A 56058-nucleotide genomic window follows, 5' to 3' on the forward strand; every position below is an offset into this window, starting at 1 on the left:
AGCTCCCACAGGGATCGATGCAGTACCTGTGGGAGCTGGCTTGCCGGCGATGGGCCGCACGGCGACCCCTTCTTCAAGACCACAAATCAGCCTTCAGGTTGCCTATTACCCGATCAAGGGCAACCCGGCGCCTTGCGCTGGTGGTCTTCGTCGTACTTTTCCAGGCCCTCCGGGCCCATGCGCTTGTTGATCACCGGGGCCGTCTCCGCCTGCCACTGGGACTGGTAGCAACCGCCCTTGGGCGGCTGCGACGGTTCGCTGTCCGCGCCCTTGCTGGAGCAAGCGCCCAGCAGCAGGGCCAGGATCATCACAGGCAATTGCTTGACCATCAGGTCGCTCCCTTTGCCAGGCGCCGTCATGCTCAGGCCTTGGCCCGCTCTTCCAGGATCGCCACGGCGGGCAGGACCTTGCCCTCGACGAACTCGAGGAACGCGCCGCCACCGGTAGAAATGTAGGAGATATCGGCGCCAACGCCATATTTGTCGATGGCCGCCAGGGTGTCACCACCACCGGCGATGGAGAAGGCGGCGCTATCGGCGATGGCCTTGGCCAGCACCTTGGTGCCGTTGCCGAACTGGTCGAACTCGAACACACCGACCGGGCCGTTCCACAGGATGGTCTTGGACGACTTGAGCAGTTCGGCGAATTGTTCGGCGGTCTTTGGGCCGATGTCCAGGATCATGTCGTCATCGGCCACGTCGGCGATGGACTTGACGGTGGCTTCGGCGCTCTCGGCGAATTCCTTGGCAACCACCACGTCCACCGGCAGCGGTACGCTGACCTTGGCGGCGATGGCCTTGGCGGTCTCGACCAGGTCAGGCTCGTACAGCGACTTGCCAACCTTGTGGCCGGCCGCGGCGAGGAAGGTGTTGGCGATGCCGCCACCAACGATCAGCTGGTCGCAGACGGTGCTCAGGCTGTTCAGCACGTCCAGCTTGGTGGACACCTTGGAGCCGGCGACGATGGCGGCCATCGGCTTGGCCGGGGCCTTCAGGGCCTTGCCCAGGGCGTCCAGCTCGGCGGCCAGCAGCGGGCCGGCTGCAGCGACCTTGGCGAACTTGGCCACACCGTGAGTGGAACCTTCGGCGCGGTGGGCGGTGCCGAAGGCGTCCATGACGAACACGTCGCACAGGGCAGCGTATTTCTGCGCCAGCTCGTCGGCGTTCTTCTTCTCGCCCTTGTTGAAGCGCACGTTCTCGAACAGCACCAGGTCACCGGCCTTGACCTGGACGCCGTCGAGGTAGTCGGCAACCAATGGCACGTCGCGGCCCAGGGCCTTGCTCAGGTAGTCGGCAACCGGCTTGAGGCTGTTCTCGGCGGAGAACTCGCCTTCGGTCGGGCGACCCAGGTGCGAGCAGACCATCACGGCCGCGCCCTTCTCCAGGGCCAGCTTGATGGTCGGCAGCGCAGCCAGGATACGCGCGTCGCTGGCTACCACACCGTCCTTCACGGGGACGTTGAGGTCTTCGCGGATCAGTACGCGCTTACCTTGCAGGTCGAGGTCGGTCATCTTCAACACGGTCATGAATGCAGTCCTTCAGGGCTGTTTGGTGCGGGTTTGGTGGACGACGCGCAGGAAATGGCCGGCGACGTCGAGCATACGGTTGGCGAACCCCCATTCGTTGTCGAACCAGGCCAGCAGGTTCACCAGGCGGGGGCCGGAAACACGGGTCTGGCTGGCATCGACGATGGCCGAATGCGGGTCATGGTTGAAATCACAGCTGGCATGGGGCAGCTCGGTGTAGGCCAGCAGCCCCTTGAGCGGGCCGTCCAGGGCGGCCTCGCGCAACACCCGGTTGACCTCGGCCGCGCTGGTGTCGCGGGCGGTCTGCAGGGTGATGTCCAGGCACGACACGTTGACGGTCGGCACGCGTACCGCTTTGGCCTGGATTCGCCCGGCAAGTTCCGGAAGCAGCCGCTCGATGCCACGCGCCAGACCAGTGGACACCGGAATCACCGACTGGAACGCCGAACGGGTGCGGCGCAGGTCCTCGTGGTGGTAGGCATCGATCACCGGCTGATCGTTCATCGCCGAGTGGATGGTAGTGATCGAGACATACTCGATACCGAACGCCTGGTCCAATACCCGCAGCAGCGGCACACCGCAGTTGGTGGTACAGGAGGCGTTGGACACCAGGCGTTCGTCACCGCCCAGGCAGCCCTGGTTGACGCCATAGACCACCGTGGCGTCGACATCCGCTTCACTGGACATCGGTTGGGAGAACAGCACCCGCGGCGCGCCGGCATCGAGGAAGCGCTGGCCATCGGCGCGGGTGTTGTAGGCACCGGAGCATTCCAGTACCAGGTCCACGCCCAGAGCCCCCCAGTCGATGCCTTCCGGGGTGGCACTGCGCAAGACCTTCACGCAGTCGCCATTGATGTGCAGGCAATCGCCATCGACCCTCACCTCGCCGGGGAAACGCCCGTGGGTGGAGTCGAAGCGGGTCAGGTATTCGAGGCTGGCCTGGTCGGCCAGGTCGTTCAACGCAACGATTTCGAAACCGGCACCCGCTCCGCGCTCGAACAAGGCGCGCAAGACACAGCGACCGATACGGCCATAACCGTTGAGTGCAACTTTGTAGGGACGCGGATGGGGCATAGGTGGCTCTTGAACTCCGGCGGTTGAACGGGGCCGCTAGGCGGCCCATTCGCGGCACAAGGCCGCTCCTACAGGGGGCGACATGCGCAATACCCTGTAGGAGCGGCCTTGCGCCGCGAACGAGGGCCAAAGGCCCTCACCTTGCCTGTATCAGTCTTCCAGCAGCTCTTCGGCAGTACCCAGGATGTTCTCCAGGGTGAAGCCGAATTCTTCGAACAGTGCCGAAGCCGGCGCCGACTCACCGTAGGTGGTCATGCCGATGACGCGGCCTTCCAGGCCCACGTACTTGTACCAGAAGTCGGCATGGGCAGCTTCGATGGCGATGCGCGCGCCCACTTCCAGCGGCAGCACCGACTGCTTGTAGGCAGCGTCCTGGGCATCGAACACGCTGGTGCACGGCATGGAGACCACGCGGACCTTGCGGCCCTGCTCGGTCAGCTTGGCGTGCGCCTGGACCGCCAGGCCCACTTCGGAACCGGTGGCGATCAGGATCAGCTCAGGCTCGCCGGCGCAGTCCTTGAGGATGTAGCCGCCGCGGCTGATGTCGGCGATCTGCTGGGCGTCGCGCTCCTGGTGCTGCAGGTTCTGGCGCGAGAAGATCAGTGCCGACGGGCCGTCCTTGCGCTCCAGGGCGTTCTTCCAGGACACGGCCGATTCGACCGCGTCGGCCGGGCGCCAGGTGTCCAGGTTCGGGGTGCTGCGCAGGGCGGTCAGCTGCTCGATCGGCTGGTGGGTCGGGCCGTCTTCGCCCAGGCCGATGGAGTCGTGGGTGTAGACGTGGATCACGCGCTGCTTCATCAGGGCCGACATGCGCACCGCGTTGCGCGCGTATTCCATGAACATCAGGAAGGTCGCGCCGTACGGCACCAGGCCGCCGTGCAGGGCGACACCGTTCATGATGGCGGTCATGCCGAACTCGCGCACGCCGTAGAACACGTAGTTGCCGCTGGCGTCGTCGGCGCTCACGCCTTTGCAGCCCTTCCACAGGGTCAGGTTGGAGCCGGCCAGGTCGGCGGAGCCGCCGAGGAACTCGGGCAGCAACGGGCCGAAGGCGTTCAGGGCGTTCTGGCTGGCCTTGCGGCTGGCGATGGTTTCGCCCTTGGCGGCCACTTCGTTGATGTAGGCCTGGGCCTTTTCGGCGAAGTCGGCCGGCAGCTCGCCGCTTTCACGGCGCTTGAACTCGGCAGCCAGCTCCGGGTAGGCCTTGGCGTAGGCGTCGAAGCGCTGGTTCCACTCGGCCTCGAGCTTGGCGCCAGCGGCCTTGGCATCCCACTCGGCGTAGATGTCGGCAGGGATTTCGAACGGGCCGTGGTTCCAGTTCAGTTCCTTGCGGGCCAGGGCGATTTCGTCGTTGCCCAGCGGCGCGCCGTGGCAGTCTTCCTTGCCCTGCTTGTTCGGCGAGCCGAAGCCGATGATGGTCTTGCAGCAGATCAGGGTCGGGCGGTCGCTCTTGCGGGCGGTCTCGATGGCCGTCTTGATCTCGTCGGCGTCGTGGCCGTTGACGTTGCGGATCACCTGCCAGTTGTACGCTTCGAAGCGTGCCGGGGTGTTGTCGGTGAACCAGCCGTGCACTTCACCGTCGATGGAGATGCCGTTGTCGTCGTAGAAGGCGATCAGCTTGTTCAGGCCCAGGGTGCCGGCCAGGGAGGCGACTTCGTGGGAGATGCCTTCCATCATGCAGCCGTCGCCGAGGAACACGTAGGTGTTGTGGTCGACGATGGTGTGGCCTTCACGGTTGAACTGGGCGGCCAGCACTTTTTCCGCCAGGGCGAAGCCCACGGCGTTGGCGATGCCCTGGCCCAGCGGCCCGGTGGTGGTCTCCACGCCTGCGGTATAACCGTACTCCGGGTGGCCCGGGGTGCGGCTGTGCAATTGGCGGAAGGCCTTGAGATCGTCGATCGACAGATCGTAGCCGGTCAGGTGCAGCAGCGAATAGATGAGCATCGAGCCGTGGCCGTTGGACAGCACGAAGCGGTCGCGGTCGGCGAATTTCGGGTTGCTCGGGTTGTGCTTCAGGTAGTCGCGCCAAAGCACTTCGGCGATATCCGCCATGCCCATGGGGGCACCTGGGTGGCCGCTGTTGGCCTTTTGCACGGCATCCATGCTGAGGGCACGAATGGCGTTGGCACGTTCACGACGGCTGGGCATCGCTGAGTCTCCTGGGGCTTGAAAAGGTGGTGAAACGAAAAAAGGCGGCCATTTTCGCCCACAGGCGGGGCCGGGGGCAATGACGGATGGTCGCAGTTGGGTATTTTTCCTATGTTTGAGGCGTAAATCGGGACAAACCTGATGTCGCTGCCGCCCAGTTCGCGGGTAAACCCGCGTCCACAGCTCGGTCTTCCTCCTGTGGGAGCGGGTGTACCCGAGAACCGGGCTATCCCTACCCGCCCGTCATCCAATATCAAAACTTTTTGATATTGGCCTTGCAGGGGCAACGATGCCTGTCTAGACTGCCGCACCATGAACCTGCGCGCGCAACCGATCCCCCAGCAAAGCGAAACCCTGGCAGCCCTGTGCAAAGCCAGTGGCGATGCCTTGCGCCTGAACGTATTGCGTGCCCTGGCCAGCGACTCCTTCGGGGTGCTGGAGCTGGCGCAGATCTTCGATGTCGGCCAGTCCGGCATGAGCCACCATCTCAAGGTACTGGCCCAGGCCGAACTGGTGGCCACCCGCCGCGAGGGCAACGCGATCTTCTATCGTCGCGCCCTGCCCGACAGCCTGCGCCTGGGCGGCCGCCTGCACGCGGCACTGCTCGAGGAGGTCGACGGGCTGGCCCTGCCGCAGGATGTACAGGCCCGGATCGCCCAGGTGCAGCAGCGCCGGGCGGCCACCAGCCAGGATTTCTTCCTGCGTGTGGAAGAAAAATTCCGTGCCCAGCAGGACCTGATCGCCGGCCTGCCGCAATACCGCGAAAGCCTCCTGGCCCTGCTCGACAACCTGAGCTTCGGCTCCGAGGCCACGGCACTGGAAGTCGGCCCGGGTGACGGCGGTTTCCTGCCGGACCTGGCGCGGCGCTTCACCCAGGTCACGGCCATGGACAACAGCCCGACCATGCTCGAGCTGGCCCGCCAGGTCTGCCAACGCGAAGGCCTGGATAACGTAAACCTGCAGTTGGCCGATGCACTGGGTGCAACGGATGTGGAAGCCGACTGCGTTGTGCTGAACATGGTGCTGCACCACTTCAGCGACCCGGCCCTGGCCCTGCGCCTGCTGGCCAAACGGGTGAAAGCGGGCGGCAGCCTGCTGGTCACCGAGCTGTGCAGCCATGACCAGGGGTGGGCGCGGGAAGCCTGCGGCGACCTCTGGCTGGGCTTCGAGCAGGACGACCTGGCCCGTTGGGCCCGGGTAGCGGGACTGGTTCCCGGGGACAGCCTCTATGTGGGCTTGCGTAACGGTTTCCAGATTCAGGTCCGCCATTTCCAGCGGACGACTGGCGACACTCACCATCGGTAAATTTTAGGAACCCGTCGAGATGAGCGAATACTCCCTTTTCACTTCCGAGTCCGTGTCCGAAGGGCATCCGGACAAGATCGCCGACCAGATTTCGGACGCGGTCCTTGATGCCATCATCGCCCAGGACAAGTACGCCCGCGTGGCCTGCGAAACCCTGGTCAAGACCGGTGTCGCCATCATCGCCGGCGAAGTGACCACATCGGCCTGGGTCGACTTGGAAGAACTGGTGCGCAAGGTCATCATCGACATCGGCTACGACAGCTCCGACGTCGGCTTCGACGGCGCCACCTGCGCCGTAATGAACATCATCGGCAAGCAGTCGGTGGACATCGCCCAGGGCGTCGACCGCTCCAAGCCGGAAGACCAGGGCGCGGGCGACCAAGGCCTGATGTTCGGCTATGCCAGCAACGAGACCGACGTGCTGATGCCGGCCCCGATCTGCTTCTCCCACCGCCTGGTCGAGCGCCAGGCCGAGGCGCGCAAGTCCGGCCTGCTGCCGTGGCTGCGCCCGGACGCCAAGTCCCAGGTCACCTGCCGCTACGAGAACGGCAAGGTCGTCGGCATCGACGCCGTGGTCCTGTCGACCCAGCACAACCCGGAAGTGTCCTACAAGGACCTGCGTGAAGCCGTCATGGAGCTGATCGTCAAGCACACCCTGCCGGCCGAGCTGCTGCACAAGGACACCCAGTTCCACATCAACCCGACCGGCAACTTCATCATCGGTGGCCCGGTGGGCGACTGCGGCCTGACCGGGCGCAAGATCATCGTCGACTCCTACGGCGGCATGGCCCGCCACGGCGGCGGTGCCTTCTCCGGCAAGGACCCGTCCAAGGTCGACCGCTCGGCCGCCTACGCCGGCCGCTACGTGGCCAAGAACATCGTTGCCGCGGGCCTGGCCGAGCGTTGCGAGATCCAGGTGTCCTACGCCATCGGCGTAGCCCAGCCGACCTCCATCTCGATCAACACCTTCGGCACCGGCAAGATCGCCGACGAGAAGATCGTGCAACTGGTTCGCGAGTGCTTCGACCTGCGCCCGTACGCCATCACCACCATGCTCGACCTGCTCCACCCGATGTACCAGGAGACCGCTGCCTACGGCCACTTCGGCCGCATCCCGCAGCAGAAGACCGTCGGCGACGACACCTTCACCACCTTCACCTGGGAACGCACCGACCGCGCCGAGACCCTGCGCAACGCAGCCGGCCTGTAAGCGTCACACCTGCACTGCCTGTGACAAGCCCCCGCCGAGCGATCGGCGGGGGCTTTTTTCATCCCGCATCGCCCCGCCGGCAAGCCGGCGCCCATAGCACAACGCAAAACTATTGGATTTTGCAGGGCCCCGTGGGAGCCGGGCGATGTGCCGCGCACGCGGACCCACCCACCGAGCAACGAAACATCGCCTGACACCTTGCTCAGGCACACCCGCCGACAGCGGCCTAGGCTGTGCCTTCGACTACCACGCACGGATGCCGGCCATGCGCTTCATGTTGTTCTTGCCCCTGTTGCTTTGTTCTTTCGGCCTATGGGCCAATGCCTCCCCCTGCCCCGACTGGGATGCAAAGCGCGCCCACGAAGAGGCTGCGCGACTGGGCGAGGTCATCGCCCGCTGGGACGATCACTACCACCGCCAGGGCGTTTCACTGGTTGCCGACGAAATCTACGACCAGAGTCTCCAACGCCTGCGCGCGCTCCAGGCCTGCTTCGACCTGCCTGAGGCGCACGCCCCGTTGTCTGGCGCCGGCGGCCCTATTGCTCACCCCATCGCGCACACCGGCGTGGCCAAGCTGGACGACGAGCGCGCCGTGGCCCGCTGGCTGGAAGGCAAGCGCAACGTCTGGGTACAGCCGAAGGTGGATGGCGTCGCCGCGTCCCTGGTGTACCAGGCAGGCCAGCTGGTGCAGATACTCAGCCGCGGCGACGGTGTCCAAGGGCATGATTGGAGCCGGCACATCGGCCATCTCGCCGGTATCCCACGGCAACTGCCGGAGCCACTGCACCTGGTGCTGCAGGGTGAACTGTACTGGCGCCTTGACCATCACGTACAAGCCCAGGCAGGCGGCGCCAATGCCCGGAGCACCATGGCCGGGTTGATGGCCAGGAAGCAATTGTCCGATGCCCAAGGCGCAAGGGTCGGCGTGTTCGTCTGGGACTGGCCGAGCGGGCCGATCGATCAGGGCGAACGCCTGGCCCGGCTGGCCGAACTCGGGTTTCCCGACAGCCAGCGCTACAGCGTCGCCATCGACGACCTGGCGCAGGCTGCCCATTGGCGCCAACATTGGTACCGCTCGCCCCTACCCTTCGCCACCGACGGCGTGATCCTGCGCCAGGACAGCCGCCCACCGGCTCACCGCTGGCGCGCCAAGCCGCCCTACTGGATCGCAGCCTGGAAGTACCCCTTCCAGCAGGCCCTCGCCGACGTGCGAGACGTGCGTTTCAAGATCGGGCGCACCGGGCGCATCACCCCCGTATTGCACCTGAGCCCGGTGATGCTGGATGAACGCCGAATCAGCGTGGTCAGCGTTGGGTCACTGGCACGTTGGCAAGCGCTGGACATCCGTCCCGGCGACCAGGTCGCGATCACCTTGGCAGGCCTCACCGTGCCCAGGCTCGAAAGCGTGGTGCACCGCAGCACTGATCGCCCGCCCGTCCTGGCGCCGAACCCCAGCCAACATCATGCGCTCAGTTGCTGGCGGCCGAGCACACCGTGCAAGCAGCAATTTCTCGCCCGCCTGGCCTGGCTAGGCGGGCGCCAGGGGCTGAAGATGCCGGGTATAGGGCCCGCGACCTGGGCGCAGTTGGTCGAGCATGGCGTCATCAGCGACCTGCATACCTGGCTCGGCCTGGAGCGCGAGCACTTGCTGGGCATTCCCGGCATCAGCACGACGCGCGCCGAGCAACTGCTCCAGGCCTTCGCCCAAGCAAGGCGCCAGCCTTTCGAACGCTGGCTTCGCGCCCTGGGCGTACCAGCGCCCAGCCATCTGCAGCTCGCGCCCGACTGGGCAACGTTGGCAACCCGAAGTATCGCGCAATGGCGTGCCGAGCCAGGTATCGGCCCTGGGAGGGCGGCCCAATTGGCGGCGTTTTTCGCGGATGAATCGGTTGGCCTGCTGGCCGAACAATTGCGCGCCCAGGCAATCGAGGGTTTCTAAATTCCTCGGATCAGGGCAGCATTTCTCTTTTTTGTTGCCCTGCCTTCGAATGGAGTCCCCGATGAAACTGCTTTCGTCCCTTGCCCTGACCGCCTTGCTCGGCTTGGCCGCCGGCCCCCTGCTGGCCGTTGAAGAGCAACCTGGGCTGACCGGTTGCGCGGCCAAGCGCCAGGCCATCAGCGCACAGATCGAACAGGCGCGTGCCAACGGCAACGCCGACCAACAGGCAGGCTTGGAAAAAGCCCTCGACGAAGTCACCGAGCACTGCACCGACGCCAGCCTGCGCAAAGAGCGCGAACAGAAGGTGCTCGACGCCCGCCACGAAGTGAACCAACGCACCAAGGACCTGGACAAGGCCATGAAGAAGGGCGACGCGGAGAAGATCAACAAACGCAAGGAAAAGCTCGCCGAGGCCAAGAAAGAACTGCAGGAAGCCGTTGACGGTCTCGAACGCTGATACCGCTGCGGTCGTAAGAATTTTCTGAAAACGATGCAGCGCTTCCGGCCGGGGTTCACCCGGCAGCAGGAATGTAGGCACTATTCCCTACATTCTCTGTTGCCATTACTTTGAAAGGAAACTGCCCATGAAACGTCGCTCCTCCCTGGCGCTGATGATTGCCCTCGGCTTGGCCGCAGGCTCGCTGCAAGCGGCGCAGCCCAGCCCTGGCCTGACCGGCTGCGCAGCCAAGCGCAGTGCCATCGAGAATCAGCTTGTCTATGCCAAAAAGCACAACAACTGGGGCGAGATCCGCGGCCTGGAAAAAGCCCTGAAGGAAAACACCGACCACTGCACCGACGCCGGCCTGCGCCAAGAGCGCCTGGCCAAGATCGAAAAGGCCAAGGCCGAAATCGCCGAGCGCCAGGCCGACCTCGCCGAAGCCAGGGCCAAGGGCGATGCCGGCAAGATCGCCAAGCGTGAGCGCAAGCTTGCAGAATCCGAGGCAGAGCTGAAACAAGCCGAGCTCGAACTGGAGAAGTGATCCTGTCAGGGGCTGCCGCGAAAGGGCCGCAAAGCGGCCCCAACCCACCACCGCCTCAGTGGTTACGAAACTCCGTATGGCAGGCCTTGCAAGCCGCCTCGACCTTATCCATCGGCGCCTTCAGCCGCGCCGCGTCGAGCGGTTGTTCACGCGTAATCCCCACCAATTCCCCTGTCACCCCCTCCAGTTGCCGCGCCAGGTCATGAAAACGCGCCTGACGCTCCCACACTTCGGGCCGCGCGCTGCTGTCGCCTTCGTCTTTCACCTGTGGAAAATGCTGCCACGGCGCATGGGCCAGGCCGTCGAGCTTCACCGCCCCTTCGGCGAAACGAACGCCGTCGAACGGCAGGCGCCCTCGCAGCATGCCGCCCATGTCCTCGCTGGTCTTGAGCATCTGCTTGAAGATCGCCTTGCGCTGGCCCAGCGGTGAGTTAGGATCGACACGGTCGCAGGCCACCAGGGACAGGCTGGCCAACAGCAGAACGGTGAAACATTTCAACATCACGGTCACATTGGCAGAGGGAAAGGGCCAACAGTATCCTCGTCTGCTCGACAAAGACCAATACCCCTACGAAAAACATGGGTAGCCCACACCCGGCCACCCACTCAAGGATTCGACCATGACATCTGCTCTGCGCCATCTCGCCTGGGCGCTCCCCGCCCTGGCCCTGCTGGCCGGCTGCAATGGCGGCGAGAACGCCAAGCCCGAACCCCACGCCGTGGCGACCTATGCCTCTGCCACCTGGCAAGACCTGCCGAACGTCAGCGACAGCGACCTGCTGGCGGGCTTCCAGGCCTGGCGCAATGGCTGCGAAAAGCTCAAGCGCGACCCGGTCTGGGCCAGCACCTGCGAGGCCGCTGCGCGCATGCCGGACGACGCCGCCCAGGTGCGCGCCTTCCTGCAACAGAACCTGCAGGTGTACGGCTTGCGTTCGGCCGAGAACAACGCCAATGGCCTGATCACCGGCTACTACGAACCCGTCTACCCAGGCAGCCTGGAGCAAACCGAAACCGCCCATGTGCCGGTCTACGGCGTGCCCGAGGACATGATCGTGGTCGATCTGGCCAGCGTCTACCCGGAACTCAAGGGCAAGCGCCTGCGCGGGCGTATCGAAGGCAGGGTGCTCAAGCCCTACGACACCGCCGAGGTAATCTACCGCGACGGCGCCAAGGCACCGGTGCTGGCCTGGCTGACCGACCCGATGGACCTGCAGTTCCTGCAGATCCAAGGCTCAGGGCGCATCCAGCTGGGCGACGGCCGGCAACTGCGCGTGGGCTATGCCGACCAGAACGGCCACCCGTACCGCCCCATCGGGCGCTGGCTGGTCGAACAAGGCCAACTCAAGAAAGAAGACGTCACCATGGGCAGCATCCACGCCTGGGCCCAGGCCAACCCGCAGCGCGTGCCGGAACTGCTGGCCAGCAACCCAAGCTATGTGTTCTTCAGTACCCGACCGGACAGCAACGAAGGCCCGCGAGGTTCGCTGAACGTGCCGCTCACAGCCGGGTACAGCGTGGCCATCGACCGCAAGGTGATTCCACTGGGTAGCCTGCTGTGGCTGTCGACGGCCCGCCCAGACGGCACGCCGGTGACACGCCCGGTGGGTGCCCAGGATACCGGCGGAGCGATCACCGGCGAGGTGCGCGCGGACCTGTTCTGGGGCACCGGCCCCGAGGCTGGCGAGCTGGCGGGGAACATGAAGCAGCAAGGGCAGATCTGGCTGCTGTGGCCCAAGGGCGCCCCCTTACCCGACGCGCCGAAAGTGCCCTGACCTCGTTGGCCCATCGCCGGCAAGCCGGCTCCCACAGAACAACGCATAACTATTTGATTTTGCAGGTCCTTGTGGGAGCCGGCTTGCCGGCGATTGGGTTTCCAGTCAGACCGAAACCACGAACAACGCCACGATCATCGCCATCCCGGCGAACCAGACCAGCGAACGCAGGATCGCCAGGTCAGCCAGGTAACAAATGATGTAGAGCAGGCGACTGGTGATGTACAGCACCGCCAGCACATCCTGGGTCACCTGCTCGGCATTGCCGACGATATCGGCCACCAGCACCGCTGCGGCGAATGCCGGGAACGCCTCGTAACCGTTCAACTGCGCCGCGTGGGCGCGCCGTGGCAGACCCGAGAGGGTGTCGAGAAACGCACGGGGGTCATGGTTGTCGCGCAGGCCGAAACGGCCACTGCTCAGCTTGGCCGTCAACCCGCACAGCGGCGGCAGGACGAGGGCGATCAGGATGCACCACAGGGCTACAGTCATGGACAGGACTCCTTGTTCAAATCGTTGATCAGAGCTTCATCACCAGCATGCCTGCCAGGACCAGCCCGCAAGCTAGGAGTCTTGGCCCGCCAAAAGGTTCTTTGAGGTAGCGCATGCCCATGAGCACCACCAGGATCACGCTCAGCTCACGCAGCGCCGCCGCCTCGGCGATCGAGCCCAGGTGCATGGCCCACAGCACCAGGGCGTAGCTCAGCAATACACACAACCCCACCGCCAACCCCAAGCGCCACTGGGTTCGCCAGAACAACGCGAACGGCGCCCGCCGCGCCACACAGGCCAGCAATGGGAACGGCCAGGCGCTGAGCAGGGTCAGCCACACCAGGTAGTCCATCGGCTTGCCCCACAGCTGCACCGCCTTGCCGTCGAACCAGGTGTAGCAACCGATGCACAGGCCGATCAGCGCCACCACCGGCAGCATCGACCAAGGCAGGCGGTCACCGCCGCCGCCCTGCCACAACAGGCACGCCATGCCGCAGGGAATCAGCAGGATGCCGATGATCTGCTTGTCGCTCAGCGCCTCGCCGGCGAACGCCAGGGTCAGCCCCAGCACAACCAGCGGCGACAAGCCACGCATCAGAGGATAGACCAGCCCCAGGTCACCGACCCGGTAGGCCTGGATCAGCAGAAAGCGGTACAACTGCTCGGCCAGGGCCGAGGCCAGCAGCCAGGGCCAGATCTCCCCAGGTGGAAAATCGACGAAGGCCACTGCCAACACGGCGAAGACCAGGGCCACCAGGTCCATGCTGGCGATCACCAGCAAACGCTCGCCACTGAATTTGATCAGGGTATTCCAGGTCGCGTGCAGAAGGGCTGCGACCAACACCAGCGAAGTTGCCAACACGCCTTCTTTTCCTTTTGGCTTTTTCTGGCTGTGACTATATAGCGTTCGCAGGGGGGCCGTGGGAGATAACCCAGCCAGATTTTTGGACAAGACTTCAGGTGCGTTGCGCCTCCGAACGGAAACGATTGGAACGAATCTGGTCAAACCCTGTGTCTCGAACCCCGTCTCAGGTCATCGAATAACTGCCCGAACGATTCGGGCCACGACTTGGAAGCCACTGTTACAGGATTCGGGATGCTTGAACTTGTTGCCGCGTTTATCTGCCTGACCACCCTCCTCACCTACGTCAACTACCGCTTCATCGGCCTGCCGCCGGCCATCGGCGTGATGGTCACCGCGCTGTTGTTCTCCTTGATATTGCAGGGTTTGAGCCTGATCGGCTTCCCTGGCCTGGAGGCTCGCGTCGAAGGCCTGATGAACCAGATCGACTTCAATGACCTGTTGATGCATTGGATGCTGTCGTTCCTGCTGTTTGCCGGCGCTCTGCACGTCAACCTCGCCGACCTGCGCAACTACCGCTGGCCGATCGGCCTGCTGGCCACCTTCGGCGTACTGATCGCCACCGTGGTGATCGGTTTCCTCGCCCATTGGGTCTTCGCCCTATTCGGCTGGGAGGTGCCGTTGATCTATTGCCTGCTGTTCGGCGCACTGATCTCGCCCACCGACCCGATTGCGGTGCTCGGCGCGCTGCGTACCGCCAACGCGTCCAAGCCGCTGAAGACCACGATCGTCGGCGAATCGCTGTTCAACGATGGCACCGCGGTGGTGGTGTTCACCGTATTGCTCGGCATCGTCCAGCTGGGGGAAGCGCCCAGCTTCGCCGACACCGCCGTGCTGTTCGCCCGCGAGGCCATCGGCGGCATCGTCTTCGGCGGCGTGATCGGCTACGCCACCTACCGCATGATCAAGAGCGTCGAGCAATATCAGGTCGAAGTGATGCTGACCCTGGCGCTGGTCATCGGCGGTTCGGCCATGTGCTATGAACTGCACGTGTCAGCGCCGATCGCGATGGTCGTGGCCGGCCTGATCATCGGCAACCTGGGGCGCAACCTGGCGATGAACGACATGACCCGCCGCTACATGGATGGTTTCTGGGAATTGATCGACGACATGCTCAACGCCCTGCTGTTTGCCCTGATCGGCCTGGAGCTGTTACTGCTGCCGTTCAACTGGCTGCACCTGGCCGCCGGCACCCTGCTGGCCGTGGCGGTGCTGCTGTCGCGGCTGCTCACCGTGGCCCCGGCCATCGTCCTGCTCCGCCGTTGGCGCAGCGTGCCCAAGGGCACCGTGCGCGTACTGACCTGGGGCGGCCTGCGCGGTGGCGTGTCGGTGGCCCTGGCGCTATCGCTGCCCAGCGGGCCTGAGCGCGACCTGCTGCTGTCGATCACCTATATCGTGGTGCTGTCGTCGATCCTGGTACAGGGCTTGAGCATCGGGCGGGTGGTGCGCAAGGTCAGTGCGCAGCCTTGAGATTCTGGGGCCGCTTTGCGGCCCTTTCGCGGCACAAGGCCGCGCCTACAGGCGAACGCTGGCTGCTGTAGGAGCGGCCTTGTGCCGCGAAAGGGCTGCAGAGCAGCCCCTGAATGTCATTCCACCGCGGTATCGGGGAACTGGTCCTGGATGTACTTGATCTCGGTCCGCCCGTGCGGGGCCGGCAGGCCGTCCTCGCCCAGGTTGACGAAGACCATCTTGTCCACTGTCAGGATGCTCTTGCGGGTGATCTTGTTGCGCACTTCGCACTTGAGGGTGATGGAGGTGCGGCCGAATTCTGTGGCGGTGATGCCCAGCTCGATGATGTCGCCCTGGCGCGACGCGCTGACGAAGTTGATCTCCGAGATGTACTTGGTCACCACGCGCTGGTTGCCCAGCTGGACGATGGCGTAGATCGCCGCCTCTTCGTCGATCCAGCGCAACAGGCTGCCGCCGAACAGCGTGCCGTTGGGGTTGAGGTCTTCGGGTTTTACCCATTTGCGGGTGTGGAAATTCATCGGGACTCCTGACCTGCTTGGCTGACGTGGGGTAATGATGGCAGAGCCTTCGGCGGTGCTCCATTGAACATCGACTATCGTCTCGATTAATCGACAGAAAACCTTGGGCGTGGCCCGGTGCCGCGGCTATAATCCCTGCCGATTCAACATGGCCGCCCGCCGCGGTGGCCATCCCGCCACCCAGCCGAGGGGCGCTGCAGCAGGTTCAACCTGTCAGGCTCGGCTGGGGCGTTGTCCGCAGCGCGGACGCTTAACGCACAACGGCGCCCATTCGCACACTACGAATGGAGGCTCTCGATGAGCGCTGTAAACACGCCTGCAGGTTTTTCCGACTTCAAGGTCGCCGACATTTCCCTGGCCGACTGGGGCCGCAAGGAAGTCATCATCGCCGAATCGGAAATGCCCGCGCTGATGGGCCTGCGCCGCAAGTACCAGGCTGCACAACCGCTCAAGGGCGCGAAGATCCTGGGCTGCATCCACATGACCATCCAGACCGCCGTGCTGATCGAGACCCTGGTCGCCCTGGGTGCCGAAGTGCGCTGGTCGTCCTGCAACATCTTCTCCACCCAGGACCAGGCTGCTGCCGCCATCGCCGCCGCCGGTATCCCAGTGTTCGCCTGGAAGGGCGAGACCGAGCAGGAGTACGAGTGGTGCATCGAGCAGACCATCCTCAAGGATGGCCAGCCATGGGACGCCAACATGGTGCTCGACGACGGCGGTGACCTGACCGAGATCCTGCACAAGAAGTACCCGGCGATGCTGGAGAAGATCCACGGCATCACCGAAGAAACCACCACCGGCGTGCACCGCCTGCTGGACATGCTGGCCAAGGGCGAGCTGAAGGTTCCGGCGATCAACGTCAACGACTCGGTCACCAAGAGCAAGAACGACAACAAATACGGCTGCCGCCACAGCCTCAACGACGCCATCAAGCGCGGCACCGACCACCTGCTGTCGGGCAAGCAGGCGCTGGTGATCGGCTACGGCGACGTGGGCAAGGGCTCGGCCCAGTCCCTGCGCCAGGAAGGCATGATCGTCAAAGTCACCGAAGTCGACCCGATCTGCGCCATGCAGGCCTGCATGGACGGCTTCGAAGTGGTCTCGCCGTTCAAGAACGGCATCAACACCGGCACCGAAGACGGCATCAACCGTGACCTGCTCGGCCGCATCGACCTGATCGTCACCACCACCGGTAATGTCAATGTCTGCGACGCCAACATGCTCAAGGCACTGAAGAAGCGCGCCGTGGTTTGCAACATCGGCCACTTCGACAACGAGATCGACACCGCCTTCATGCGCAAGAACTGGGCATGGGAAGAGGTCAAGCCGCAGGTCCACAAGATCCACCGTACCGGCGCCGGCACCTTCGACCCGCAGAACGACGACTACCTGATCCTGCTGGCCGAAGGCCGCCTGGTGAACCTGGGCAACGCCACCGGCCACCCAAGCCGCATCATGGACGGCTCGTTCGCCAACCAGGTGCTGGCGCAGATCTTCCTGTTCGAGCAGAAGTTCGCCGAACTGCCAGCCGCGCAGAAAGCCGAGCGTCTGACCGTTGAAGTGCTGCCGAAGAAACTCGACGAAGAAGTGGCCCTGGAAATGGTCCGCGGTTTCGGCGGTGTGGTCACCCAGCTGACCCCGCAGCAGGCCGAGTACATCGGCGTCACCGTCGAAGGCCCGTTCAAGCCGGACACCTACCGCTACTAAGCGGCGCGGCGAGCGTCAGGCGGCGACAACCCGCCTGGCACTCGCAGCCTGTAGATCTTGATGGATGCCCAAGCCAGGCCGGCCCCCACCGCCCTGGCTTTTACTTGCAGCTTGCGGCTTGTCGCTTGCAGCTGAGGAATAAGAGATGTCACAAGAACGCCGCTACAGTTTCGAATTCTTCCCCACCAAGACCGATGCCGGCCATGAAAAGCTGATGGCCGTGGCCCGCCAGCTGGCTGGCTACAACCCGGATTTCTTCTCCTGCACCTATGGCGCCGGCGGCTCGACCCGCGACCGCACCCTGAACACAGTGCTGCAGCTGGAAAGCGAGGTGAAGATCCCGGCCGCGCCACACCTGTCCTGCGTCGGCGACAGCAAGGACGAACTGCGCACCCTGATCAACCAGTACAAGGCCGCCGGCATCAAGCGCATTGTCGCCCTGCGTGGCGACCTGCCGTCTGGCATGGGCATGGCCTATGGCGAGCTGCGCTACGCCAGCGACCTGGTCGAGTTCATCCGCCAGGAAAGCGGTGATCACTTCCACCTTGAAGTGGCCGCCTACCCGGAAATGCACCCGCAGGCGCGCAATTTCGAAAGCGACCTGGCCAATTTCGTGCACAAGGTCAAGGCCGGTGCCGACAGCGCAATCACCCAGTACTTCTTCAACGCCGACAGCTACTTCTACTTCGTCGAGCGCGCCCGGAAGATGGGTGTGGATATCCCGGTGGTGCCCGGCATCATGCCGATCACCAACTACAGCAAGCTGGCGCGCTTCTCCGACGCCTGCGGCGCCGAGATTCCTCGCTGGATCCGCAAGCAGCTGGAAGCCTACGGCGATGACACCGCCAGCATCCAGGCCTTCGGCGAGGAAGTGATCACCCGTATGTGCGAACAACTGCTGCAAGGCGGCGCACCGGGCCTGCACTTCTATACTCTGAACCAGGCCGAGCCCAGCCTGGCGATCTGGAACAACCTCAAGCTGCCGCGCTGACACATTTCGGCAATAAGTGCTTAAGGAAGATTTAAGGCTTTGGCTTTAGGCTAAAGCCTTATTTCTTTCTGCAGCCCGATAAGTTACCGAACGATGCAGCCGCCCTCCGCTTCGAATCCCCAACTCGTCTACCTGGCATTTGGTCGCCCGACCTACCATCAGGAAGCCTGTTTCAGCATCGTCAGCGCCCTCGCACAGTTACGCAAGGCGCCTGGCCAGGCACTGGATATCCAGGTCTATACCGACGACCCCGCTCCTTACGCGGGGCTGCCCGTCACACTGCATCTGCTGGATGACGCCACCCGGGCGGCCTGGAACCAGCCCCATGGTTATCACTTTCGCAGCAAGCACGTACTGCTGCGCCAGGTGCTGCAGCAATATCCCGTGGCAGCCTTGATCGACACCGATACCTTCTTCCGCGAGTCGCCCTTGCAGCTGTTCCAGCGAATCGCCCCCGGCAGCCTACTGTGCAATGCCATCGGCGGGCGCTACGACGCCAACCGGCAATGCCAGCTGTACAGCAAACTGCAGGCCATCCTTCAGGAACGTGGCCTGGCGGATGGGCAGATGAGCCTGCTCAACTCCGGCGTCATCGGCCTGCATGCCAGCGATGCCTCGGTACTCGACCAGTCCATCGCCTTGATGGATGAGTTCCACCCCCAGGTGCCCAGCGCCTACACCCTCGAAGAGTTCTGCCTGGCCGTGGCCGCACACCGTACACTGGCTGTGGCCGCGTGCACCGATGTCATCCATCACTACTGGAGCCGCAAGGACCTGTTCCGCGCCAAGGTCCAGGCATGGCTTTGCAAGCACGGCCAAAGCCCGCTCAGCGAGGCGGCATTGGCCGATGTCGCGCTGGTCAACGATCGGCTGCCGCGCCCACCTACCTTGCACCGCCTGCGCTGCAAGGCCCTGAGCATGACGCTGCCCAGTCACCAGCGCCAGTTTGCCCGTGAACTGCTCTACGGCTGCTACCCCTATGACAACGAGTTCGACCGGGCCTGCGCGCCCGCCTGGTGGGACAAGGCGCTGGAAAACTTCCAAGGCATGCATGGCCGCAAGGACACCGAACAGCTGGGGCGGCTACTGCGCCATCCCGGTCTGCGCCTATCGCTCGGCAGCAGGCACAAGGACGTGGAAGCCCATCTGCTCCGGCCTTCGGGAACTTGACCGCAACGGCTGCTGGCATTGGTCGCGCATTGCACGTACCCTGCCGCCATGCCCAACTTCCTGCGCCTGACCTGCATCCTGCTGCTCGCCTGCCTGAGCCCGCTGGCCCAGGCAGAGCGTCTGCGCCTGGTCAGTGACGACTGGGCGCCATACATCTACTGGCACGACGGCCACCTCAAGGGCATCGACTACGAGGTCGCCAACGAAGTACTCAAGCGTCTTGGCATCGATGTCGACTGGCAACTGCTGCCCTGGAAGCGCTGCCTGGCCATGGTCGAGCAAGGCCTGGCCGATGGGGTGCTGGATATCTTCCAGCTCGATTCGCGCGAACCCTTCATGGTCTACCCGGACGAGCCTCTTTCAGAGGTGCAGTTCGTGCTGTTCCAGGCCGCCGCCCAGCACCGCGCAATAAAACGTCTGGAAGACCTCGCAGGCCTGACCGTCGGGACCTCGCCGGGCTATACATATAGCCCGGCCTTCAATACGTCGCCGCTGTTCCTGCGGGAATCGGCCCCTACACACGAGGCGAACTTCGGCAAGCTGATGCTCGGGCGCATCGATCTGCTGGTGACCGACCGCCGCGCGGGCCGCTACCTGCGCAAGCGATTGGGCCTGGAGCAGCAGGTCGAGGAACTGCCGCTGATGATCAGCCGCCATGCACAATTCCTGGGCCTTGCCCGTAAACCAGGGCGCGAGCGCCTGGCCACGGCCTTTGCCGACGAGCTGCGCCGCTTCAAGCAGGAACCGGCCTATGCGGCGATCAGCGCCCGCTATGAAAACGACCTGGGAAATATTCCTGACGCCGTTGAGCAGCACGAACGCAGCACAGCGCGCTAGCTCTGTTATACTCGGGCCTTCCCGCCCGGCTCACGCCCGGACGCTCGGCCTCGCAACAGGCATCTCGACCGTCGGCCACGCACGCCCAGTGCTCCCCCGCCGCTTCCAGGATGCGCAGTGAACGCCCAGCTGGACCGGACGCGATCGCATCCCGCCGATGCCCGTCGCGCCAGGCAGATCATCCCATCGGGCCCAGCCCCCACGAGAACAGGATTGCCCATGTCCTTTGCTTCCCTCGGTCTCTCCGAGGCTCTTGTCCGCGCTATCGAGGCAGCGGGCTATACCCAGCCCACCCCAGTGCAACAGCGGGCGATTCCCGCCGTGTTGCAAGGCCGCGACCTGATGGTCGCCGCCCAGACCGGTACTGGTAAAACCGGCGGCTTCGCCCTGCCGATCCTCGAGCGCCTGTTCCCGGGTGGCCACCCAGACAAGTCCCAGCGCCACGGCCCGCGCCAACCGCGCGTACTGGTCCTGACGCCGACTCGCGAGCTGGCCGCCCAGGTCCATGACAGCTTCAAGGTCTATGCCCGCGATCTGCACCTGGTCAGCGCCTGCATCTTCGGTGGTGTCGGCATGAACCCGCAGGTCCAGGCCATGGCCAAGGGTGTGGACGTGCTGGTGGCCTGCCCCGGTCGCTTGCTCGACCTGGCCGGCCAAGGCAGCGTGGACCTTTCCCACGTCGAGATCCTGGTCCTCGACGAAGCCGACCGTATGCTCGACATGGGCTTCATCCATGACGTCAAGAAAGTCCTTGCGCGCCTGCCGGCCAAGCGCCAGAACCTGCTGTTCTCGGCGACCTTCTCCAAGGACATCACCGACCTCGCCGACAAGCTGCTGCACAACCCCGAGCGTATCGAGGTCACGCCGCCGAACACCACGGTCGAGCGTATCGAGCAGCGCGTCTACCGCCTGCCGGCCAGCCACAAGCGTGCCTTGCTGGCGCACCTGATCACTCTGGGCGCCTGGGAACAGGTGCTGGTGTTCACCCGCACCAAGCACGGCGCCAACCGCCTGGCCGAGTACCTGGAAAAGCACGGCCTGACCGCTGCGGCAATCCACGGCAACAAGAGCCAGAACGCCCGCACCAAGGCCCTGGCCGACTTCAAGGCCAACGCCGTACGCGTGCTGGTGGCCACCGATATCGCTGCCCGCGGCTTGGATATCGACCAACTGCCCCACGTGGTCAACTTCGAGTTGCCGAACGTGGAGGAAGATTACGTCCACCGTATCGGCCGCACCGGTCGTGCCGGCCGTTCGGGCGAGGCCATTTCCATGGTCGCGCCGGATGAAGAAAAACTGCTCAAGAGCATCGAGCGGGTCACCAAGCAGAAGATCCCGGACGGCGACCTGATGGGCTTCGACCCAAGCCAGGTGGAAGCCGAGAAGCCTGAAACCCGTGAGCGTCCACAGAACAATGGCCGTGGCGGTCGCAACCAGCAGCGCGCCGAAGGCAGCAAGGACGGCAGCGGCGGTCGTAAGGACAAGGGCAAGGACAAAGGCAAGGCCAAGCAGCAGGCCGCTGAGAAACCGGCCGACAAGGAAAAGGCCGGCGACAAGGCCCAGCAGCGCAAGCCGCGCAACAAGAAGCCACGCCAGCAACAGGCCGCCCAGGGCCAGGCCGGCATCCCGCCGGTTCCAGTCGATCGTGACCCCGAAGAGTTCCTGGACGACGACATCGACAACTTCGGCAACCGTGCCGACTATGTCAGCCCGTACCAGAACGCCAAGAACCAAGGCCGCAACCGTCGCCCCGGCGGCAATGGCGGGCAAGGGCAGGGCCAAGGTCAAGGCCAGCGCAATGGTGGCGGGCAAGGCCGCAACAACGGTGGTCAACGCCAGGGGCAAGGTTCCGGCGAGAAACGTACCCGTAACAGCAACAACGGCGGTGCGCGCCGCGACAACAATGGCGGCGGCCGCGGCCGGTCTGCCGGCCGTGACGACCTGTCCCGCCAGGAACCGGCAGTGCGCAACCCGCGCGAAACCCACCAGCCGGTGATCATCCGCAAGGAGTCCAAGCTCGACCGTTACCCGACACCCGAGCAGCTGGATGACCTGCCAAGCCGCCCACGCGGCGAGCGCCCAGCGCTGTTGACTCGCAAGGGCTAAAGCAAAGGGGCCGCTATGCGGCCCTTTCGCGGCACAAGGCCGCTCCTACAGGAACCGGCGGTAAACCTGTAGGAGCGGCCTTGTGCCGCGAAAGGGCTGCACAGCAGCCCCTGCTTTATCAGACAGCCGAATTACTTCTGCTTCACACCTTCGACACTGATATCCAGGTCCAGTGTCTGGGAAGTCGGGCCTGGGCCCTTGATGCCGAAGTCGTTCAGGTTCAGCGTGGTGGTGGCGTTGAAGCCTGCACGCTCACCGCCCCATGGGTCCTTGCCTTCACCGTTGAAGGTAGCCTTGAAGGTGACCGGCTTGGTCACGCCGTGCATGGTCAGGTCGCCGGTCACGTCGGCAGTCTTGTCACCGGTCTTCTTCACGCTGGTGGAGACGAACTTGGCTTCCGGATACTTCTTCACGTCCAGGAAGTCGGCGCTGGCGATGTGCTTGTCACGCTCAGCGTGGTTCGACCACAGGCTCGCAGTCTTCAGCTCGACGTTGATCTTGCTGTCTTCCGGCTTGGCGCTGTCCCAAGTGAAGTTACCGTCGAAGTCCTTGAAGGTGCCGTGGATGAAGCTGTAGCCCAGGTGGCTGATCTTCCAGTCGACGAACGCGTGCTGGCCTTCCTTGTCGATCTTGTACTCGGCGGCCATGGCCTGGCCAACAGAGAGCAGTGCGGTACCGAGCGCCAGAGCGGCAAAAGTCTTTTTGAACATCCTTACTTCCTTCCTATGCAATTGAGTAGAGAGTCAAGCTTTGCGGCCCAGCATGCGGGACAGGGTCGCGTCACGGTCGATGAAGTGGTGTTTCAGTGCTGCCAAGGCATGCAGGACGGCGAAAATCACCAGCCCCCAGGCCAGGTAGAGGTGGATGACCCCGGCAACGTCCGCCTGGTCAGGCAGGTCGCTGACCAGCGCCGGGACCTCGAACAAACCGAATACCGGAATGCCCACACCGTCAGCTGTGGAAATCAGGTAGCCGGCGATCATCACGCCGAACAGGCCCAGGTAAAGCAGCGCATGGCCCAGCTTGGCGGCCAGGCGGGTGAATGCCCCATGGCTGGCCGGTGCCGGCGGTGGCGGGCTGACGAAGCGCCAGATCACGCGCAACAGCATCACCCCGAGCAGCACCAGGCCGATGCTTTTATGCAGGTCGGGCGCGGACTTGCGCCACGGGCTGTAGTAGTCGAGGCCGACCATCCACAAGCCCAGGCCGAACAGCCCGAAGACTGCCAAGGCCACGCCCCAGTGCATGACGATGCTGACCAGGCCATAACGAGAGGATGAATTGCGCAGTTGCATGTTGATGTGTTTCCCCGTGAAAGCTGGTGCACAGACTAACGCGTAACGTATCGAATTAAAGCGGAAAAACTTGCTGCGGATGATCGAAAAATTAGATATGTATTGTGAAACCTTCCCATTAAGGAAACATTAACGATAGTCGCTCAAGGATCGGTTGCCAGTGCGGGCCCTATCGCGGGACAAGCCCGCTCCCACAGGAGCTTATCGTTGGGAGACTGCCTGTGGGAGTGGGCTCGCCCCGCGATAGGGCCCGCACTGACAACGGGTGTGCTTCAGCCTGCCTTGACCTTGGACTCCACCGCGGCCTCAGGCTCGGCCTTGGCGCCATCCACCTTGTCGCCACCCCCGAATATCCGCGAGAAGAAGCCCGGCTTGCTTTCCTTGGCCTGTTCCTTCTTCACAGGTTCGGCCTTGGTCGACGAACCCCCGAACAGGTTGGAGAAGAACCCGCCCTTGTCCTTCGCCCCGGCAGTGCTGGTGACAGTGGCAGCCGCCGCGACCTTCGCCGGCTCGAACGACTTGCCGTCGGCCAAGTCCTGCACCTGGCTCGCTGCGCGCTGGCCACTGCGCAATGCACCTTCCAGGGTGCCTGGGTACAGTGCATCGGTGTGCTCGCCAGCGAAGGCAATGCGTTGCACGGGACGCTCCCACAGGCGCCAGTACTTGCTGATCTGGCCCGGACCATAGGCCAGGTAGGCGCCGCCGGTCCCGACATCGGTGCTGTAGCGCCGCACCTCGTAGCCGGTGAAAGCACCCCGGGCCTGCGGGTAGAAGGCATGCATGCGGATCAATACCTGGTCGACCATCTGCTTGTCACCGAAGGCCTGCAGCAGACGGGCGTTGTCGCCGGAGAGGTTGATCACCACATTGGCGCCGCCCTTGAGCGCCGGCTCGATCCACAGCATGCCCAGGCCTGCGTTGCTGAAGATTTCACCCGACATGCGCGCGCGGCTTTCCCACACCGGTTTCTTGAACTTGAGCATCAGCTGGTCGCGCCAGCCGTAGTTGGTGCCCTTGAGCGCGGCCAGGTGCTTGCTGTCCAGGCCAGGGGTCATCTGGATCTTCGCCAACGCTCGCAGCGGCACGGCCATGACCAGGTAATCGGCCTGGTAGCCGACGCTGCCGACCTTGACCGTCACGCCGGTCTTGTCCTGGATGATCGCGGTCACCGGCGAACGGGTCTTGATGGTCTTGAGCTGCTTGACAAAGGCCTGTGCCAGCACCGGGCTGCCCCCTGGCAGACGCGCAGCACGCAGGTCGCGGTCGCTGACGCCACGGTAGACACGGGTCTGTTGGGCGAAATAGAGCAAAGACAGGCGCGACGGCTCGTCGTAACGGGTCCGGATCTGCTGGTTGACCAGTTGCCGAGCGGTGGCCGGCAGCTGCAGCTTGTCGAGCCAGGTGGAGACATTCATCTGGTCGAGGGCGAACAGGGTGCTGGTGGCCGCCGGGTTCAACGGATCGTCGATCGAGCGGGCCAGGTCGTCGAGGGTCTTCTCGTAGCGCTTGAGCGCGTCGGCGGTGGCCGGTTGCTTGGAGGTCAGGTCGCTGGCGCTGTAGTACTCGCCGTCGATCAGGTAGCCAGGGGTGCGCACGAATTCCGGGGCAGGCAGCGTTTCAAGCTTGAAGCGGTCCAGGTAGTGGTTGAGCACCGGCTGGCTCTTGCCATTGCCGATCCATTCGCTGGTGGCCAGGCCCGAGCGCCCACCCATGCCTGTCTTGGCCTCCAGCACGGTGACCTGCCAGCCCTTGTTCTGCAGCTCATAGGCCGCGGTCAGCCCCGCCAGCCCGCCGCCCACGACGATCGCCGTGGGGCTTTTGTCCTTGGCCAACGCGCCGGCGCTGGACACACCAATCAATACCAACGCACACAGGCGCACCCAAGCAGCAGCCATTTTGGCGAACTCCGGAAATAGAGGTGACAAAAAGAGGGGGAAGAACGCCCCAGGAGGTGATGCGTTAAGAATACGTCAGGTATCCAGACCCTGCCAGCGTAGTGACATCAAGTGCCTGCCAGCACAGGAAATTTAATTTTCGACGCAGCCGCACGCTGCGCGTCGGTTGTCCTGCGCGGCCCCATTGCTTAGGCTTGTCGGCCAAAGCACGCCCCGCCAGGAGATCTGCCCATGGGCCTCAACCAACAGTGGATGCAACGCGACCTGAAAGTCCTGTGGCACCCCTGCACCCAGATGAAAGACCACGAGCAACTGCCGCTGATTCCGATCCGCCGTGGTGAAGGCGTGTGGCTGGAAGACTTCGAAGGCAAGCGTTACCTGGATGCCGTCAGTTCCTGGTGGGTCAATGTGTTCGGCCACGCCAACCCGCGCATCAACCAGCGCATCAAGGACCAGGTCGACCAGCTCGAGCACGTGATCCTGGCGGGCTTCAGCCACCAGCCGGTCATCGAGCTGTCCGAGCGCCTTGTCGCCATGACGCCGGCTGGCCTGGACCGGGTGTTCTACGCCGACAACGGCTCGTCCTGCATCGAAGTGGCGCTGAAGATGAGCTACCACTATTGGCAGAACAAGGGCCAGGTGGACAAGAAGCGCTTCGTCACCCTGACCAACAGCTACCATGGCGAGACCATCGCCGCCATGTCGGTGGGCGACGTGCCGCTGTTCACCGAAACCTACAAGGCGCTGCTGCTCGACACCATCAAAGTGCCAAGCCCGGACTGCTACCTGCGCCCGGATGGTATGAGCTGGGAAGCGCATTCGCGCAACATGTTCGCGCTGATGGAACAGACCCTGGCCGAGCACCACGCCAGCATCGCTGCGGTGATCGTCGAGCCGCTGATCCAGGGTGCCGGCGGCATGCGCATGTACCACCCGGTATACCTCAAGCTGCTGCGCGAGGCCTGTGACCGCTATGGCGTGCACCTGATCCACGACGAGATCGCGGTGGGCTTCGGCCGTACCGGCACGATGTTCGCCTGCGAACAGGCCGGTATCCGCCCGGACTTCCTGTGCCTGTCCAAGGCCCTGACCGGCGGCTACCTCCCGCTGGCCGCCTGCCTGACCACCGACGATGTGTACCAGGCCTTCTACGACGACTACCCGACCCTGCGCGCCTTCCTCCATTCGCACAGCTATACCGGCAACCCGCTGGCCTGTGCCGCGGCGCTGGCGACCCTGGACATCTTCGAGCAGGACAACGTGATCGAGGCCAACAAGGCGCTGTCGGCGCGCATGGCCAGCGCCACCGCGCACCTGGCCGAACATGCCCATGTCGCCGAGATCCGCCAGACCGGCATGGCCCTGGCCATCGAAATGGTCCAGGACAAGGCCGGCAAGGTCGCCTACCCCTGGCAGGAGCGCCGCGGCCTGAAGGTCTTCGAGCATGCGCTGACCCGCGGCGCGCTGCTTCGCCCGCTGGGCAGCGTGGTGTATTTCCTGCCGCCGTACGTGATCACTCCGGAACAGATCGACTTCCTGGCCGAAGTGGCCAGCGAGGGCATCGACATCGCCACCCGCGACAGCATCAGCGTGGCGGTGCCGGCGAACTTCCACCCCGACTTCCGCGATCCAGGCTAACCTGCGAACCGATCCCTGTAGGAGCGGCCTTGTGCCGCGAAAGGGCCGCCAAGCGGCCCCGGCAATCGATGCCGCGAAGGGCCGCTACGCGCCCCTTTCGCGGCACAAGGCCGCTCCTACACAGTATGCGCAGCCCCTTTTTGACGAGCACCCCATGAGACTGTCCCGCTTCTTCATCGACGCCCCCCTGAGCCTCGGCGAGCACGAGCTGCCCGAAGCCCAGGCCCACTACATCGGCCGCGTGCTGCGCATGGCCCCCGGCGACGCCGTGCAATTGTTCGACGGCAGCGGCCAGGAATTTCGCGGCCAATTGCTGGAGGTCGGCAAGAAAACCGTGCGCGTGGCGCTCGACGAGGCCCTGCCCGGCCAGGCCGAATCGCCGTTGCAGGTGCACCTTGGCCAGGGCCTCTCCCGAGGCGAGCGGATGGACTGGGCGATTCAGAAGGCCACCGAGCTGGGCGTCAGCGCCATCACGCCGATCGTCAGCGAGCGCTGCGAGGTGCGCCTGAAGGACGAACGCGCCGACAAGCGCCTGGCCCATTGGCGCCAGGTGGCGATCAGCGCCTGCGAGCAATGCGGCCGCTCGACCGTGCCGGTGATCCACCCGCCGCTGACGCTTGCCGACTGGCTCAAGGAAACCGATGCCGACCTCAAGCTGGTGCTGCTCCCGATTGCAGAGCCACTGACCCGCCACGAACGCCCGGCGCGCCTGGCGTTCCTGATCGGCCCCGAGGGCGGGCTGAGCGACGCCGAAGTGGACCAGGCCAAGGCTGCCGGCTTCCACGCAGCACGCCTCGGCCCGCGCGTGCTGCGCACCGAGACCGCGCCAGTGGTCGCGCTGTCGGTCGCCCAGCAGCTGTGGGGCGATTTCTAGCGTACGTAGAAGAACACCGCGACGAAGTGCATCAGGCTGCCGGCGATGACGAACAGGTGCCAGATGCCATGCCAATGGCGGAAGCGGCTGTCGAAGGCGAAGAACAGGATGCCGATGGTGTAGAACGCCCCGCCCGCCGCCAGCCAGGCGAACCCGGCACCGCCGAGGCTGTGCAGCAGGGGCTTGACCGCCACCAGGACGATCCAGCCCATCACCGCATAGATGATGATCGACAGGATCCGCGCTTCCGAGCGCGGCTTGATCTCCTGCAACATGCCGATCACCGCCAGCCCCCAGACCACGCCGAACAGGCTCCAGCCCCAAGGGCCACGCAGGCTGACCAGGCAGAACGGGGTATAGCTGCCGGCGATCAGCAGGTAGATCGACAAGTGATCGAGCTTGCGCATGATCACCTTCGCCCGGCCGCGGGTGCTGTGGTAGAGGGTGGAGATGCTGTAGAGCAGCAGCAGCGTGCTGCCGTAGATGGAGAAGCTGACGATCTTCCAGGGGTCGCCCTGCAACCCGGCCACGACGATCAGCCAGATGGCGCCAATACAGGCCAGCACGGCACCGACCAGGTGCGTCCAGGCATTGAAACGTTCACCGTAATACATGCAGACACAGACCTCCTCGAACGCGCCAGGTTCCGGATCACCGTGCCCCTCATCGCGGGACAAGCCCACTCCCACAGATCCATCACATCACCCTACCCCAGGCCCGCGCTGTCGCGCACAGAACAAGCGGCCAGTGCTGATCCTCTGTGGGAGCGGGCTTGTCCCGCGATTGGGCCCGCAAGACCGACATCCTACCCGACCACAGGTTGCAGATCGGCGTCACGCACCATGCGCTCCAACGCGGCCAGGTCGGGCACCCGGGCCACCTGCTCGCCTACCTGCACTGCCGCCAGTTCCAGATTGGCCAGCGGCACATCCACATAATTGAGCTGGCTATCGAGCTTGCACGAGCGGGGAATGTCCTGCAGCAGCAGCGCCAGGTAGCGCAGGCCGGTATCGCCCAAGGCGTTGAGCACCACGACACGGGCCCGCTCGCCGCAGACGGTTTCGCTACCACAGGCCGCCTCGAAGCCGATCAGCGGCAGCCGCTGCTGGCGCCAGTCGATCCAGCCCAGATGCCAGGCCGGGTCGTGGGGCTGGCAAGCGAACGCACGCTGGCCGATCAGCTCGGCCACGGCGACATTGGGCAGCACCAGGGTCCGGTCGCTCATGGGCAGCAGCAGGCCGGTCAGGCTGCTGCGCTGGCCGGCGATATGTTCAAGCATGGGTCTGGCTCCAGTGGGCGATGCTCGCGAGCAATACCGACTCCTGGTACGGCTTGCCCAGGTAGTCGTTGACGCCGATGGCCATCGCCCGGTCGCGGTGCTTCTGGCCTGTGCGCGAGGTGATCATGATGATCGGCAGGTCCTTGAGCCGGGCGTCGCGCCGGATACGGGTGGCCACTTCGAAGCCATCCATGCGCGGCATCTCGATATCCAGCAACAGCACGTCGGGGCGGTGCTCCTCGAGCAGGGTCATGGCATCCACCCCGTCCTTGGCCGTGAGCACGCTCATGCCGTGGCGCTCCAGCAGACGGCTGGTGACCTTGCGCACGGTCACCGAGTCGTCCACCACCATCACCAGCAGGCGCCGACGCGGCGCCGGCCCGAGCAACGGATGCTGGCCGCCATAGCCGCCCGGCAAGCGCGCCAGGCGTCGTTGCTGGCCACGCAACTGGCCGAGCAGGTCGAGAATCAGCACGACCCGGCCATCGCCCAACAAGGTCGCGCCGGACAACCCCGGCACCGCCGCGAACTGCGGCCCCAGGCTCTTGACCACGATCTCCCGGCTGGGCGACAGGCTGTCCACCTGAATGGCGAAGGATTGCTCCTGGGAATGCACCAGCAATACCGGCAGCGGCACGCTCTGGCCCAGCAGGCTGGGGCGTGGCCCGCCACCTTGCAGCACCTCGCCCAGATAGCGCAGGTGGTATTCGTGCCCGGCGTAGACGTAGCGCGGCGCGCTCAACTGGTAGCAGGCCTCGAGCTCCGCGGGCGGCACACGGACGATCCCTTCGATGGTATTGAGCGGGATCGCATATTGCTCGTCGTCCAGGTGCACCATCAGCGCCCGGTTCATGGACACGGTGAACGGCAGGCGAATCAGGAAGCGCGCACCCTTGCCCGGGCTCGACTCGATGCTCATGGAGCCGCCCAGTTGCTTGACCTCTTCATGGACCACGTCCATGCCAAGGCCACGGCCAGAAATCTGGGTGATTTTCTGCGCGGTGGAAAAACCGGGGCGCAGGATGAACTGCAGGATCTCGTGGTCGCTCAGATAAGCCTGCGGGTCCAACAGGCCACGCTTGATCGCCTTGGCGCGCACGGCCTGCAAAGGCACGCCGGCACCGTCGTCGCTCATCTCGATGACGATGTCAGCCCCCTCATGGAGCAGGTTCAGGTGGATGGTGCCCTGCTCCGGCTTGCCGGCCGCAAGCCGCGCCTCTCGGGTTTCCAGGCCATGATCGACCGCGTTGCGCAGCATGTGCTCGAGCGGCGCCACCATGCGTTCGAGCACGCTGCGGTCCAGCTCGCCCTCGGCATTGCCGACCACCAACTCCACTTGCTTGCCCAGCTCGCTGGCCACCTGCCGCACCACCCGTTGCAGGCGTGGTACCAGACGCTCGAAAGGCACCATCAAGGTGGCCGTCAGGCCTTCCTGCAACTGGCTGTTCACCCGTGCCTGCTGTTGCAGCAGGCTGTAGGCTTCCTGGGCACGCTGGGCCAGGGTTTCCTTGAGATCGAGCAGGTCGGAGGCCGACTCGAACAGCGCCCGCGACAACTGCTGCAACTGGGAATGGCGGTCCATCTCCAGCGGGTCGAAGTCGTCATAGGCGTCGCCTTCGGCCTGGTAGCGGCTGGACATTCGCCCCTGGGTCTCGATATCCAGACGCAGCAGCTGATCGCGCATGCGCTCCAGGGTGGTTTCCATTTCGTTGAGGGCGAACTGGGCATCGTTGACCTGCTGCTCGATGCGCCCGCGGATGATCGAATGCTCGCTGGCCAAGTTGCCCAGATCGTCGAGCAGCTCGGCATCCACCTTGACCATGTCGCCTGCGGCCCGCTCCGGCGTGGCTGCGGGCACTTCGGCGGCCGGCACCTCGACCTGCGCCTGGCCGGCGGCGCTGTCGGTCAGCGCGGCACTGCTGAAGTTGCGGATATAATCGATCAGCGCCGTGGCCGCGTGCAGCGGTTGGCCAAGGCGCACCGCATCGAGCATGTGGGCGAGGCGGTCATGGCAGTTCTGCAGCAGGGCGAACAGCGCCGGGCTCGGCGGTAGGCGCCCGGCGGCGAGCAGTTCGTAGAGGAATTCCAGCTCGTGGGCCAGGTCGCCGATCGCCGCGACTTCGACCATCCGCGCCCCACCCTTGAGGGTATGCAGGTCGCGCAGCAGGTTCTCGACTTCGACGCTGTTGCGTGGGTCGGCCTGCCAGCGGGCCAAGGCGGCGGCGGCGCTTTCGACGATATCCGAACTCTCTTCCAGGAAGACTTCGCGCAATTCGCTGTCGCCCGGGTGCTGGGCTTCGCCCACCCCAGCCTCGGCAACTGGCGCGGTCGGGAGGGACAAAGGCGTCACCGTGTCGAGGCCGACCTTGCCCGTCGCATCTGGCGCCAGTGCATCGTCCAACAGGCCGCGCAGAGCCGCCACGCACTCCAAGCGTGCCTCGACCTGCTGCCCGGCGGCGATTTCATCGAACATGTCGAGCAAAGCCTCGTGGGCTTGCTGGGCCAGGCCGAAGAAACGCCCGTTGGCGGCCAGGCTGCCCTCCTCCACGGCGCCATACAGGTCCAGCAGCGCCTCACAGACTTCATCCACCTGCCACAGCTCGGCCAGGTGAGCCGCCTGCCCGAGCGCCGTCAGTTCATCGAGCAGGGCCTCCAGTTCCTGGCGCTCGCGCGGGTGTTCCTGCCAGCGCGACAACAGCGACTCGGCATCGAGCAGGATGTCCATGCCCTGCGTCAGGAAGGCGGCGATACGCTGCGGGTCGCGGCCGGATCGCTGGGCCGGGTGCGGGTTCTGTTCAAGGAATGCCAGGCGCGCATCCACGGCTTGGCCGACCTGCTCGATCAACGCCGCGGCGTCCGGGATGGGTGCCAGGGGCGTGCTGTCGAGCTGGGCGAGGCCCAGGTGGAACAAGGCCCGAGCGGCCTCCAGCCATTCCAGCTCGACGACCTGCAACGTCAGCCCGTGCCCCTTGTATTCCCGGACCAGGCGGTCGAAGGCCGTGGCCAGTTCGGCGATCGGCATCACGCCCGCCATGGCGGCGCTGCCCTTGAGGGTATGCAGGGCACGCTGCAGGCTGTCGCTGACGGCCGTGCCCTCGCCATCAGCGCCGCGCAGGAAGGCTTCCAGGTGGCCCAGGTGGCCCTGGGCCTCGTTGCGAAAGATCTCCAGCAACTGCGGGTCCAGCCCGTGACCCGCCGGCACCGGTACATCGTGGATGGCCAACTGGTGCAGATGGCTGGACAAGGCTTCGGCCTCGGCCAGCGGCGTCGGGTGGCCCACCGCGAAATCGGCGAGCAGGTCCGGCAACCGTACCAATACCTGCTGCAAGGCCACCACGCCTTCGGCGGCAAGGGTGATACGCCCCTCCAATACCCGGTTGAGCAGGTGCTCGGCGCTCCAAGCCAGTTCCGCCAGGGCTTCGGCATGCACCATTCGCCCGCTGCCCTTGAGGGTGTGCAGCGCCCGGCGCACCTCCACCAGCGCATCGCGCAAGGTGTTGTCGGCGCGCCAGCGCAACCAGTGGCGTTCGATCTCCGGCAGCAGTTCGCCAGCTTCCTCGAGGAAAACATCGCGCAGCTCGTCATCGACTGCCTCGGGCTCGGAACTGGCCTGGGGCTGCTGGCAGACCACGCCGATGGCACTCAGGCTGGCACGGGCCATGTCGATGAATGGCTGGGCGTCGGCCAAGGGGTCGGCCGCGCGCCATTGCAGATACATTTCGCCGGCGCTCAGGGCTTCGGCCAGGTACGCGAGCTCTTCGGCAGGCGGTTCCTGATCCAGGTGCGCGAGCCAGCCCTGCACGTAACCGGCGCAGCCGCCGAATACACCGGCCACCTCCGGCAGCATGAGCATCGACAAGGCACCGCGCACCTGATGCAGCAGGCCAGGCAGCGGTTGCAGGCGCTCGCGTGGCCAGCCGGACTCCAGGCAATCGCCGATCAGGTCTTTGGCCTGCTGCAACACCGCCAACGACTCGTTCAGCACCAGCTGACGGATCTCGATCACGTCGGCGCCCGGCAGGCTGCCCTGGCCGCTCTCATCCAATGGCCCGACCATGCCGTTGAGGGTGGCCTCCACGTACAGCAAAGCGCCGGCGATGTCCATCAGCACCGCGTCGTCCACGGCTCGCTCGCCCAGGACCAGGGCCTGCAAGGCCAGCACCTGATCGATGATCACCCGGCGCGGTTGCTGGAAGGCCAGTACTGCCAAGGTATCGGCGACCTGGCGCAGCGGCGCCAGCAAGGCCTCCAGCTGCTCACGCTGCTGGCGGTCGCCCCGCACGAACAGGTCCAGTCGCTCTTTGATCCGCACCAGGTCGTCGCACAGCGCCATCACCACCGAGCGCAAGGCGTCGCGGCCTTGCCCGGCCTGCAACTGTTCGCGCCAATTGCCCAGCGACAGGTCCAGGTCAGCCAGGTCGGCGGCACCCGCCAGGCGCTGCGCAGCCCCCCCGACCAGGCTGCTCTGGGGCAACGGCTCGACGCCCCGGCAGCCGCGCAACTGGTTCAGCAGCGGCACCACCACCAACGGCAAGTCATGACGTGCCCCACGTAGGCGTTCCAGATACGGTGGCAATTGCTCGAGCCCCCGGAACAGCGCACCGAGGCAATCGCCTCGGGGGCTGACCTGGCCATCGGCCATGGCCCGGCCAAGCAGTTCCAGCTCCTCGGCCAGATGCGTCGCCCCGCGCAGCTCGAGCATGCGCAGGCAACCGTGCACCTGGTGCAAGTTGTCGATGAAGAAAGCCAGCATCGCTGGGTCTTCCGGCTCACTGGCGAACCGCTCCAGGGCCTGGCGGGCCTGGCCCAGGCAGTCGAGAATGGGCGCCTTGGCCCAAGCCAAGGCGACGGTATCGTGGCGCTCGGGGCTTAGGGTCGTGGACACCATGGTTCGCTCCTCAACGTGGCTCGCCGGGGGCCGGCAGGGTGAAGCCGGAGACCGAGCGGCGCATCTCGCTGGCCATTCGCGCCAGGTGGCGGATGCTGTCGGCGGTGGCGCCGGAGCCGGCGGAGGTCTGCGCGGTAATTTGCTGGATCACCGCCATGGTGTGTGAAATCTGCCCGGCCGAGGAGGTCTGCAACTGGGCGGCATCGGAGATGCTGTGGATAAGGTCGGCCAACGTCTGCGAGACGCCCTCGATCTCGGCCAGGGCGACCCCGGCGTCCTGGGCCAGGCGCGCACCACGCACCACCTCGGCGGTGGTCTGCTCCATGGAGATCACCGCCTCGTTGGTATCGGCCTGGATGGTGCGCACCAGCGCCTCGATCTGCCGGGTGGCCGACGACGACCGCTCGGCCAGGCGCTGCACTTCGTCGGCGACCACGGCGAAACCACGCCCGGTCTCACCGGCGAGGGAAGCCTGGATCGCCGCATTGAGGGCGAGGATGTTGGTCTGGTCGGCGATGTCGTCGATCAGGCTGACGATGTCGCCGATTTCCTGGGAAGACTCGCCCAGGCGCTTGATCCGTTTGGCGGTGTCCTGAATCTGCTCGCGAATGTTGTCCATGCCGTGGATGGTGTTGTGCACCACCTCGTTGCCTTTGTTGGCGATGGCCACCGAGCGCTCGGCCACCTTCGCCGACTCGTAGGCATGGGCCGACACCCGGTCGATCGACTCGACCATGTCGCCCACCGCCAGGGACGCCTCGCTGATCTGCTCGGCCTGATGCTCGGAGGCCTTGGCCAGCTGACGTGCGGTGTTCTGGGTGTCCTGTACGGCCGCGGCGACCTGCTCGGCGCTGTGGTTGATGGTGGCTACCAGGTCGCGCAACTGGTCGACCGAATAGTTGATCGAGTCGGCGATGGCGCCGGTGAAGTCCTCGGTGACCGAAACAGTGACGGTCAGGTCGCCGTCGGCCAGCTCCTCGATCTCGTCGAGCAAGCGCATGATCGCCTGCTGGTTGCGTTCGTTCTTTTCGGCAGTCTCGCGCAGCTGGCGGTGGGTCGCGCGCACCATCACCAGGCCGATGAGGATGATCGAGGCCAGGGCCACCAGGCCCAGCAGGTAGCCACCGATGGTGGCCAGGGTACGCCCGCTGGCCAGGTTCTCGAAGCCGTTGGCCAGGTGCGAGGCTTCATCGAGCAAGGTCTGCGACAGGCTGAAGATGTTGCCGGCCGCCTCGCGCACGCGCAGCAGCTCCGGCGAGGTCTCGAGGATTTCATCCACGGAGCCTGCAACGAACTGGAACAGCTCGGCGATGTCGGCCAGGCGCGCGCGGGCATCGGCGTCCTCGACCTTGGTCACGTGGATCGCCGGGTTGCCGCCGAGCATGCCCTCGAGCACCTGGCCGAAACGGCTGGCATCGCGCCCGAAGGCGTCCGCCGCCTGGGCCGAGGTGTCGTCGCCCGCCAGCACCGTGTTGACCGAGCCGAGAATGCGCTCAGCTAGCAGCAGTTGGCGCTGGGCCACGGCCACCTGACTGGCCGGAGCCCCGCTCTGCAGCAGGATTTCCACGACCTTTTCATACTCGACCTGCAACTGCGGCACGGTCTCGGCCAGGGTCGCGGCTACCTGGTGCAACGACAGCACGGTTTGCTCGCTGGCGAGAATGGAGTCGGTGTTCTTGCGCAGGTTTTCCCAGTCCTGGCGCACGGCATCCATTTCGTCGCGCACGGCCATTGGTGCCGGCGGCAGCCCAGTGGCCTTGTCGCCCTCGCGCAGGTAGCGCCAGCGCCGCTCGAAGTCGTTACGCGCATCGGACAGCAGCTTGAAGGCTAACGCCTTGCCGGCCGCCGCCTCGGTGGCGTTCTTGGCGATGCGCTGGGAGAGCACGCGCAACTCGCCAGCATGGCCGATGTACTGCTTGTCGTAGTTGGCCTGGGTGTTGAGGTAGGCGAAGTTGGCGAACAGCAGGATGATCGACAGGATCAGCAGCAGGAACAGCACGGTGATCTGCGCGATGCTGCGCCGGCGCGGGCTCACGACAGCCGGGGCAACGGGTGTGGCGGGTTTGTTCACGGTCGATGGGTCCTCTACAACGCCACGTCGAGAAAGGCCGGTGCCTGGGCCAGGGCGAACGGGCTGAAGATCGCCCAGTTGCGTTCACGGGGAAAATGGCCCTGGACGAAGGGTGCGGCGGCGCGCAGCAGCGGCTGCGGCGGCGACAACTCCAGGCTGCTCAGGGCGAAGTGCTGCAAACCCAGGACTTCGTCCACCAACAGGCCTGCGAACAGTGCTTCATGGTCCAGCACCAGCACCCGCCGCTGCTTGCCCGACAACGCCGGGCCAAGGCCGAAGAACGCGCTCAGGTCCATGACCGGCAACAACCGGCCACGCAGGTTGGCCACTCCGCAGACCCAGGGCTGAACACCGGGCACCCGGCTGCTGCGCGGCTCGTGCAGCACTTCGGCGACTTCGCCCATCGGCGCCACGAACCACTGCCGAGCGACGCGGAAACCGATACCGCTCCATTGTTGCTGGCGGGTGTCCTGCAGCGGCTGGTCGGCCACCAGCAGGCGACAGCGCCGGTCGATGTCCAGCAGCAGTTCGAAGGCGGTCAGCGACGCGCCCTGCGGGCGGGTGGTCAAGCCCCGATCACCTCTTTGAGCTTGGCGATCAGCGCCGCTTCTTCCACGGGCTTGGTCAGGAAGTCCCGCGCGCCCTGGCGTGTAGCCCAGACCCGATCGGTTTCCTGGTCCTTGGTGGTCACCACGATCACCGGGATGGCGCTGGTTTCCGGGTCCTTGCTCAACTGCCGGGTGGCCTGGAAACCGTTCATGCCGGGCATGACGATGTCCATCAGCACCGCGTCGGGCTTTTCCTGGCGGGCCAGGGCCACGCCATCGGCACCATTGCCGGCCTTGAGCACTTGGTGGCCATGCTTCTCCAGCCAGGCGGTCAGCTTGTACATCTCTGTCGGCGAATCGTCGACGATCAAAACTCGGGCCATGCTGTTTCCCCATGAAGGAAAGATGACACCGCCATGGCGGGCGGGGTCAGGGTGCGTGTTGTGCCTGCGCGGCGAACCCGGGCACGTGGGCCCTGATCGCATCGAGCAGTTCTTCCTTGCTGAACGGTTTGGTCAGGAACTGGTCGGAGCCGACCACCCGGCCACGGGCCTTGTCGAACAGGCCGTCGCGCGAGGACAGCAGGATGACCGGAGTGTCCTTGAAGGCGCTGTTCTGCTTGATCACGGCGCAGGTCTGGTAACCGTCCAGGCGTGGCATCAGCACATCGACGAAGATGATCCGGGGCTTGTGGTCGACGATCTTGGCCAGGGCATCGAAGCCGTCGCTGGCGGTGATCACCTCGCAGCCTGCTTCGCCGAGCAACATCTGGGCGGTGCGGCGGATCGTGCGGGAATCGTCGATCACCATCACCTTCAGGGGTTGTTCCATAAGTTGGGCTACCATCGCGGCTCTGGCTGACATCCGGGGGGCCGCTTCGCGCCCCATCGCGGGGCAAGCCCGCTCCTACACGGCCCTGCAACAGCAGAGCCCCGAGCCCGGCACAGACCCTGTGGGAGCGGGCTTGACCCGCGATGGACTGCGCAGCAGCCCCAAGCGACATCATGCTTGGCTCCTGTGAGCGGCATCAAGCACTATGCCTGGCATTTTTAGCACAGTCCGCAGGGGCATTCCATCCGCCGCCCCCTTGACCATCGGCGTTCCCGGCGCCACCCTGAGCCACTTTTCATCGAACCATCGCGGCTGTCGCCGCCAATGAGGAATTACCCATGAGCGTTCGCCTCGGGATTGTCATGGACCCCATCGCGTCCATCTCCTACAAGAAGGACAGCTCGCTGGCCATGCTGCTGGCCGCCCAGGCCCGTGGCTGGACCCTGTTCTACATGGAACAGCGCGACCTCTACCTGGGCGCAGGCCAGGCCCGCGCGCAGATGCGCCCGTTGAAGGTGTTCGCCGACCCGTCCCGCTGGTTCGAGCTGGGCGAGGAGCAGGACTGCGCCCTGGCCAACCTGGACGTGATCCTGATGCGCAAGGATCCGCCCTTCGACATGGAGTTCGTCTACAGCACCTACCTGCTGGAGCAGGCCGAGCGCGAGGGCGTGCTGGTGGTCAACCGCCCGCAGAGCCTGCGCGACTGTAACGAGAAGCTGTTCGCCACCCAGTTCCCACAGTGCATGGCGCCGACCCTGGTCAGCCGCCGCGTGGACATCCTGCGCGAATTCGCCAACAGCCGCGGCGATGTGATCCTCAAGCCGCTGGACGGCATGGGCGGCGCCTCGGTGTTCCGCCACCGCAAGGACGACCCGAACCTGTCGGTGATCCTCGAGACCCTGACCCAGCACGGCACCCAGCAGATCATGGCGCAGGAATACCTGCCGCAAATCGTCGATGGCGACAAGCGCATCCTGATGATCGACGGCGAGCCGGTCGACTACTGCCTGGCACGCATTCCGGCCAGCGGCGAGACCCGTGGCAACCTGGCCGCCGGTGGTCGTGGCGAGGCTCGCCCGTTGACCGAGCGTGACCGCTGGATCGCCGCCCAGGTCGGCCCGACCCTGCGTGAAAAGGGTCTGCTGTTCGTCGGCCTGGACGTGATCGGCGACTTCCTCACCGAGATCAATGTCACCAGCCCCACCTGCATCCGGGAGATCGACGCGGCCTACAACACCGATATCGGCGGGCAACTGATGGATGCCATTGATCGCCAGCTCAAGGCGCGCTGACCGCCGACGCGGAGCAATCTCGCGCAGTGGGGTATGATGCCAGTCCTTTTCGACTGAGCTGCACCCCGCTTTGCGGTTGCTGGATACCTGATGACGCTGCCTGCCGACATCCCTGCCGACCTGCTGCCCCCCCGCGTCCGCCCTGCGGACCGGCTCGGCTTCACCCTGTTCCTGGCTGCCCTGGTGCACCTGGCGCTGATCCTGGGCGTGAGCTTCACCATCGCCAAGCCCAGCGAAATCCGTCGCACCATGGAAATCACCCTGGCAACCTTCAAGAGCGAAAAACCGCCCGAAAAGGCCGATTTCCAGGCCCAGGACAACCAGCAGGGCAGCGGCACCCTGGAGAAGAAGGCGGTGCCCAAGACCACTGAGGTCGCGCCGTTCCAAGACAGCAAGATCAACAAGGTCACCCCGCCTCCCGCCGCCAAGCGGGAAACACCGCCCGCGCCGCAAAAGTCCGCCGTGGCCACCCGGGCGCCCAAGCCGCAGAAAGTCGAGCCCAAGCCCAAGGAAAGCAAACCACAGCCCAAGCCCCAGGCGGTGCCGGACTTCGACAGCTCGCAGCTGTCCAGCCAGATCGCCAGCCTCGAGGCGGAGCTTTCCAACGAACAGCAGCTGTACGCCAAGCGCCCACGCATCCACCGCCTCAACGCCGCCTCGACCATGCGCGACAAGGGTGCCTGGTACAAGGAAGAGTGGCGCAAGAAGGTCGAGCGGGTCGGCAACCTCAACTACCCCGAGCAGGCGCGTCGCCAACAGATCTACGGCAGCCTGCGGATGATGGTGTCGATCAACCGCGATGGCTCCCTGTACGAAGTGCTGGTGCTGGAGTCGTCCGGCCAGCCGGTGCTCGACCAGGCGGCCCAGCGCATCGTCCGCCTGTCGGCGCCCTTCGCCCCGTTCACTGGCGACCTGGCCGAATTCGACCGGCTGGAAATCATTCGCACCTGGCGTTTCGCCCGGGGTGACCGCCTGTCCAGCAACTGAATATTGATGTCGGGCTTGCCAGATGTGACAGCGCGGATATCGAGCACCGCGCGGGCGGCGCGCGATTCATCAGACACCCCAAAACCACCGCCCTGCACAACGCCCAGCAACACACTGGTACCTTGTCAGCCTCGCCACCTGACGCCACACTATCACCCATGAAAACCCTCAGCCCGAGCTACCTCAAGCACCAGTTCCTCATCGCCATGCCGCACATGGCCGATCCGAACTTTGCCCAGACCCTCACCTACATCGTCGAGCACAACGCCAATGGCGCCATGGGCCTGGTGGTCAATCGGCCTCAGGAGCTGAACCTGGCGGACATCCTGGAGCAGTTGCGCCCAGGCGAGGAGCCGCCGGCCAGCACCCTGCAGGTACCGATCTACCAGGGTGGCCCGGTGCAGACCGATCGCGGCTTCGTATTGCACACCAGCGAATGCAGCTACCAGGCCACCGTCGAGCTGCAAGGCCTGTCGCTGTCCACCTCCCAGGACGTGCTGTTCGCCATCGCCGATGGCGTAGGGCCGAAACAGAGCCTGATCACACTGGGCTACGCCGGCTGGGAAGCCGGCCAGCTGGAAGCCGAGCTTGCCGACAACGCCTGGCTCAACTGCCCGTTCGACCCCGAGATCATCTTCGGCCTGGCCAGTGACCAGCGCCTGGAGGCCGCCGCCGCCAGCCTGGGCATCAACCTCAGCCTGTTGACCAGCCAGGCGGGCCACGCCTGATGGCCGAACTGCGCCTGCTGCTGGGCTTCGACTACGGCAGCAAACAGATCGGCGTGGCCGTCGGCCAGGTGATTACCGGCCAGGCCCGCGAGCTGTGCACGCTCAAGGCCCAGAACGGCGTGCCGGACTGGGCACAGGTGGAAAAACTCATCAAGGAATGGAAACCCGACGCCATCGTCGTCGGCCTGCCGCTGAACATGGACGGCACGCCCAGCGAGATGAGCGAACGCGCCGAAAAGTTCGCCCGCCGCCTGCAGGGTCGCTACAACCTGCCCGTGCACACCCATGACGAACGCCTGACCACCTTCGAAGCCAAGGGCGAACAGATGGCCCGCGGCATGCGCCACGGCAGCTACCGCGACAACCCGGTCGATGCCATCGCCGCCGCCCTGCTGCTGCAAGGCTGGCTGGAGGCCAACACTTAAATCCGCTTTGCCGCCGGCCCACATCCGGCGCCCCCTTCCGAGGAGCACGCAATGAGCCTACCCAACCCCGCCGACCTGATCCGGCAGATGGCCGTCGACCTTCGCGCCCACCTGGCCCGCCGTGCCATCACCGAGCCACGTTTCATCGGCATCCGCACCGGCGGTGTGTGGGTAGCCCAGGCCTTGCAGCAAGAGCTGGGCGACAGCAGCGCGCTGGGCACGCTGGACGTCTCCTTCTACCGTGACGACTTCAGCCAGAACGGCCTGCATCCGCAGGTGCGCCCCTCGGAGCTGCCCTTCGAGGTCGAAGGCCAGCATCTGGTGCTGGTGGACGACGTGCTGATGAGCGGGCGCACCATCCGCGCTGCGCTCAACGAACTGTTCGACTACGGCCGGCCCGCCAGTGTCACCCTGGCCTGCCTGTTGGACCTGGACGCCGGCGAACTGCCGATACGCCCCAACGTGCTCGGTGCCACCTTGTCACTGGCGCCCCATGAGCGGGTAAAATTGACCGGACCCGCACCGCTCGCCCTCGAGCGCCAGGACCTCGCCACCGCTTCCGCCCTTTAAGAGTCCCCCGCGATGACGCCATCCGACGCCAAGCGCCCGCTGCAGCTCAATGATCAGGGCCAGCTGCGCCACTTCCTCTCGCTCGACGGTTTGCCCCGCGAACTGCTGACCGAGATCCTCGACACCGCCGACTCCTTCCTGGAGGTCGGTGCCCGGGCCGTGAAAAAAGTCCCGTTGCTGCGCGGCAAGACCGTGTGCAACGTGTTCTTCGAGAACTCGACCCGCACCCGCACCACCTTCGAACTGGCCGCTCAGCGCCTGTCGGCCGATGTGATCAGCCTGAACGTATCGACCTCCTCGACCAGCAAGGGCGAGACCCTGTTCGACACCCTGCGCAACCTGGAGGCCATGGCCGCCGACATGTTCGTCGTGCGCCACTCCGACTCCGGCGCCGCGCACTTCATCGCCGAGCATGTCTGCCCCGACGTGGCCGTGATCAACGGCGGCGACGGCCGCCATGCGCACCCGACCCAGGGCATGCTCGACATGCTGACCATCCGTCGTCACAAGGGCAGCTTCGAGAACCTTTCGGTGGCCATCGTCGGCGACATCCTGCATTCGCGAGTGGCCCGTTCCGACATGCTGGCGCTGAAAGCGCTGGGCTGTCCGGATATCCGCGTGATCGGCCCGAAGACCTTGATCCCCGTCGGCATCGAGCAGTATGGCGTCAAGGTCTATACCGACCTGGCCCAGGGCCTGAAGGACGTCGACGTGGTCATCATGCTGCGCCTGCAGCGTGAGCGCATGGCCGGCGGCCTGCTGCCCAGCGAAGGCGAGTTCTACCGCCTGTTCGGCCTGACCACCACGCGCCTGGCCGGTGCCAAGCCCGACGCCATCGTCATGCACCCGGGCCCGATCAACCGTGGCGTGGAGATCGAGTCGGCGGTGGCCGACGGCGCCCATTCGGTGATCCTCAACCAGGTCACCTACGGTATCGCCGTGCGCATGGCAGTATTGTCCATGGCCATGAGCGGCCAGGCCGCGCAACGTCAACTCGACCAGGAGAACGCCCTGTGAGCATCAGCATTCTTGGCGCCCGGGTCATCGACCCCAGCAGCGGCCTGGACCAGGTCACCGACCTGCACCTGGACGGCGGTCGTATCGTCGCGATCGGCGCAGCGCCTGCCGGCTTCAACGCCACCCGCACGATCCAGGCCGAGGGTTTGGTAGCAGCCCCAGGCCTGGTCGATCTCGGCGTCTCCCTGCGCGAGCCGGGCTACAGCCGCAAGGGCAACATCGCCAGCGAGACCCGCGCCGCGGTCGCCGGTGGCGTCACCAGCCTGTGCTGCCCGCCGCAAACCAAACCGGTGCTGGACACCTCGGCAGTCGCCGAACTGATCCTCGACCGCGCGCGGGAAGCGGCCAACAGCAAGGTCTACCCGATCGGCGCGCTGACCAAGGGCCTGGAAGGCGAGCAACTGGCCGAACTGGTCGCCCTGCGCGACACCGGCTGCGTGGCCTTCGGCAACGGCCTGAAGGAAATCCCCAACAACCGCACCCTGGCCCGTGCACTGGAATATGCCGCCACGTTCGACCTGACCGTGGTCTTCCACTCCCAGGACCGCGACCTGGCCCAAGGCGGCTTGGCCCATGAAGGCCCGATGGCCAGTTTCCTCGGCTTGCCGGGTATCCCCGAGACGGCCGAGACCGTGGCCCTGGCGCGCAACCTGCTGCTGGTCGAGCAGACGGGCGTGCGGGCGCACTTCAGCCAGATCACCAGCGCCCGTGGCGCGCGGCTGATCGCCCAGGCCCAGCAGCTGGGCCTGCCGGTTACCGCCGACGTGGCGCTGTATCAGCTGATTCTCACCGATGAGGCGCTGCGCGACTTCTCCAGCCTCTATCACGTACAGCCTCCACTGCGCACCGCCGCCGACCGCGACGGCCTGCGCGAGGCCGTCAAATCGGGTGTGATCCAGGCGGTCTCCAGCCATCACCAGCCTCACGAGCGCGACGCCAAGCTGGCGCCGTTCGGCGCCACCGAGCCTGGCATCAGCAGCGTCGAGCTGCTGCTGCCGCTGGCCATGACCTTGGTGCAGGACGGCCTGCTCGACCTGCCGACCTTGTTGGCCCGCCTGACCAGCGGCCCGGCCGCAGCCATGCGCCTGCCGGCGGGCGAGCTGAAGGTCGGTGCGGCGGCGGACCTGGTGCTGTTCGACCCACAGGCCTCCACGGTCGCTGGCGAGCAATGGTATTCGCGTGGCGAGAACTGCCCGTTCATTGGCCACTGCCTGCCAGGCGCGGTGCGTTATACCTTGGTCGACGGGCACGTTTGCCACGAGGCCTGAGCGGTGACCTTGTAGGAGCGGCCTTGTGCCGCGAAAGGGCCGCAAAGCGGCCCCGGCAATGCATGCATCATGCAAAGATCCTGGGGCTGCTACGCAGCCCTTTCGCGGCACGAGGCCGCTCCTACACAGGTGATGCCCCCCCTGAAATCCATCGCAACCGTTTATCCCCTACGGTTGAAATCCTTCCCCCCACCCCCATATGAGTCTGCAACAGGCATTTTCGCCCCGCTGCGTGGAGACTCTCCCCTTGACTACCATCGTTTCAGTTCGCCGCCACGGCAAAGTCGTCATGGGCGGCGACGGCCAGGTTTCCCTCGGCAACACCGTGATGAAAGGCAATGCGAAGAAAGTCCGCCGCCTGTACCACGGCCAGGTGATCGCCGGCTTCGCCGGTGCCACTGCCGACGCCTTCACCCTGTTCGAGCGCTTCGAAGGGCAGTTGGAAAAACACCAGGGCCACCTGATCCGCGCCGCCGTCGAACTGGCCAAGGAATGGCGTACCGACCGCTCCCTGAGCCGCCTGGAGGCCATGCTCGCCGTGGCCAACAAGGACGCCTCGCTGATCATCACCGGCAATGGTGACGTGGTCGAGCCCGAGGACGGCCTGATCGCCATGGGCTCCGGCGGCGCCTACGCCCAGGCCGCAGCCCGCGCCCTGCTGAACAAGACCGACCTCTCGGCCCGTGAAATCGCCGAGACCGCCCTGAACATCGCCGGCGATATCTGCGTGTTCACCAACCACAACCTGACCATCGAGGAGCAGGACCTGGCCGAGTGATCAGCTGTTCTGGCGCCCTGCCCCGGCGGCAGGGCCTTCCCACGCTGACTCATTCCGCTCGAGGACCCTTTTGATCATGTCCATGACCCCCCGCGAGATCGTCCACGAACTCAACCGCCACATCATCGGCCAGGACGACGCCAAGCGCGCCGTGGCCATCGCCCTGCGCAACCGCTGGCGCCGCATGCAGCTGCCGGCCGAGCTGCGCGCCGAAGTCACGCCCAAGAACATCCTGATGATCGGCCCCACCGGCGTGGGCAAGACCGAAATCGCCCGCCGCCTGGCCAAGCTGGCCAATGCGCCGTTCATCAAGGTCGAGGCGACCAAGTTCACCGAAGTCGGCTACGTCGGCCGCGATGTCGAGTCGATCATCCGCGACCTGGCCGATGCCGCCCTGAAGATGCTGCGCGAACAGGAGATCATCCGCGTGCGCCACCGCGCCGAAGACGCCGCCGAGGATCGCATCCTCGACGCCCTGCTGCCCCAGGCCCGGGTCAGCAGCTTCGCCGAGGAAGCCTCGCAGCCGAGCACCGATTCCAACACCCGCCAGTTGTTCCGCAAGCGTCTGCGTGAAGGCCAGCTGGACGACAAGGAAATCGAGATCGAAGTGGCCGAGTCCATGGGCGTCGAGATCGCCGCACCGCCCGGCATGGAAGAAATGACCAACCAGCTGCAGAGCCTGTTTGCCAACATGGGCAAGGGCAAGCGCAAGGCGCGCAAGCTCAAGGTCAAGGAAGCGCTGAAGATGGTCCGTGACGAGGAAGCCAGCCGCCTGGTCAACGAGGAAGAGCTCAAGGCCAAGGCCCTGGAAGCCGTCGAGCAGCACGGCATAGTGTTCATCGACGAGATCGACAAGGTGGCCAAGCGCGGCAATGTCGGCGGCGCCGATGTATCCCGCGAAGGCGTCCAGCGTGACCTGCTGCCGCTGATCGAAGGCTGCACCGTCAACACCAAGCTGGGCATGGTCAAGACCGATCACATCCTGTTCATCGCTTCCGGTGCATTCCACCTGAGCAAGCCGAGCGACCTGGTGCCTGAACTGCAGGGCCGCCTGCCGATCCGCGTCGAACTCAAGGCGCTGACCCCGGAAGATTTCGAGCGCATCCTGCAGGAGCCGCACGCTTCGCTGACCGAACAGTACCGTGAGCTGCTCAAGACCGAAGGCCTGAACATTGCGTTCGCCGCCGACGGCATCAAGCGCCTGGCCGAGATCGCCTACCAGGTCAACGAGAAGACCGAGAACATCGGTGCCCGTCGCCTGCACACCCTGCTCGAGCGCCTGCTCGAAGAGGTGTCGTTCAGTGCCGGCGACCTGGCCAGCGCCCATGACGAAGCACCGATCCAGATCGATGCCGCGTACGTGAACAGCCACCTGGGCGAACTGGCGCAGAACGAAGACCTGTCGCGCTACATCCTGTAAGACCGTATGGGGCCGCCTCGCGGCCCAATCGCCGGCAAGCCGGCTCCCACCGGAATCTTGTGGGAGCCGGCTTGCCGGCGATTGGGCTGCACAGCAGCCCCATTGCACAATGGTCCGAATCTCTGGAAGCTTGCATCATCAGCTCACGAGAGATCCTGCCCATGGCCCGCCTCCCCACTGCCATCAACCTGCACAAAGCCTCCAAGACCCTCACCCTCACCTACGGGCCGAACGAGGTCTACCACCTGCCCGCGGAATTCCTGCGGGTGCACTCCCCCTCCGCCGAGGTCCAGGGCCACGGCAACCCGATCCTGCAATACGGCAAGATCAACGTCGGCCTCGTCGGCCTCGAGCCTGCCGGCCAGTACGCACTGAAACTGACCTTCGACGACGGCCATGACAGCGGCCTGTTCACCTGGGAGTACCTCGAGCAGCTGTGCCTGCGCCAAGAAGAACTGTGGGCGGAATATCTCGATGACCTGCACAAGGCCGGCAAATCTCGCGACCCGTCGCAGTCCGTGGTCAAGCTGATGCTCTAGCGCAAGCCCTGCGGGATTTAGAGCGCATTTTCTAAAGTCATCTGCTTGAATGCCCCTACACCTGCCAATGACAGGCTGTCTTGCGCAAGACATGAAAGTCGGGTAACCAATGGAGCTGGCAAGTTCCCTGCATCGTCCATCGCGCGGTCAGGGCCGGGCCGGTATGTAGAGGTCGCGAGCGAAAGCAGGCTGTCTTCACCCGCAGGAAAACCCGCCGCCGTCGCCACACGCATCCGGTCCGCAACCGCTGTTTCTTATCACTTGGTCACCCGAGCAGTACCGGGCAGTCGTCTGTGTACCCGCCACAGCCAACCGGTACTCGTCTCAGGACAACGGAGCGTCGTAGATGAGTAAGAACAACGATGAGTTGCAGCGGCAGGCCTCGGCAAACACCCTGGGCCTGAACCCGGTCATCGGCATTCGCCGCAAGGACCTGTTGAGTTCGGCGCGCACCGTATTGCGCCAGGCGGTTCGCCAGCCCTTGCACAGCGCCAAGCACGTGGCGCATTTCGGCCTGGAACTGAAGAACGTACTGCTGGGCAAGTCCAGCCTGCAGCCAGGCAGCGACGACCGTCGCTTCAGCGACCCCGCCTGGAGCCACAACCCCTTGTACCGCCGCTATCTGCAGACCTACCTGGCCTGGCGCAATGAACTGCAGGACTGGATCGGCAACAGCGACCTGTCGCCCCAGGACGTCAGCCGCGGGCAGTTCGTCATCAACCTGATGACCGAGGCGATGGCACCCACCAATACCCTGGCCAACCCAGCGGCGGTCAAGCGCTTCTTCGAAACCGGCGGCAAGAGCCTGCTCGATGGCCTGTCCAACCTGGCCAAGGACATGGTCAACAACGGCGGCATGCCCAGCCAGGTGAACATGGAGGCCTTCGAAGTCGGCAAGAACCTGGCCACCAGCGAAGGGGTGGTGGTCTACCGCAACGATGTGCTGGAACTGATCCAGTACAGCCCCATTACCGAGCAGGTGCACGCCCGCCCGCTGTTGATCGTGCCGCCGCAGATCAACAAGTTCTATGTCTTCGACCTGAGCCCGGAGAAGAGCCTGGCACGCTTCTGCCTGCGCTCCAACCAGCAGACCTTCATCATCAGTTGGCGCAACCCGACCAAGGCCCAGCGCGAGTGGGGCCTGTCGACCTATATCGATGCCCTCAAGGAAGCGGTGGACGCAGTGCTGGCGATCACCGGCAGCAAGGACCTGAACATGCTGGGCGCCTGCTCGGGGGGCATTACCTGCACCGCCCTGGTCGGCCATTACGCCGCGCTGGGTGAGAACAAGGTCAATGCCCTGACCTTGCTGGTCAGCGTGCTCGATACCACCCTGGACAACGAAGTCGCACTGTTCGTCGACGAGCAGACCCTCGAGGCCGCCAAGCGCCACTCCTACCAGGCGGGCGTGCTCGAAGGCAGCGACATGGCCAAGGTGTTCGCCTGGATGCGCCCCAACGACCTGATCTGGAACTACTGGGTCAACAACTACCTGCTCGGCAACGAACCACCGGTGTTCGACATCCTGTTCTGGAACAACGACACCACCCGGCTGCCGGCCGCCTTCCACGGCGACCTGATCGAGATGTTCAAGAACAACCCCCTGACCCGCGCCGACGCACTGGAAGTGTGCGGCACGTCCATCGACCTGAAGAAGGTCCAGTGCGATATCTACAGCGTCGCCGGCACGGCCGATCACATCACGCCGTGGCAGTCCTGCTACCGCTCGGCCCACCTGTTCGGCGGCAAGATCGAGTTCGTGCTGTCCAACAGCGGGCATATTCAGAGCATCCTCAACCCGCCCGGCAACCCCAAGGCCCGCTTCATGACCGGCGAGGACCGCCCGGACGACCCGGTGGCCTGGCAGGACAACGCGATCAAGCATGCCGACTCCTGGTGGCTGCACTGGCAGGCCTGGCTGGGCGAGCGCGCGGGCGATCTCAAGAAAGCCCCTACACGCCTGGGCAATCGCACCTACAGCGCTGGCGAGTCGGCGCCAGGCACTTATGTGCACGAACGATAGGCCACCTCGATCATGGCCATTTGATACGATGACAGAGCGACTTATCCACCTAGAGTTTCGTGCATGCCGCAACCGTACATATTCAGGACCGTCGAGCTGGACAACCAGTCCATCCGCACCGCAGTCCGCCCAGGCAAGCCAGAGCTGACGCCGCTGCTGATCTTCAACGGCATCGGCGCCAACATGGAGCTGATCTTTCCGCTCATCGAGGCACTGGACCCGGACATCGAAGTCATCGCCTTCGATGTGCCCGGTGTCGGGGGTTCTTCCACGCCCAGCCGCCCGTATCGCTTTCCCGGCCTGGCCAAGCTGACCGCGCGCATGCTCGACTACCTGGACTACGGCCAGGTCAATGTCATCGGGGTTTCCTGGGGCGGGGGCCTGGCCCAGCAGTTCGCCCATGACTACCCCGAGCGCTGCAAGAAGCTGATCCTCGCCGCCACCGCTGCCGGGGCCTTCATGGTGCCCGGCAAGCCCAAGGTGTTGTGGGCCATGGCCAGCCCCCGGCGCTATGTACAACCGTCTCACGTGTTGCGCATTGCAGCGCAGGTCTACGGTGGCGGTTTCCGCCGCGATCCGGACCTGGCCCTGCATCATGCGGCAAAGGTGCGTTCCAGCGGCAAGACCGGCTACTACTGGCAACTGTTCGCGGGCCTGGGCTGGACCAGCATCCACTGGCTGCACAAGCTCCATCAGCCGACCCTGGTGCTGGCCGGCGACGACGACCCGTTGATCCCGCTGATCAACATGCGCCTGCTGGCCTGGCGAATTCCCAATGCCCAGCTACACATTATCGACGACGGGCACCTGTTCCTGATTACACGGGCCGAGGCGGTCGCGCCGATCATCATGAAATTCCTCCAGCAGGAACGCCAACGCGCCGTGATGCACCCTCGCCCCGGAGGCTGACAACCCATGACGCCTCGATACGAACCTGGATGATCGCTGACGACGGAGTGAGGGATGAAAGACAAACCGGCAAAAGGGACAAGACCGGCCCCGGCTGCGAGTATCAACGTACAGAACGCGATCACCGGCCTGCGCGGTCGTGACCTGTTCTCCACGCTGCGCAATGTCGGTCGCCTGAGCCTGGGCAACCCGTTGCACACCGCGCACCACCTGCTGGCCCTGGGCAGCGAGCTGGGGCGGGTGATGCTCGGCGAGACGCCGCACCAGCCACACCCGCGCGACAACCGCTTCAGCGACCCGACCTGGAGCCAGAACCCCTTCTATCGCCGCGGCCTGCAAGCCTACCTCGCCTGGCAGAAGCAGACCCGCCAATGGATCGAAGAAAGCTCGCTGGAGGACGACGAGCGTGCCCGGGTGCATTTCCTGTTCAACCTGCTCAACGATGCCCTGGCGCCGAGCAATTCGTTGCTCAATCCGTTGGCGGTCAAGGAGTTGTTCAACACCGGCGGGCAGAGCCTGGTCCGTGGCCTGGCCCACTTGGTCGACGACCTGCGCCACAATGATGGCCTGCCGCGCCAGGTGGATGAGCGCGCTTTCGAGGTTGGCGTCAACCTGGCGACTACACCCGGTGCGGTGGTGTTTCGCAACGAGCTGCTGGAGCTGATCCAGTACCGACCGATGAGCGAGAAACAGTACGCCCGGCCGCTGTTGGTCATCCCGCCGCAGATCAACAAGTTCTATATCTTCGACCTGGGCCCGACCAACAGCTTCGTCCAGTACATGCTCAAGAGCGGCCTGCAGGTGTTCATGGTCAGCTGGCGCAACCCTGACCCGCGCCACCGTGAGTGGGGGCTGTCGAGCTATGTGCAGGCGCTGGAGGAGGCGCTCGCGGCCTGCCGCAGCATCACCGGCAGCCGCGACCCGAACCTGATGGGCGCCTGTGCCGGCGGGCTGACCATGGCCGCGCTGCTGGGCCACCTGCAGGCCAAGCGTCAGCTTCGCCGGGTGCGCAGCGCCACCTACCTGGTGAGCCTGCTGGACAGCCAGTTCGACAGCCCCGCCAGCCTGTTCGCCGACGAACAGACCATCGAGGCCTCCAAGCGTCGCTCCTATCAGCGTGGCGTGCTGGACGGCGGCGAGGTGGCGCGCATCTTCGCCTGGATGCGGCCCAACGACCTGATCTGGAACTACTGGGTCAACAACTACCTGCTTGGCCGCATGCCCCCGGCGTTCGACATCCTTTACTGGAACGCCGACAACACCCGCCTGCCCGCCGCCCTCCACGGCGAGCTGCTGGACTTCTTCAAGCTCAACCCGCTGACCCAACCGCAAGGGCTGGAAGTGTGCGGCACGCCCATCGACCTGGGGCAGGTCGACCTGGACAGCTTCACCGTCGCCGGCAACAACGACCACATCACGCCGTGGGACGCAGTCTACCGCTCGGCCCTGCTGCTCGGAGGCGATCGCCGCTTCGTGCTGGCCAACAGTGGCCATATCCAGAGCATCATCAACCCGCCCGGCAACCCCAAGGCCTTCTTCCTGGAGAACCCGACGCTTTCCAGCGACCCGCGCGCCTGGATGCACGATGCCACGCGCCGCGAAGGCAGTTGGTGGCCACACTGGCAGGCCTGGATCGGCCAGCGCTCAGGGCGCCTGAAGGTGCCGCGCAGCGAGCTGGGCAACGCCACCTACCCACCGCTGGGCCCGGCGCCGGGCAGCTACGTACGGACGCGTTGAGCGAATGAAGACCCGCGAGCGGATCCTCGAATGCGCCCTGCTGCTGTTCAACCAGCAGGGCGAACCGAACGTCTCGACCTTGGAAATCGCCAACGAACTGGGTATCAGCCCGGGGAACCTGTACTACCACTTCCATGGCAAGGAACCGTTGGTGCTGGGGTTGTTCGAGCGTTTCGAGGAAGGGCTCATGCCACTGCTCGACCCACCCGTGGGGGTACGCCTGGACGCCGAGGACTACTGGTTGTTCCTGCACCTGATCGTCGAGCAGATGGCCCGCTACCGGTTTCTGTTCCAGGACCTCTCCAATCTGGCCGGGCGGTTGCCGAAGCTGGCCCGGAACATGCGCAGCCTGATCAATGCCCTCAAACGCACCCTTGCCGCCCTGCTGGCCAGCCTAAAGGCCCACGGGCAGGTGTCCAGCGAGACACAGGCGCTGGGACAACTGGTGGAGCAGATCACCCTGACATTGATGTTCTCGCTGGATTATCAGCGGGTGCTGGGGCGGCAGGGGGATGTGGGGATCGTCGTATACCAGGTGATGATGCTGGTGGCACCCCATTTGGTAGGGCCGGCGCGGGAGGCGGCGCAGCAGCTGGCGGAGAAGTACCTGCAAGGGTAAGGCTGCGGGCCTTGCGTCGTCCAGGCTGCAGCAATCGCGAGACAAGCCCGCTCCCACAGGGGCGGTGGTGTACCCCATTGGGAGCGGGCTTGCCCGGCGATGCAGGCGACGCGGTATCAGGCCTGGGAAGCCGGAGTGGCCGGTGCCGCCGGGGTGCTGCTGGACGGTGCCGCACTTGCGGTTGGCGTCGCTGCCGGCGCTGCGTTGACGGCCGGGGCCGCCTTCGCCGCAGCAGGTTTTGCCGGGGCCTTCTTCACGGCAGGTTTCTTCGCAGCGGGTTTGGCGGCTGGTTTTGCGGCTGTAGCCTTGGTTGCGGGCGCCTTGGCCGCAGGCTTGGCAGCAGCGGTTTTCGCCGCCGGCTTGGCCGCAGCCGGCTTGCTCGCCGCAGCTTTGGTCGCAGGCTTGGCCGCCGCAGCTTTCGCCGCCGGTTTGGCCGCCGCCTTAGCCAGCGGCTTGGCGGTGGACTTGCTGGTCGCAGCCTTCGAAACCGGGGCCACCGAAGCGCCAGTCAGTTTCTCGATCTGCTTGGTCAGGCTATCGACCTGTTGGTGCAGGGCCTTGATCTCGTTGCGGCTCGGCACACCCAGGCGCGAAATGGCGCTGTTCAGGCGCTTGTCGAAGGCCTCCTCCAGTTCGCTCCATTTGCCCAGCGCGCGCTCCTTGACATCCGATACCCGCGAGGACGTCGCGGACTTGGCGGTGTCGGCAGCTGCCCCGGCACTTTTCTTCGCCTGCTTTTCAGCCTTCTCGCCATCCTTGACCAACGAGTCGAACAGCTTGGGGCCGTCCTGGTCGATCTTGGAATAGATGCCCAGGCCCGCCAGCCAGATCTTTCGCGAGTACTTCTCGATCCCGCCTACCCACGAGCCGCCTTCTTTTTCAGTGTTCTTCTTGCCAGCCATCCTGCTCTCCTTATGGTTTGCGCGCGACACGCTCGAGCAACTCGGTCAGCTGTTCGAGTTTGATGGACAGCGCCTCAACGTCATGTTTAGACGCAATGCCAAGGCGATTCAAGGCGCGGACGACCCGTGCATCGAAAGCTTTTTCGATCTTGTCCAGTTGAACTTCGACCTTGCCGCGTACGCGGCCGACTTCCTCGGTCGCTTCGTCGATCGGATTGTTAGCGGCATCGAGCTGTTGGCCGAGCCGCTTCTTGCCACGCTTCTCGATACCTTCACCGGCCTTGACCAGCTCCTTGAAGTAATCCGAGCCTTCCTGGCCAACGCGGGCATAGGCACCCAGGCCTGCCAGCCAGATCCTGCGCGCATAGCCGCGCACCTCGCCCAGGGTGCTGCCTGGGGCGTCGTCTTTTTTCCTAACGTTCACGTTGGCCATGTTCGGCACCTCATGCTCATGAAGGGACATGTGCCCATTGGATGCGGGCTCGAGCATAAGGTAGGGAGGAAAATTAGAATCCTCACCCTAAGTAAAGGAAGGCGCACGCTGCAGGGGCAACTGCCTTGGGTTGCTTGCCCCGGCCCGATCGCTGGCAAGCCAGCCCCCACAGGTACAGCGGTGTCTCTGAAACAGCGCAAGGCAGGTGGGAGCCGGCTTGCCGGCGATGGGGCGCGCAGCGGCCCTGTACTTTGCTCGACCGGCAGCGACGATCAGGCCAGCGCTTTGTCCAGCGCCCGCTCGATCTCGCCCTTGATCGAGCCGCTCATCATCGACAGCATCATGCCGAGCTTGAGCTCCACGCGGATGGTGTCCTCGCCGATATGCACGCTGCCGTTGGCGCCGCTGCGTGACACGTCGACGCGGTCGCCCTGCCAGTTGGCCTTGAGGTCGTATTCGCGGGTCAGGCGCTCCACCAGCGCCTCGGCCTTGGCGCGCGCGGCTTCACGGCCGAGGGAGTGCTTGCGTTCAACGCTGATCTGGGTCATGCGGGTAGTCCTGGATATCAACACAATGAACGCATTATGCCCGTGCCCATCCAACGGAGCACCCCGCCAAGACAAATTGGCCCGATGCCCCTAGAATGGCGGTAATTTTTTCCGGTGAAGCGATATGAACGACCAGCGCAAAGGCGACCACGCCGAACCCACCACCCATTTCGGCTACCAGAACGTACCCGAGAGCCAGAAGGCGAAGAAAGTCGCCGAGGTGTTCCACTCCGTAGCCGCCAAGTACGACCTGATGAACGACGTCCTTTCCGGTGGCATGCACCGGTTGTGGAAGCGCTTCACCATCGAGCTGTCCGGCGTGCGCAGCGGTAACCGGGTGCTGGATATCGCCGGCGGCACGGGCGATCTGGCCGCCAAGTTCTCGCGCCTGGTCGGCCCTACCGGCCAAGTGGTGCTGGCCGACATCAACGAGTCGATGCTCAAGGTCGGCCGCGACCGTTTGCTCGATCGTGGCGTGGCGGGCAACATCGAGTTCGTCCAGGCCGACGCCGAGAAGCTGCCGTTCCCGGACAACCACTTCGACTGCGTGACCATCGCCTTCGGCCTGCGCAACGTCACCCACAAGGAAGACGCTATCCGCTCCATGCTGCGCGTGCTCAAGCCCGGTGGCCGCCTGCTGGTGCTGGAGTTCTCCAAGCCGACCAACAAGCTCATGTCCAAGGCCTACGACGCCTACTCGTTCGCCTTCATGCCCCTGGCCGGCAAGCTGATCACCAACGACTCGGAAAGCTACCGCTACCTGGCCGAATCGATCCGCATGCACCCGGATCAGGAAACCCTCAAGGCCATGATGGTCGACGCCGGCTTCGACCGCGTCACCTACCACAACATGACCAGCGGCATCGTCGCCGTGCACCGGGGAATCAAGCCCTGATGCTCCTGGCCGGCCTGCTCGCCAGCGTCGAGCACGGGCTCAACCGCGTGCTGCGCATGGACAGCACGGCCCTGCCGCGCCTGGCTGCGCTCGAGGGCAAGGTGGTCGAGATCGACTGCCTGCAGCCGGCCCTGCAGCTGTTCATCCTGCCCGACGACGAAGGCCTGATGCTCGCCGCCCATTGGGAGGGCGAGGTCGACTGCACCCTGCGTGCGCCGGCCGGCAGCCTGGCCCAGCTGGCCTTGGCCAAGGACAAGACCGCCGTGCTGCACAGCCCGCAGGTCGAGCTGCACGGCGACAGCGCCGTGCTGTTGGACCTGGTCGGCGTGCTCCAGGACCTGGAACTGGACTGGGAGTACGAGCTGTCGCGCTGGCTCGGCCCCGTGGCCACCGCACTGGTCGCCGGGCACATTCGCCTGCGCGCCCGCTGGTCCCGCCAGGGCCTGTCACGCTTCAGCCAGAACCTCTCCGAGTACCTGGCCGAAGAATCCCGCACCCTGGTCGGCCGGCGCGAAGCCGAAGCGGCCTTCAGCGAGCTCGATGCTCTGAAGGTCGATATCGAACGCCTCGAGGCGCGCATTAGCCGCCTCACCCGATCCCTTGATACCAGCGATAACGCATGAAGCTGCTCGCCGTCCGCCGTCTGTTGCGCATCCAGCGCGTCGTGATCCGCTACCGCCTCGATGACCTGCTGTTCGACCTTCCCCTGCCCTGGTGGCTGATGAGCCTGCGCCTGCTGCTGCCCTGGCGCTGGCTGCCGCGCAAGCCATCCGCGCTCAGCCGCGGCGCACGCCTGCGCATGGCCCTGCAGGACCTGGGGCCGATCTTCATCAAGTTCGGCCAGTTGCTGTCCACCCGCCGCGACCTGCTGCCCACCGACATCGCCGACGAGCTGATGCTGCTGCAGGACCGGGTGCCGCCCTTCGACCCGAAGAAAGCCGTGGCACTGATCGAGGAACAACTTGGCGCCAAGGTCGGCGAGGTGTTCAGCCGTTTCGACGTCGAGCCGCTGGCCTCGGCCTCGGTGGCCCAGGTGCATGCAGCACGCCTCAAGAGCGGCGAAGAGGTCGTGGTCAAGGTGGTACGCCCGGGCCTCAAGCCTGTGATCGCCCAGGACCTGGCCTGGTTGTTCCTGATTGCCAAGGGCGCCGAGCGGGTGTCCGCCGACGCGCGCCGCCTGCACCCGGTCGAAGTGGTCAGCGACTACGAGAAGACCATCTACGACGAGCTTGACCTGCTGCGCGAGGCGGCCAACGCCAGCCAGCTGCGCCGCAACTTCGAAGGCTCGGACCTGATGTACGTGCCCCAGGTGTACTGGGACTGGTGCCGCCCCAAGGTGCTGGTGATGGAGCGTATCTATGGCGTGCCGGTCACCGACCTGGCCACCCTGGCCGACCAGCGCACCGACATGAAGCTCTTGGCCGAGCGCGGTGTGGAGATCTTCTTCACCCAGGTGTTCCGCGACAGCTTCTTCCATGCCGACATGCACCCGGGCAACATCTTCGTCAGCACCGTCAAGCCGTGGAGCCCGCAGTACATCGCC

At 65.0% G+C, this 56058-nt stretch carries 52 protein-coding genes and 1 riboswitch (1 of these 53 only partly in view); of the genes, 31 read left to right on the forward strand and 21 right to left on the reverse strand.

The genetic code is table 11. From position 1 onward, the window contains the following. Positions 1-113: 113 nt before the first annotated feature. The 4 genes from IRZ56_RS16635 to tkt all read right to left on the reverse strand — a co-directional run bounded on the left by IRZ56_RS16635 (position 114) and on the right by tkt (position 4747). Entirely contained in the window at positions 114-329 is a 216-nt protein-coding gene (locus IRZ56_RS16635; RefSeq protein WP_196145938.1) for a hypothetical protein, read from the reverse strand. A gap of 32 nt (positions 330-361) precedes the next feature. After that, on the reverse strand, positions 362-1525 hold the full coding sequence (locus IRZ56_RS16640) for a phosphoglycerate kinase (RefSeq protein ID WP_196145939.1): 1164 nt from the start codon (positions 1523-1525) through the stop codon (positions 362-364). A 12-nt stretch (positions 1526-1537) separates the two neighbouring features. Next, on the reverse strand, positions 1538-2599 hold the full coding sequence (gene epd, locus IRZ56_RS16645) for an erythrose-4-phosphate dehydrogenase (protein WP_196145940.1): 1062 nt from the start codon (positions 2597-2599) through the stop codon (positions 1538-1540). Positions 2600-2749: 150 nt separating this feature from the next. Next, positions 2750-4747 carry a transketolase gene (gene tkt / locus IRZ56_RS16650; protein WP_196145941.1) on the reverse strand — a complete coding sequence of 666 codons (1998 nt, stop codon included), beginning with the start codon at positions 4745-4747 and terminating at the stop codon, positions 2750-2752. 312 nt (positions 4748-5059) lie between these two features. Between tkt and IRZ56_RS16655 the strand changes: the two genes are divergently transcribed. From IRZ56_RS16655 to IRZ56_RS16675, 5 genes are all read left to right on the forward strand, one after another. Next, positions 5060-6052 carry an ArsR/SmtB family transcription factor gene (locus tag IRZ56_RS16655; protein WP_196145942.1) on the forward strand — a complete coding sequence of 331 codons (993 nt, stop codon included), beginning with the start codon at positions 5060-5062 and terminating at the stop codon, positions 6050-6052. A gap of 19 nt (positions 6053-6071) precedes the next feature. Further along, positions 6072-7262: a methionine adenosyltransferase gene (gene metK / locus IRZ56_RS16660; protein ID WP_196145943.1), complete on the forward strand. Its 1191-nt coding sequence runs from the start codon at positions 6072-6074 to the stop codon at positions 7260-7262. 265 nt (positions 7263-7527) lie between these two features. Beyond that, positions 7528-9201 (forward strand): NAD-dependent DNA ligase LigB, encoded by a 1674-nt coding sequence (ligB, locus tag IRZ56_RS16665; protein ID WP_196145944.1) that lies wholly within the window; start codon positions 7528-7530, stop codon positions 9199-9201. Between the two features lie 61 nt (positions 9202-9262). Beyond that, a complete protein-coding gene (locus IRZ56_RS16670; protein WP_196145945.1) occupies positions 9263-9658 on the forward strand; it encodes a DUF1090 domain-containing protein in 396 nt (131 codons plus the stop codon). Positions 9659-9785: 127 nt separating this feature from the next. Further along, positions 9786-10181 (forward strand): DUF1090 domain-containing protein, encoded by a 396-nt coding sequence (locus IRZ56_RS16675; protein WP_196145946.1) that lies wholly within the window; start codon positions 9786-9788, stop codon positions 10179-10181. 55 nt (positions 10182-10236) lie between these two features. Here the strand turns inward: IRZ56_RS16675 and IRZ56_RS16680 are convergent, their stop codons facing one another. Beyond that, on the reverse strand, positions 10237-10683 hold the full coding sequence (locus IRZ56_RS16680; protein WP_196145947.1) for a c-type cytochrome: 447 nt from the start codon (positions 10681-10683) through the stop codon (positions 10237-10239). 118 nt (positions 10684-10801) lie between these two features. Here IRZ56_RS16680 and IRZ56_RS16685 point away from each other — a divergent pair, with 118 nt between their 5' ends. Further along, positions 10802-11953 carry a murein transglycosylase A gene (locus IRZ56_RS16685; protein WP_196145948.1) on the forward strand — a complete coding sequence of 384 codons (1152 nt, stop codon included), beginning with the start codon at positions 10802-10804 and terminating at the stop codon, positions 11951-11953. A 105-nt stretch (positions 11954-12058) separates the two neighbouring features. On the opposite strand, the gene IRZ56_RS16690 is transcribed toward IRZ56_RS16685, so the two are convergent. Then, positions 12059-12445: an MAPEG family protein gene (locus IRZ56_RS16690; RefSeq protein ID WP_196145949.1), complete on the reverse strand. Its 387-nt coding sequence runs from the start codon at positions 12443-12445 to the stop codon at positions 12059-12061. A gap of 28 nt (positions 12446-12473) precedes the next feature. Further along, positions 12474-13307, reverse strand: coding sequence for an EamA family transporter (locus IRZ56_RS16695; RefSeq protein WP_196145950.1), 834 nt, complete (start codon positions 13305-13307; stop codon positions 12474-12476). Between the two features lie 234 nt (positions 13308-13541). Here IRZ56_RS16695 and IRZ56_RS16700 point away from each other — a divergent pair, with 234 nt between their 5' ends. Further along, positions 13542-14777 carry a cation:proton antiporter gene (locus IRZ56_RS16700; protein WP_196145951.1) on the forward strand — a complete coding sequence of 412 codons (1236 nt, stop codon included), beginning with the start codon at positions 13542-13544 and terminating at the stop codon, positions 14775-14777. Between the two features lie 116 nt (positions 14778-14893). On the opposite strand, the gene IRZ56_RS16705 is transcribed toward IRZ56_RS16700, so the two are convergent. Beyond that, positions 14894-15295 carry an acyl-CoA thioesterase gene (locus tag IRZ56_RS16705; protein WP_196145952.1) on the reverse strand — a complete coding sequence of 134 codons (402 nt, stop codon included), beginning with the start codon at positions 15293-15295 and terminating at the stop codon, positions 14894-14896. Between the two features lie 180 nt (positions 15296-15475). Continuing rightward, positions 15476-15571, forward strand: a riboswitch (S-adenosyl-L-homocysteine riboswitch). 21 nt (positions 15572-15592) lie between these two features. On the opposite strand from IRZ56_RS16705, the gene ahcY reads away from it, so the two are divergent. The 5 genes from ahcY to IRZ56_RS16730 all read left to right on the forward strand — a co-directional run bounded on the left by ahcY (position 15593) and on the right by IRZ56_RS16730 (position 22106). Beyond that, positions 15593-17002 carry an adenosylhomocysteinase gene (gene ahcY, locus IRZ56_RS16710; protein WP_196145953.1) on the forward strand — a complete coding sequence of 470 codons (1410 nt, stop codon included), beginning with the start codon at positions 15593-15595 and terminating at the stop codon, positions 17000-17002. 145 nt (positions 17003-17147) lie between these two features. After that, positions 17148-17993 (forward strand): methylenetetrahydrofolate reductase [NAD(P)H], encoded by an 846-nt coding sequence (gene metF / locus IRZ56_RS16715; protein WP_196145954.1) that lies wholly within the window; start codon positions 17148-17150, stop codon positions 17991-17993. A gap of 93 nt (positions 17994-18086) precedes the next feature. Continuing rightward, complete coding sequence (locus IRZ56_RS16720; RefSeq protein ID WP_196145955.1) at positions 18087-19163, forward strand: hypothetical protein; 1077 nt, start codon at positions 18087-18089, stop codon at positions 19161-19163. Positions 19164-19211: 48 nt separating this feature from the next. Beyond that, positions 19212-20000, forward strand: coding sequence for a substrate-binding periplasmic protein (locus IRZ56_RS16725; RefSeq protein ID WP_196145956.1), 789 nt, complete (start codon positions 19212-19214; stop codon positions 19998-20000). Between the two features lie 219 nt (positions 20001-20219). Next, positions 20220-22106, forward strand: coding sequence for a DEAD/DEAH box helicase (locus IRZ56_RS16730; RefSeq protein WP_196145957.1), 1887 nt, complete (start codon positions 20220-20222; stop codon positions 22104-22106). Positions 22107-22237: 131 nt separating this feature from the next. Here the strand turns inward: IRZ56_RS16730 and IRZ56_RS16735 are convergent, their stop codons facing one another. The 3 genes from IRZ56_RS16735 to IRZ56_RS16745 all read right to left on the reverse strand — a co-directional run bounded on the left by IRZ56_RS16735 (position 22238) and on the right by IRZ56_RS16745 (position 25296). Further along, the gene (locus IRZ56_RS16735) at positions 22238-22816 is read right to left on the reverse strand and encodes a YceI family protein (RefSeq protein WP_196145958.1); all 579 of its coding nucleotides are present in this window, start codon (positions 22814-22816) and stop codon (positions 22238-22240) included. A 33-nt stretch (positions 22817-22849) separates the two neighbouring features. Next, complete coding sequence (locus IRZ56_RS16740; protein ID WP_196145959.1) at positions 22850-23401, reverse strand: cytochrome b; 552 nt, start codon at positions 23399-23401, stop codon at positions 22850-22852. Between the two features lie 272 nt (positions 23402-23673). Next, positions 23674-25296: a flavin monoamine oxidase family protein gene (locus IRZ56_RS16745; RefSeq protein ID WP_196145960.1), complete on the reverse strand. Its 1623-nt coding sequence runs from the start codon at positions 25294-25296 to the stop codon at positions 23674-23676. Between the two features lie 231 nt (positions 25297-25527). Here IRZ56_RS16745 and IRZ56_RS16750 point away from each other — a divergent pair, with 231 nt between their 5' ends. Together IRZ56_RS16750 and IRZ56_RS16755 are read left to right on the forward strand one after the other, a co-directional pair. After that, positions 25528-26934: an adenosylmethionine--8-amino-7-oxononanoate transaminase gene (locus IRZ56_RS16750; protein WP_196145961.1), complete on the forward strand. Its 1407-nt coding sequence runs from the start codon at positions 25528-25530 to the stop codon at positions 26932-26934. Between the two features lie 154 nt (positions 26935-27088). Then, complete coding sequence (locus tag IRZ56_RS16755) at positions 27089-27808, forward strand: 16S rRNA (uracil(1498)-N(3))-methyltransferase (protein WP_196145962.1); 720 nt, start codon at positions 27089-27091, stop codon at positions 27806-27808. Here the strand turns inward: IRZ56_RS16755 and trhA are convergent. The 7 genes from trhA to IRZ56_RS16790 form a co-directional block, all read right to left on the reverse strand. Next, entirely contained in the window at positions 27805-28422 is a 618-nt protein-coding gene (gene trhA, locus IRZ56_RS16760; RefSeq protein WP_196145963.1) for a PAQR family membrane homeostasis protein TrhA, read from the reverse strand. The genes IRZ56_RS16755 and trhA overlap by 4 nt on opposite strands. A 191-nt stretch (positions 28423-28613) precedes the next feature. Further along, entirely contained in the window at positions 28614-29087 is a 474-nt protein-coding gene (locus IRZ56_RS16765; protein ID WP_196145964.1) for a chemotaxis protein CheW, read from the reverse strand. Beyond that, the gene (locus tag IRZ56_RS16770) at positions 29080-33975 is read right to left on the reverse strand and encodes an Hpt domain-containing protein (RefSeq protein WP_196145965.1); all 4896 of its coding nucleotides are present in this window, start codon (positions 33973-33975) and stop codon (positions 29080-29082) included. Before IRZ56_RS16770 ends, IRZ56_RS16765 begins: the two co-directional genes overlap by 8 nt. A 10-nt stretch (positions 33976-33985) precedes the next feature. Next, entirely contained in the window at positions 33986-36010 is a 2025-nt protein-coding gene (locus tag IRZ56_RS16775) for a methyl-accepting chemotaxis protein (protein WP_328311770.1), read from the reverse strand. Between the two features lie 50 nt (positions 36011-36060). Next, on the reverse strand, positions 36061-36615 hold the full coding sequence (locus IRZ56_RS16780; RefSeq protein ID WP_196145967.1) for a chemotaxis protein CheW: 555 nt from the start codon (positions 36613-36615) through the stop codon (positions 36061-36063). Next, on the reverse strand, positions 36612-36977 hold the full coding sequence (pilH, locus tag IRZ56_RS16785) for a twitching motility response regulator PilH (RefSeq protein ID WP_196145968.1): 366 nt from the start codon (positions 36975-36977) through the stop codon (positions 36612-36614). Before pilH ends, IRZ56_RS16780 begins: the two co-directional genes overlap by 4 nt. 46 nt (positions 36978-37023) lie before the next feature. Beyond that, entirely contained in the window at positions 37024-37425 is a 402-nt protein-coding gene (locus tag IRZ56_RS16790; protein ID WP_084854016.1) for a response regulator, read from the reverse strand. A 338-nt stretch (positions 37426-37763) separates the two neighbouring features. Here IRZ56_RS16790 and gshB point away from each other — a divergent pair, with 338 nt between their 5' ends. From gshB to IRZ56_RS16860, 14 genes are all read left to right on the forward strand, one after another. Continuing rightward, positions 37764-38717 carry a glutathione synthase gene (gshB, locus tag IRZ56_RS16795; RefSeq protein ID WP_196145969.1) on the forward strand — a complete coding sequence of 318 codons (954 nt, stop codon included), beginning with the start codon at positions 37764-37766 and terminating at the stop codon, positions 38715-38717. Positions 38718-38807: 90 nt separating this feature from the next. Beyond that, positions 38808-39704, forward strand: a complete 897-nt coding sequence (locus IRZ56_RS16800) for an energy transducer TonB (RefSeq protein WP_196145970.1) — start codon at positions 38808-38810, stop codon at positions 39702-39704. 158 nt (positions 39705-39862) lie between these two features. Then, a complete protein-coding gene (locus tag IRZ56_RS16805) occupies positions 39863-40432 on the forward strand; it encodes a YqgE/AlgH family protein (protein ID WP_196145971.1) in 570 nt (189 codons plus the stop codon). Next, positions 40432-40857, forward strand: coding sequence for a Holliday junction resolvase RuvX (ruvX, locus tag IRZ56_RS16810; RefSeq protein WP_196145972.1), 426 nt, complete (start codon positions 40432-40434; stop codon positions 40855-40857). The genes IRZ56_RS16805 and ruvX overlap by 1 nt, the downstream gene beginning before the upstream one ends. 51 nt (positions 40858-40908) lie before the next feature. Beyond that, positions 40909-41427 carry a bifunctional pyr operon transcriptional regulator/uracil phosphoribosyltransferase PyrR gene (gene pyrR, locus IRZ56_RS16815; RefSeq protein WP_196145973.1) on the forward strand — a complete coding sequence of 173 codons (519 nt, stop codon included), beginning with the start codon at positions 40909-40911 and terminating at the stop codon, positions 41425-41427. A gap of 12 nt (positions 41428-41439) precedes the next feature. After that, positions 41440-42444 carry an aspartate carbamoyltransferase catalytic subunit gene (locus IRZ56_RS16820; RefSeq protein ID WP_196145974.1) on the forward strand — a complete coding sequence of 335 codons (1005 nt, stop codon included), beginning with the start codon at positions 41440-41442 and terminating at the stop codon, positions 42442-42444. Next, the gene (locus IRZ56_RS16825) at positions 42441-43712 is read left to right on the forward strand and encodes a dihydroorotase (RefSeq protein WP_196145975.1); all 1272 of its coding nucleotides are present in this window, start codon (positions 42441-42443) and stop codon (positions 43710-43712) included. Before IRZ56_RS16820 ends, IRZ56_RS16825 begins: the two co-directional genes overlap by 4 nt. Positions 43713-43959: 247 nt before the next feature. Further along, complete coding sequence (gene hslV, locus IRZ56_RS16830) at positions 43960-44490, forward strand: ATP-dependent protease subunit HslV (protein ID WP_043207181.1); 531 nt, start codon at positions 43960-43962, stop codon at positions 44488-44490. 76 nt (positions 44491-44566) lie between these two features. Beyond that, complete coding sequence (gene hslU / locus IRZ56_RS16835) at positions 44567-45910, forward strand: ATP-dependent protease ATPase subunit HslU (protein WP_196145976.1); 1344 nt, start codon at positions 44567-44569, stop codon at positions 45908-45910. Between the two features lie 161 nt (positions 45911-46071). Continuing rightward, the gene (locus IRZ56_RS16840; RefSeq protein ID WP_196145977.1) at positions 46072-46449 is read left to right on the forward strand and encodes a gamma-butyrobetaine hydroxylase-like domain-containing protein; all 378 of its coding nucleotides are present in this window, start codon (positions 46072-46074) and stop codon (positions 46447-46449) included. 346 nt (positions 46450-46795) lie between these two features. Beyond that, positions 46796-48472 (forward strand): class II poly(R)-hydroxyalkanoic acid synthase, encoded by a 1677-nt coding sequence (gene phaC / locus IRZ56_RS16845; protein WP_196145978.1) that lies wholly within the window; start codon positions 46796-46798, stop codon positions 48470-48472. A 63-nt stretch (positions 48473-48535) separates the two neighbouring features. Next, positions 48536-49381 carry a poly(3-hydroxyalkanoate) depolymerase gene (gene phaZ / locus IRZ56_RS16850; protein ID WP_196145979.1) on the forward strand — a complete coding sequence of 282 codons (846 nt, stop codon included), beginning with the start codon at positions 48536-48538 and terminating at the stop codon, positions 49379-49381. Between the two features lie 54 nt (positions 49382-49435). Further along, positions 49436-51118 (forward strand): class II poly(R)-hydroxyalkanoic acid synthase, encoded by a 1683-nt coding sequence (gene phaC / locus IRZ56_RS16855; protein WP_196145980.1) that lies wholly within the window; start codon positions 49436-49438, stop codon positions 51116-51118. Between the two features lie 4 nt (positions 51119-51122). Next, on the forward strand, positions 51123-51737 hold the full coding sequence (locus IRZ56_RS16860; RefSeq protein ID WP_196145981.1) for a TetR/AcrR family transcriptional regulator: 615 nt from the start codon (positions 51123-51125) through the stop codon (positions 51735-51737). 116 nt (positions 51738-51853) lie between these two features. Here the strand turns inward: IRZ56_RS16860 and IRZ56_RS16865 are convergent, their stop codons facing one another. The 3 genes from IRZ56_RS16865 to IRZ56_RS16875 form a co-directional block, all read right to left on the reverse strand. Further along, on the reverse strand, positions 51854-52639 hold the full coding sequence (locus IRZ56_RS16865) for a phasin family protein (RefSeq protein ID WP_196145982.1): 786 nt from the start codon (positions 52637-52639) through the stop codon (positions 51854-51856). A 10-nt stretch (positions 52640-52649) separates the two neighbouring features. Further along, the gene (locus IRZ56_RS16870) at positions 52650-53072 is read right to left on the reverse strand and encodes a phasin family protein (RefSeq protein WP_196145983.1); all 423 of its coding nucleotides are present in this window, start codon (positions 53070-53072) and stop codon (positions 52650-52652) included. Positions 53073-53344: 272 nt separating this feature from the next. Continuing rightward, complete coding sequence (locus IRZ56_RS16875; protein WP_196145984.1) at positions 53345-53620, reverse strand: polyhydroxyalkanoic acid system family protein; 276 nt, start codon at positions 53618-53620, stop codon at positions 53345-53347. Positions 53621-53744: 124 nt separating this feature from the next. Between IRZ56_RS16875 and ubiE the strand changes: the two genes are divergently transcribed. The 3 genes in view from ubiE to ubiB are tightly spaced (each overlapping or abutting the next) and all read left to right on the forward strand, a layout consistent with a single transcriptional unit that may run on beyond the window. Next, positions 53745-54515, forward strand: a complete 771-nt coding sequence (gene ubiE / locus IRZ56_RS16880) for a bifunctional demethylmenaquinone methyltransferase/2-methoxy-6-polyprenyl-1,4-benzoquinol methylase UbiE (RefSeq protein WP_196145985.1) — start codon at positions 53745-53747, stop codon at positions 54513-54515. After that, the gene (locus tag IRZ56_RS16885; RefSeq protein WP_196145986.1) at positions 54515-55138 is read left to right on the forward strand and encodes a ubiquinone biosynthesis accessory factor UbiJ; all 624 of its coding nucleotides are present in this window, start codon (positions 54515-54517) and stop codon (positions 55136-55138) included. Before ubiE ends, IRZ56_RS16885 begins: the two co-directional genes overlap by 1 nt. Further along, a protein-coding gene (gene ubiB / locus IRZ56_RS16890; protein ID WP_196145987.1) for a ubiquinone biosynthesis regulatory protein kinase UbiB crosses the window boundary here: on the forward strand, positions 55135-56058 show its 5' portion. Its footprint extends 687 nt past the window's final position; 924 of the gene's 1611 nt are visible here — the first part of the coding sequence; the start codon lies at positions 55135-55137; the stop codon falls past the right edge of the window. The genes IRZ56_RS16885 and ubiB overlap by 4 nt, the downstream gene beginning before the upstream one ends.

The sequence above is a fragment of the Pseudomonas guariconensis genome (assembly GCF_015680235.1).
In the GTDB taxonomy this organism is placed as follows: domain Bacteria; phylum Pseudomonadota; class Gammaproteobacteria; order Pseudomonadales; family Pseudomonadaceae; genus Aquipseudomonas; species Aquipseudomonas guariconensis_A.

What these genes read in the sequence shown, in the direction of transcription:
- IRZ56_RS16635 (WP_196145938.1), bottom strand. Translation starts at nt 329, where the DNA reads ATGGTCAAGCAATTGCCTGTGATGATCCTGGCCCTGCTGCTGGGCGCT.
- IRZ56_RS16640 (WP_196145939.1), bottom strand. Translation starts at nt 1,525, where the DNA reads ATGACCGTGTTGAAGATGACCGACCTCGACCTGCAAGGTAAGCGCGTA.
- epd (WP_196145940.1), bottom strand. Translation starts at nt 2,599, where the DNA reads ATGCCCCATCCGCGTCCCTACAAAGTTGCACTCAACGGTTATGGCCGT.
- tkt (WP_196145941.1), bottom strand. Translation starts at nt 4,747, where the DNA reads ATGCCCAGCCGTCGTGAACGTGCCAACGCCATTCGTGCCCTCAGCATG.
- IRZ56_RS16655 (WP_196145942.1), top strand. Translation starts at nt 5,060, where the DNA reads ATGAACCTGCGCGCGCAACCGATCCCCCAGCAAAGCGAAACCCTGGCA.
- metK (WP_196145943.1), top strand. Translation starts at nt 6,072, where the DNA reads ATGAGCGAATACTCCCTTTTCACTTCCGAGTCCGTGTCCGAAGGGCAT.
- ligB (WP_196145944.1), top strand. Translation starts at nt 7,528, where the DNA reads ATGCGCTTCATGTTGTTCTTGCCCCTGTTGCTTTGTTCTTTCGGCCTA.
- IRZ56_RS16670 (WP_196145945.1), top strand. Translation starts at nt 9,263, where the DNA reads ATGAAACTGCTTTCGTCCCTTGCCCTGACCGCCTTGCTCGGCTTGGCC.
- IRZ56_RS16675 (WP_196145946.1), top strand. Translation starts at nt 9,786, where the DNA reads ATGAAACGTCGCTCCTCCCTGGCGCTGATGATTGCCCTCGGCTTGGCC.
- IRZ56_RS16680 (WP_196145947.1), bottom strand. Translation starts at nt 10,683, where the DNA reads ATGTTGAAATGTTTCACCGTTCTGCTGTTGGCCAGCCTGTCCCTGGTG.
- IRZ56_RS16685 (WP_196145948.1), top strand. Translation starts at nt 10,802, where the DNA reads ATGACATCTGCTCTGCGCCATCTCGCCTGGGCGCTCCCCGCCCTGGCC.
- IRZ56_RS16690 (WP_196145949.1), bottom strand. Translation starts at nt 12,445, where the DNA reads ATGACTGTAGCCCTGTGGTGCATCCTGATCGCCCTCGTCCTGCCGCCG.
- IRZ56_RS16700 (WP_196145951.1), top strand. Translation starts at nt 13,542, where the DNA reads ATGCTTGAACTTGTTGCCGCGTTTATCTGCCTGACCACCCTCCTCACC.
- IRZ56_RS16705 (WP_196145952.1), bottom strand. Translation starts at nt 15,295, where the DNA reads ATGAATTTCCACACCCGCAAATGGGTAAAACCCGAAGACCTCAACCCC.
- ahcY (WP_196145953.1), top strand. Translation starts at nt 15,593, where the DNA reads ATGAGCGCTGTAAACACGCCTGCAGGTTTTTCCGACTTCAAGGTCGCC.
- metF (WP_196145954.1), top strand. Translation starts at nt 17,148, where the DNA reads ATGTCACAAGAACGCCGCTACAGTTTCGAATTCTTCCCCACCAAGACC.
- IRZ56_RS16720 (WP_196145955.1), top strand. Translation starts at nt 18,087, where the DNA reads ATGCAGCCGCCCTCCGCTTCGAATCCCCAACTCGTCTACCTGGCATTT.
- IRZ56_RS16725 (WP_196145956.1), top strand. Translation starts at nt 19,212, where the DNA reads ATGCCCAACTTCCTGCGCCTGACCTGCATCCTGCTGCTCGCCTGCCTG.
- IRZ56_RS16730 (WP_196145957.1), top strand. Translation starts at nt 20,220, where the DNA reads ATGTCCTTTGCTTCCCTCGGTCTCTCCGAGGCTCTTGTCCGCGCTATC.
- IRZ56_RS16735 (WP_196145958.1), bottom strand. Translation starts at nt 22,816, where the DNA reads ATGTTCAAAAAGACTTTTGCCGCTCTGGCGCTCGGTACCGCACTGCTC.
- IRZ56_RS16740 (WP_196145959.1), bottom strand. Translation starts at nt 23,401, where the DNA reads ATGCAACTGCGCAATTCATCCTCTCGTTATGGCCTGGTCAGCATCGTC.
- IRZ56_RS16745 (WP_196145960.1), bottom strand. Translation starts at nt 25,296, where the DNA reads ATGGCTGCTGCTTGGGTGCGCCTGTGTGCGTTGGTATTGATTGGTGTG.
- IRZ56_RS16750 (WP_196145961.1), top strand. Translation starts at nt 25,528, where the DNA reads ATGGGCCTCAACCAACAGTGGATGCAACGCGACCTGAAAGTCCTGTGG.
- IRZ56_RS16755 (WP_196145962.1), top strand. Translation starts at nt 27,089, where the DNA reads ATGAGACTGTCCCGCTTCTTCATCGACGCCCCCCTGAGCCTCGGCGAG.
- trhA (WP_196145963.1), bottom strand. Translation starts at nt 28,422, where the DNA reads ATGTATTACGGTGAACGTTTCAATGCCTGGACGCACCTGGTCGGTGCC.
- IRZ56_RS16765 (WP_196145964.1), bottom strand. Translation starts at nt 29,087, where the DNA reads ATGCTTGAACATATCGCCGGCCAGCGCAGCAGCCTGACCGGCCTGCTG.
- IRZ56_RS16770 (WP_196145965.1), bottom strand. Translation starts at nt 33,975, where the DNA reads ATGGTGTCCACGACCCTAAGCCCCGAGCGCCACGATACCGTCGCCTTG.
- pilH (WP_196145968.1), bottom strand. Translation starts at nt 36,977, where the DNA reads ATGGCCCGAGTTTTGATCGTCGACGATTCGCCGACAGAGATGTACAAG.
- IRZ56_RS16790 (WP_084854016.1), bottom strand. Translation starts at nt 37,425, where the DNA reads ATGGAACAACCCCTGAAGGTGATGGTGATCGACGATTCCCGCACGATC.
- gshB (WP_196145969.1), top strand. Translation starts at nt 37,764, where the DNA reads ATGAGCGTTCGCCTCGGGATTGTCATGGACCCCATCGCGTCCATCTCC.
- IRZ56_RS16800 (WP_196145970.1), top strand. Translation starts at nt 38,808, where the DNA reads ATGACGCTGCCTGCCGACATCCCTGCCGACCTGCTGCCCCCCCGCGTC.
- IRZ56_RS16805 (WP_196145971.1), top strand. Translation starts at nt 39,863, where the DNA reads ATGAAAACCCTCAGCCCGAGCTACCTCAAGCACCAGTTCCTCATCGCC.
- ruvX (WP_196145972.1), top strand. Translation starts at nt 40,432, where the DNA reads ATGGCCGAACTGCGCCTGCTGCTGGGCTTCGACTACGGCAGCAAACAG.
- pyrR (WP_196145973.1), top strand. Translation starts at nt 40,909, where the DNA reads ATGAGCCTACCCAACCCCGCCGACCTGATCCGGCAGATGGCCGTCGAC.
- IRZ56_RS16820 (WP_196145974.1), top strand. Translation starts at nt 41,440, where the DNA reads ATGACGCCATCCGACGCCAAGCGCCCGCTGCAGCTCAATGATCAGGGC.
- hslU (WP_196145976.1), top strand. Translation starts at nt 44,567, where the DNA reads ATGTCCATGACCCCCCGCGAGATCGTCCACGAACTCAACCGCCACATC.
- IRZ56_RS16840 (WP_196145977.1), top strand. Translation starts at nt 46,072, where the DNA reads ATGGCCCGCCTCCCCACTGCCATCAACCTGCACAAAGCCTCCAAGACC.
- phaC (WP_196145978.1), top strand. Translation starts at nt 46,796, where the DNA reads ATGAGTAAGAACAACGATGAGTTGCAGCGGCAGGCCTCGGCAAACACC.
- phaZ (WP_196145979.1), top strand. Translation starts at nt 48,536, where the DNA reads ATGCCGCAACCGTACATATTCAGGACCGTCGAGCTGGACAACCAGTCC.
- phaC (WP_196145980.1), top strand. Translation starts at nt 49,436, where the DNA reads ATGAAAGACAAACCGGCAAAAGGGACAAGACCGGCCCCGGCTGCGAGT.
- IRZ56_RS16860 (WP_196145981.1), top strand. Translation starts at nt 51,123, where the DNA reads ATGAAGACCCGCGAGCGGATCCTCGAATGCGCCCTGCTGCTGTTCAAC.
- IRZ56_RS16865 (WP_196145982.1), bottom strand. Translation starts at nt 52,639, where the DNA reads ATGGCTGGCAAGAAGAACACTGAAAAAGAAGGCGGCTCGTGGGTAGGC.
- IRZ56_RS16870 (WP_196145983.1), bottom strand. Translation starts at nt 53,072, where the DNA reads ATGGCCAACGTGAACGTTAGGAAAAAAGACGACGCCCCAGGCAGCACC.
- IRZ56_RS16875 (WP_196145984.1), bottom strand. Translation starts at nt 53,620, where the DNA reads ATGACCCAGATCAGCGTTGAACGCAAGCACTCCCTCGGCCGTGAAGCC.
- ubiE (WP_196145985.1), top strand. Translation starts at nt 53,745, where the DNA reads ATGAACGACCAGCGCAAAGGCGACCACGCCGAACCCACCACCCATTTC.
- IRZ56_RS16885 (WP_196145986.1), top strand. Translation starts at nt 54,515, where the DNA reads ATGCTCCTGGCCGGCCTGCTCGCCAGCGTCGAGCACGGGCTCAACCGC.